Annotated in this window: 48 protein-coding genes and 3 tRNA genes; 16 read left to right on the top strand and 35 right to left on the bottom strand. The window is 56.2% G+C overall.

All coding sequences use genetic code 11. The features are described 5' to 3' along the window. Window positions 1-558: 558 nt before the first annotated feature. The 3 genes from IPH10_11085 to IPH10_11075 all read right to left on the bottom strand — a co-directional run bounded on the left by IPH10_11085 (window position 559) and on the right by IPH10_11075 (window position 1,791). On the bottom strand, window positions 559-744 hold the full coding sequence (locus tag IPH10_11085) for a hypothetical protein (GenBank protein ID MBK6911452.1): 186 nt from the start codon (window positions 742-744) through the stop codon (window positions 559-561). Between the two features lie 647 nt (window positions 745-1,391). Further along, the gene (locus IPH10_11080; GenBank protein ID MBK6911451.1) at window positions 1,392-1,631 is read right to left on the bottom strand and encodes a hypothetical protein; all 240 of its coding nucleotides are present in this window, start codon (window positions 1,629-1,631) and stop codon (window positions 1,392-1,394) included. 10 nt (window positions 1,632-1,641) lie between these two features. Further along, a complete protein-coding gene (locus IPH10_11075) occupies window positions 1,642-1,791 on the bottom strand; it encodes a hypothetical protein (protein ID MBK6911450.1) in 150 nt (49 codons plus the stop codon). 2,547 nt (window positions 1,792-4,338) lie between these two features. Here IPH10_11075 and IPH10_11070 point away from each other — a divergent pair. The 7 genes from IPH10_11070 to IPH10_11040 all read left to right on the top strand — a co-directional run bounded on the left by IPH10_11070 (window position 4,339) and on the right by IPH10_11040 (window position 9,784). After that, window positions 4,339-4,446, top strand: a complete 108-nt coding sequence (locus tag IPH10_11070; protein MBK6911449.1) for a sigma 54-interacting transcriptional regulator — start codon at window positions 4,339-4,341, stop codon at window positions 4,444-4,446. A gap of 88 nt (window positions 4,447-4,534) precedes the next feature. Then, window positions 4,535-4,852 carry a hypothetical protein gene (locus IPH10_11065; GenBank protein MBK6911448.1) on the top strand — a complete coding sequence of 106 codons (318 nt, stop codon included), beginning with the start codon at window positions 4,535-4,537 and terminating at the stop codon, window positions 4,850-4,852. A gap of 1,117 nt (window positions 4,853-5,969) precedes the next feature. Then, window positions 5,970-6,722 (top strand): hypothetical protein, encoded by a 753-nt coding sequence (locus tag IPH10_11060; GenBank protein MBK6911447.1) that lies wholly within the window; start codon window positions 5,970-5,972, stop codon window positions 6,720-6,722. A 249-nt stretch (window positions 6,723-6,971) separates the two neighbouring features. Further along, window positions 6,972-7,604 carry a hypothetical protein gene (locus IPH10_11055; protein ID MBK6911446.1) on the top strand — a complete coding sequence of 211 codons (633 nt, stop codon included), beginning with the start codon at window positions 6,972-6,974 and terminating at the stop codon, window positions 7,602-7,604. A 115-nt stretch (window positions 7,605-7,719) separates the two neighbouring features. Then, window positions 7,720-8,178: a hypothetical protein gene (locus IPH10_11050; protein ID MBK6911445.1), complete on the top strand. Its 459-nt coding sequence runs from the start codon at window positions 7,720-7,722 to the stop codon at window positions 8,176-8,178. Window positions 8,179-8,455: 277 nt separating this feature from the next. Continuing rightward, window positions 8,456-8,686: a helix-turn-helix domain-containing protein gene (locus IPH10_11045; protein ID MBK6911444.1), complete on the top strand. Its 231-nt coding sequence runs from the start codon at window positions 8,456-8,458 to the stop codon at window positions 8,684-8,686. 402 nt (window positions 8,687-9,088) lie between these two features. Beyond that, a complete protein-coding gene (locus IPH10_11040) occupies window positions 9,089-9,784 on the top strand; it encodes a site-specific integrase (protein MBK6911443.1) in 696 nt (231 codons plus the stop codon). A gap of 72 nt (window positions 9,785-9,856) precedes the next feature. On the opposite strand, the gene IPH10_11035 is transcribed toward IPH10_11040, so the two are convergent. From IPH10_11035 to IPH10_10935, 21 genes are all read right to left on the bottom strand, one after another. After that, window positions 9,857-9,930: transfer RNA gene (locus IPH10_11035), tRNA-Asp, on the bottom strand. A 26-nt stretch (window positions 9,931-9,956) separates the two neighbouring features. After that, window positions 9,957-10,031, bottom strand: a tRNA-Val gene (locus IPH10_11030). A gap of 458 nt (window positions 10,032-10,489) precedes the next feature. Continuing rightward, window positions 10,490-11,488 carry a dihydroorotate dehydrogenase-like protein gene (locus tag IPH10_11025; protein MBK6911442.1) on the bottom strand — a complete coding sequence of 333 codons (999 nt, stop codon included), beginning with the start codon at window positions 11,486-11,488 and terminating at the stop codon, window positions 10,490-10,492. Then, window positions 11,485-15,057 carry a pyruvate:ferredoxin (flavodoxin) oxidoreductase gene (gene nifJ / locus IPH10_11020; protein ID MBK6911441.1) on the bottom strand — a complete coding sequence of 1,191 codons (3,573 nt, stop codon included), beginning with the start codon at window positions 15,055-15,057 and terminating at the stop codon, window positions 11,485-11,487. Before nifJ ends, IPH10_11025 begins: the two co-directional genes overlap by 4 nt. Before the next feature lie 51 nt (window positions 15,058-15,108). After that, window positions 15,109-15,300: a YfhL family 4Fe-4S dicluster ferredoxin gene (locus IPH10_11015; GenBank protein MBK6911440.1), complete on the bottom strand. Its 192-nt coding sequence runs from the start codon at window positions 15,298-15,300 to the stop codon at window positions 15,109-15,111. A gap of 37 nt (window positions 15,301-15,337) precedes the next feature. Next, window positions 15,338-16,762: an NADH-quinone oxidoreductase subunit N gene (locus IPH10_11010; protein MBK6911439.1), complete on the bottom strand. Its 1,425-nt coding sequence runs from the start codon at window positions 16,760-16,762 to the stop codon at window positions 15,338-15,340. After that, window positions 16,759-18,213 (bottom strand): NADH-quinone oxidoreductase subunit M, encoded by a 1,455-nt coding sequence (locus IPH10_11005; GenBank protein MBK6911438.1) that lies wholly within the window; start codon window positions 18,211-18,213, stop codon window positions 16,759-16,761. Before IPH10_11005 ends, IPH10_11010 begins: the two co-directional genes overlap by 4 nt. A gap of 5 nt (window positions 18,214-18,218) precedes the next feature. Continuing rightward, a complete protein-coding gene (locus IPH10_11000) occupies window positions 18,219-20,111 on the bottom strand; it encodes an NADH-quinone oxidoreductase subunit L (GenBank protein MBK6911437.1) in 1,893 nt (630 codons plus the stop codon). A 6-nt stretch (window positions 20,112-20,117) separates the two neighbouring features. Further along, window positions 20,118-20,426, bottom strand: coding sequence for an NADH-quinone oxidoreductase subunit NuoK (nuoK, locus tag IPH10_10995; GenBank protein MBK6911436.1), 309 nt, complete (start codon window positions 20,424-20,426; stop codon window positions 20,118-20,120). Beyond that, window positions 20,423-20,959 (bottom strand): NADH-quinone oxidoreductase subunit J, encoded by a 537-nt coding sequence (locus IPH10_10990; GenBank protein MBK6911435.1) that lies wholly within the window; start codon window positions 20,957-20,959, stop codon window positions 20,423-20,425. Before IPH10_10990 ends, nuoK begins: the two co-directional genes overlap by 4 nt. Further along, window positions 20,952-21,431, bottom strand: coding sequence for an NADH-quinone oxidoreductase subunit I (locus IPH10_10985; GenBank protein MBK6911434.1), 480 nt, complete (start codon window positions 21,429-21,431; stop codon window positions 20,952-20,954). Before IPH10_10985 ends, IPH10_10990 begins: the two co-directional genes overlap by 8 nt. Further along, on the bottom strand, window positions 21,431-22,393 hold the full coding sequence (nuoH, locus tag IPH10_10980) for an NADH-quinone oxidoreductase subunit NuoH (protein ID MBK6911433.1): 963 nt from the start codon (window positions 22,391-22,393) through the stop codon (window positions 21,431-21,433). Before nuoH ends, IPH10_10985 begins: the two co-directional genes overlap by 1 nt. Next, window positions 22,390-24,048 (bottom strand): NADH-quinone oxidoreductase subunit D, encoded by a 1,659-nt coding sequence (locus tag IPH10_10975; GenBank protein MBK6911432.1) that lies wholly within the window; start codon window positions 24,046-24,048, stop codon window positions 22,390-22,392. Before IPH10_10975 ends, nuoH begins: the two co-directional genes overlap by 4 nt. Next, entirely contained in the window at window positions 24,038-24,571 is a 534-nt protein-coding gene (gene nuoB, locus IPH10_10970; protein ID MBK6911431.1) for an NADH-quinone oxidoreductase subunit NuoB, read from the bottom strand. Before nuoB ends, IPH10_10975 begins: the two co-directional genes overlap by 11 nt. Before the next feature lies 1 nt (window position 24,572). Further along, window positions 24,573-24,935: an NADH-quinone oxidoreductase subunit A gene (locus IPH10_10965; protein MBK6911430.1), complete on the bottom strand. Its 363-nt coding sequence runs from the start codon at window positions 24,933-24,935 to the stop codon at window positions 24,573-24,575. Beyond that, a complete protein-coding gene (gltA, locus tag IPH10_10960) occupies window positions 24,935-26,374 on the bottom strand; it encodes an NADPH-dependent glutamate synthase (GenBank protein ID MBK6911429.1) in 1,440 nt (479 codons plus the stop codon). Before gltA ends, IPH10_10965 begins: the two co-directional genes overlap by 1 nt. Beyond that, window positions 26,355-27,227 (bottom strand): sulfide/dihydroorotate dehydrogenase-like FAD/NAD-binding protein, encoded by an 873-nt coding sequence (locus IPH10_10955; GenBank protein MBK6911428.1) that lies wholly within the window; start codon window positions 27,225-27,227, stop codon window positions 26,355-26,357. The genes gltA and IPH10_10955 overlap by 20 nt, the downstream gene beginning before the upstream one ends. Beyond that, window positions 27,227-27,799, bottom strand: a complete 573-nt coding sequence (locus IPH10_10950; protein MBK6911427.1) for a 2-oxoacid:acceptor oxidoreductase family protein — start codon at window positions 27,797-27,799, stop codon at window positions 27,227-27,229. The genes IPH10_10955 and IPH10_10950 overlap by 1 nt, the downstream gene beginning before the upstream one ends. Further along, on the bottom strand, window positions 27,789-28,688 hold the full coding sequence (locus IPH10_10945) for a 2-oxoacid:ferredoxin oxidoreductase subunit beta (protein MBK6911426.1): 900 nt from the start codon (window positions 28,686-28,688) through the stop codon (window positions 27,789-27,791). Before IPH10_10945 ends, IPH10_10950 begins: the two co-directional genes overlap by 11 nt. Further along, window positions 28,678-29,805: a 2-oxoacid:acceptor oxidoreductase subunit alpha gene (locus tag IPH10_10940; GenBank protein MBK6911425.1), complete on the bottom strand. Its 1,128-nt coding sequence runs from the start codon at window positions 29,803-29,805 to the stop codon at window positions 28,678-28,680. Before IPH10_10940 ends, IPH10_10945 begins: the two co-directional genes overlap by 11 nt. After that, on the bottom strand, window positions 29,802-30,074 hold the full coding sequence (locus IPH10_10935) for a 4Fe-4S binding protein (GenBank protein MBK6911424.1): 273 nt from the start codon (window positions 30,072-30,074) through the stop codon (window positions 29,802-29,804). The genes IPH10_10940 and IPH10_10935 overlap by 4 nt, the downstream gene beginning before the upstream one ends. 711 nt (window positions 30,075-30,785) lie before the next feature. On the opposite strand from IPH10_10935, the gene IPH10_10930 reads away from it, so the two are divergent. The 3 genes from IPH10_10930 to IPH10_10920 are packed head-to-tail and all read left to right on the top strand — an operon-like array spanning window position 30,786 to window position 33,163. Beyond that, the gene (locus IPH10_10930) at window positions 30,786-30,992 is read left to right on the top strand and encodes a hypothetical protein (protein MBK6911423.1); all 207 of its coding nucleotides are present in this window, start codon (window positions 30,786-30,788) and stop codon (window positions 30,990-30,992) included. Between the two features lie 18 nt (window positions 30,993-31,010). After that, the gene (locus IPH10_10925) at window positions 31,011-32,126 is read left to right on the top strand and encodes a hypothetical protein (GenBank protein MBK6911422.1); all 1,116 of its coding nucleotides are present in this window, start codon (window positions 31,011-31,013) and stop codon (window positions 32,124-32,126) included. A gap of 41 nt (window positions 32,127-32,167) precedes the next feature. Then, window positions 32,168-33,163 (top strand): hypothetical protein, encoded by a 996-nt coding sequence (locus tag IPH10_10920; protein ID MBK6911421.1) that lies wholly within the window; start codon window positions 32,168-32,170, stop codon window positions 33,161-33,163. A 161-nt stretch (window positions 33,164-33,324) separates the two neighbouring features. Here the strand turns inward: IPH10_10920 and IPH10_10915 are convergent, their stop codons facing one another. The 6 genes from IPH10_10915 to IPH10_10890 all read right to left on the bottom strand — a co-directional run bounded on the left by IPH10_10915 (window position 33,325) and on the right by IPH10_10890 (window position 43,983). After that, a complete protein-coding gene (locus tag IPH10_10915) occupies window positions 33,325-36,750 on the bottom strand; it encodes a hypothetical protein (GenBank protein MBK6911420.1) in 3,426 nt (1,141 codons plus the stop codon). Window positions 36,751-37,136: 386 nt separating this feature from the next. Continuing rightward, window positions 37,137-39,644 carry a S49 family peptidase gene (locus IPH10_10910; GenBank protein MBK6911419.1) on the bottom strand — a complete coding sequence of 836 codons (2,508 nt, stop codon included), beginning with the start codon at window positions 39,642-39,644 and terminating at the stop codon, window positions 37,137-37,139. 19 nt (window positions 39,645-39,663) lie between these two features. Continuing rightward, window positions 39,664-41,145 carry an OmpA family protein gene (locus IPH10_10905; GenBank protein ID MBK6911418.1) on the bottom strand — a complete coding sequence of 494 codons (1,482 nt, stop codon included), beginning with the start codon at window positions 41,143-41,145 and terminating at the stop codon, window positions 39,664-39,666. Between the two features lie 15 nt (window positions 41,146-41,160). Further along, the gene (locus IPH10_10900; protein ID MBK6911417.1) at window positions 41,161-42,387 is read right to left on the bottom strand and encodes a hypothetical protein; all 1,227 of its coding nucleotides are present in this window, start codon (window positions 42,385-42,387) and stop codon (window positions 41,161-41,163) included. Further along, window positions 42,384-42,710 (bottom strand): hypothetical protein, encoded by a 327-nt coding sequence (locus tag IPH10_10895; protein ID MBK6911416.1) that lies wholly within the window; start codon window positions 42,708-42,710, stop codon window positions 42,384-42,386. The genes IPH10_10900 and IPH10_10895 overlap by 4 nt, the downstream gene beginning before the upstream one ends. A 64-nt stretch (window positions 42,711-42,774) precedes the next feature. Then, a complete protein-coding gene (locus IPH10_10890; protein MBK6911415.1) occupies window positions 42,775-43,983 on the bottom strand; it encodes a T9SS type A sorting domain-containing protein in 1,209 nt (402 codons plus the stop codon). A gap of 183 nt (window positions 43,984-44,166) precedes the next feature. On the opposite strand from IPH10_10890, the gene IPH10_10885 reads away from it, so the two are divergent. Genes IPH10_10885 through IPH10_10875 form a run of 3 tightly spaced genes read left to right on the top strand, consistent with a single transcriptional unit; the run spans window position 44,167 to window position 46,638 of the window. Next, entirely contained in the window at window positions 44,167-45,066 is a 900-nt protein-coding gene (locus IPH10_10885) for a DMT family transporter (GenBank protein ID MBK6911414.1), read from the top strand. A 5-nt stretch (window positions 45,067-45,071) separates the two neighbouring features. After that, on the top strand, window positions 45,072-45,848 hold the full coding sequence (locus IPH10_10880) for a metal ABC transporter ATP-binding protein (GenBank protein MBK6911413.1): 777 nt from the start codon (window positions 45,072-45,074) through the stop codon (window positions 45,846-45,848). Further along, the gene (locus tag IPH10_10875) at window positions 45,838-46,638 is read left to right on the top strand and encodes a metal ABC transporter permease (protein ID MBK6911412.1); all 801 of its coding nucleotides are present in this window, start codon (window positions 45,838-45,840) and stop codon (window positions 46,636-46,638) included. Before IPH10_10880 ends, IPH10_10875 begins: the two co-directional genes overlap by 11 nt. A gap of 84 nt (window positions 46,639-46,722) precedes the next feature. Here IPH10_10875 and IPH10_10870 read toward each other — a convergent pair whose 3' ends face one another. Beyond that, complete coding sequence (locus IPH10_10870; GenBank protein ID MBK6911411.1) at window positions 46,723-48,726, bottom strand: sodium-translocating pyrophosphatase; 2,004 nt, start codon at window positions 48,724-48,726, stop codon at window positions 46,723-46,725. Window positions 48,727-48,874: 148 nt separating this feature from the next. On the opposite strand from IPH10_10870, the gene IPH10_10865 reads away from it, so the two are divergent. The 3 genes from IPH10_10865 (at window position 48,875) to IPH10_10855 (ending at window position 50,479) form a co-directional block, all read left to right on the top strand. After that, window positions 48,875-49,537, top strand: a complete 663-nt coding sequence (locus tag IPH10_10865; GenBank protein MBK6911410.1) for an ATP-binding cassette domain-containing protein — start codon at window positions 48,875-48,877, stop codon at window positions 49,535-49,537. Further along, window positions 49,537-50,358, top strand: coding sequence for a hypothetical protein (locus IPH10_10860; protein MBK6911409.1), 822 nt, complete (start codon window positions 49,537-49,539; stop codon window positions 50,356-50,358). Before IPH10_10865 ends, IPH10_10860 begins: the two co-directional genes overlap by 1 nt. A gap of 48 nt (window positions 50,359-50,406) precedes the next feature. Beyond that, window positions 50,407-50,479: transfer RNA gene (locus IPH10_10855), tRNA-Lys, on the top strand. Between the two features lie 163 nt (window positions 50,480-50,642). Here IPH10_10855 and IPH10_10850 read toward each other — a convergent pair. From IPH10_10850 to IPH10_10835, 4 genes are all read right to left on the bottom strand, one after another. After that, entirely contained in the window at window positions 50,643-51,608 is a 966-nt protein-coding gene (locus IPH10_10850; protein MBK6911408.1) for a tyrosine-type recombinase/integrase, read from the bottom strand. Beyond that, window positions 51,539-51,832: an excisionase family DNA-binding protein gene (locus IPH10_10845; protein ID MBK6911407.1), complete on the bottom strand. Its 294-nt coding sequence runs from the start codon at window positions 51,830-51,832 to the stop codon at window positions 51,539-51,541. The genes IPH10_10850 and IPH10_10845 overlap by 70 nt, the downstream gene beginning before the upstream one ends. A gap of 167 nt (window positions 51,833-51,999) precedes the next feature. After that, a complete protein-coding gene (locus IPH10_10840; GenBank protein ID MBK6911406.1) occupies window positions 52,000-52,596 on the bottom strand; it encodes a tetratricopeptide repeat protein in 597 nt (198 codons plus the stop codon). 1,115 nt (window positions 52,597-53,711) lie between these two features. Next, window positions 53,712-53,963 carry a hypothetical protein gene (locus IPH10_10835; protein ID MBK6911405.1) on the bottom strand — a complete coding sequence of 84 codons (252 nt, stop codon included), beginning with the start codon at window positions 53,961-53,963 and terminating at the stop codon, window positions 53,712-53,714. Window positions 53,964-54,546: the final 583 nt, after the last annotated feature.

Here is a 54,546-nt window from a genome sequence, read left to right as displayed (position 1 = left end):
TTAGAAATCGCATGTCGTTCATGGTGTCTTTAGAATGTTTCAATATCGTCACGGTCCAATCCAAGCCAATCTAACCTCGTCGAGTTTTCAACCATTGTCAAGGCGCCACGTGCACTGCTTGGTCAAGTTCATCGAGAATCATATCACGCCTGACCAATTAATCACTCGCCATGCTCGCTTTTGTAAAACGTAGTCTCACGCACTTTGGCTTTGAATTCGTCAATGCATGCTTCTGCAAGACTGTTCACCAGCGGATGCTTCACTTCCCACCGAACATCAGGAATGTACATGTAATTCCGGGTGAAACTGGTCTAGGCGTATCTGGTGTCGCGACGCTTGTTGACTACTGGGCGATAAGAGCCACTCGTTGTTGGCAAGTCCTGAGATGCAAATCATCCCGTCCACCCAGAAGACGGAGCATGCTGCCATGCGAGTGTGCCCAGCAACGAAGCTTGCGAGAATCATTGGTTTCAAGTTTCGGATATCAGTCTGGCAAACATCACTACATCCATGTCAGTTTTCGTATGTGCATTGCTGTTTCGACGAGGAAGAAGTCGGTTACGACTCAACGGTAGTTGTCCTGCCAGTTTCGGAGCCAACGACTTTACCGACAAGTCCAAGGCACGAGACTTCACCCTTGGCGAAGTCCGTCCACAGCCATAGCTTCTGCATCGCCGTTGCCCCGACTTGAATCTTCAATCCAGCATCAACCGGTTGTCGCGGCGTCCTCTGCAAGTTCTGCATCGGCTTCCTCCTCTTCTTCTTTCGCTTTTGGGAGCATTTACAGGGGCATTCATCTGCATCGTGATCATCAATTGTTGACAATGTTCGCACCACCAGCAGTGGATTCGCAGTTCTTTATCCGTGTCCGTAGTCGTCGCACCACGAACAGCATGGATCATCGCCGGAGTCGTCTTGCCAATCCGGATCCCACTCCTCCGATCTTCTGAAACGGATCACTGCTGCTGTAGCTTACGCAGGAACTGATGAACAAGCTTACAGTCCATGTAAGTCAAGTTCACCGGCGAGTCGTGACACAAGATGACCGATGTTGCCCCAACAAATGTTGTTTGGGCCAATGGTAACATGCGTGGATGACGATAACTGTTGCATTCTGTGCCGCCGTTGATTAACACCTTCCTGGCTTTGTCAAGGTCAACTGACAACGGAAGGGTTCAGTGTTGTAACTTCCACCACCATGTCCTGTGCGTAACCGGATACGTCTCGGCAAGCACAGACTTCCGACGACGTTGATATGCGAATAACAACTGGGAAACCAGTCGCATCATTTCCACAAACGTTCGCGTCGCCTTGGCCTTGATGTGAATTCAGGCGCTTTTGCTAAACATGTTCAGTAACTCACGGTCCTTCGACTTTGCGACAGAGCGTCATCACCCGCATGCAAGTCGTTCGAGTTCATACTTGTCATCGCGCAGTGAAACTGCAAGTTCATGCTTTCGTTCGGCAGCTACAGTCTGCATAGTTTCAATCAATGCTTCACGCTGACGATTTCGAGAACTGCGGCACATGCGTGGGAAGATGAGCATCGCGACGTTCGAAGTGACATCAACACGCGGCGCACCGTACACAAGCCAACTTGCGTTGACCTTGCCGACAAGTACCGATTCCATCACAAGCGGATCACCGAACAGGCTCCAGACAGAACTTCGAAGCGGCAGCGTCGGCATTAACATAGACCGCTACACTGACTTCACGCCACCCGGCAAGTTCATCGGCATTGTTGACCAGCGCTATCGGCGTATGCCACTTCCGTTCGCAGAACTCGATCAAGGTTCTGATTGTTCAATCATGAGTATTCCTCCGGAGGAGAGAGGGCTATGACCATGGATTCTACAGCCCTCCCTTATCCAGGCAGGCAGCGAAGAATCCGCCTCACCAACCCCGTTTTCAGGAACTAACGTCAACACGGCGTTGTCGACTGTGCCACATCCGTATCAAACACGGACCCGTTCAGGTGCCGGGTATAGCTCGAATCCCTCGGGAACCCGGCTTCTGCGATGGCTTGTTCGACGGTGGTGCCGTCACGCGATTTCCTTGGCCGAGCGGGCCAAGGCAGAGGACTCTTGACTTTCGCGGCCATCTATTGTGGTTGGTTGATTTGTCGCCGGTTTGGCGAACCTTGGCTCAACCTTCTGCGAGTACCCGAATTGGTACAGCACGCCGCACTTTGTATCGCTTCGTGACGCACATTGAGTTGAAAGTCTGTAATGTAAGCATTACATTGCAACAATAGTTACAAGTATTGCCTCCTCCTACCAGTGGGATCTTGCTTTTGCAGGCTTGATCCGTCAACCCGCGCCCACCACACCAAGACTTTTGCACGAAATGAAACGTTACCCTTAAAGGGCCGATTGGTCAAAAATGCCTTTGACTCGAAGTCCTTACCCATGAACCTCATTAAGGAAAACGTGCCGGATGTTCTTCGTACAGCCCTCAACAAATCCCTGAATAGCGCTTTTTGGTATTACTGGAGACGTGGACGACTGGTGTATTCGTTGCGCAACACGTATCGCGCGCACGCAGAGAATCTGTTGAATTCATTGGTGTTCTGACTGAGAACTATTTTATGAACTGGAGGATCGAAACGAAACCGCCATCTCATCCTTTCGTTTTTGTTCCGGGCAGAAGAAATGTTGCTATTAGGAACTTGCACAGAATCGCAGCCGCTACGTGAACTATTCATGACGTGCCGACAAAGCATGAATCAAACGCTCCCACGGCCACCGCTTCTTCCCTGTCGACGACATATCGATCCTTATTCGGATGCGCTATCTTCCGACATGAGTGACTTGATGCCCGGATACAGCGGCTTCTGAATGGATATGAAGAGGTGTCCTCGAAATATCGCGCCTACATTGAAGTGATGAAACATTCCTCAGACGGGTACTCGCTGTTTGTTTAGACCTCGAGAAATTCCCCGAATGTTTGAAGGCCCCGAAACCCGAGTACGCTATCGCCTTCCACAACATTGTTCACTAAGACTTCCTTAGACATAAGGACCGGTCTAGAAACCTTATTGCCCTTGCTGCTCGGGACATTGAATCTCCAAAATACGCTGACTTACTTCAGCATGTGTGTGACGACTATGGAATGCTCAACAACCGAATGTACGCAACGACGTCCCTTATTGGAACCCTTGAATACGCTAGCAGGACAGAATAGATCCAGTTGTTACGCAAAGCATGACCAATAGAGTGAGACCTGGCAAGAACTGTTTCAGAAATAGTAGTATCAATGTCTTCTCCAATGCAAAACTGTGCACAATTAATGAGTAGCAAATCCAACAAGAGCCTTTAGATCTCCAGGAGATCGGCGTGCTTTCGAGGTCGCTAGAGTATTTTCTGGAATACTGGGCCAAGGCACGCAAGCAAAATAGAAGCTCTGCGACAGGCCAAGACGTTTGGCATTGAACAGTTCTACCAGCTCTTGCTTTCAAAATTACGTGGCTTTCTTTAGACAGTCAATGTTGTTTGGAAATTCCGGGCAAATTTTGATTTCACGTTTTCCTAGGCGACTTAATGAAAGTTACTGGAAAGAAGCGGATCTTGTGGTGCTGAGTGCTTCTGACACGTTTGATTTCACGACACTTGTAAGCGCGCCATTAATTTGCAAATTGCTGAGCGTGAGGGTGTGGATTATATTCTGAGTAAAGGTCCATCTAACAAAAGCTTTCCCCTGATGACTTGGTATTTGTGCCCAGCAGAGTTACTAATGGTCTCACCTATTGTTTCGTTCCAGTATTTAAGCAGAGGCTCTTGCGAACACGATATTGATCCGCTCGACTCAAGATGGGGTACACAAGCAGTGTTTGACTACTTGCTTCGTCCAAAGAAGGCGACAAGACCTTTAGCCGAGTTGTGATGCAGATTAGGACACGAGGCTTAAACTGAATGACAAAGCGATTGTACAGGAAGTTTGGGGGTGTCATACAGAGCGAAGGAAGGCGAAACCCAAGTCGGAACATTCTCTGCTCTCCAGTTTGGAACTGCGCGTTTTTCAGCCCACGTGCGGTGCTTGAATTGCTTGCACTGTTTGTAAAGGAGCATGAACGATTGGAGTTGTTCGCACAAGCTTCTAAACGGATTTGGTAACCCTAGATCGCGGGAGATTCGTTCAAGTGGACTTGTTGGTAAGACGACCATTTTCCAGGAAGCTATCGCAATGCCGTTCGACTGGCAAATCTTGAGAAGCCTGTTCTAATTGTTGGACCACGTGGCGCCGGAAAACATGAGTTTGCACTCTATATGCACGCAAAGAGTGCCCGCGCGCACCGCCAATTCATGCGCATTAACTGTTCCGAGTCCAAACACCCGGGCTTTGAAAAGAGTCTTTGGGTATGCCTTAGAAACTCGAACGGGTGCCACTACTGAAAGGTTGGGCGCTTTGGGCCTAACGGAGGGTGGTACACTTTTTCTGGAAGAATAACTGACCTGTCCCTCACGATTCAGTCTAAACTGCTTCGGGCACCCCAGACAAAGAGTTTTTGCCTATTGGAAGCACCAAACACCATAAGTTGAAAACCAACGTTCTGGTCTCAACATCGAAAGATCTTGCCCTAGCTGTACGCGACGGACGATTCCTTGCTGGTTTACACCAACTTGTTACGGGCTTCCAGTTGAAAGTGCCGGGCCTTTCGGAGCGTTTAGGCGACTTCCCAGACATTCTTGCAGTGGTAACAGAATCTGCCGCAATCGATATGCACATCCCGTTGAAATCGTGGTCCCCAGAGGCCGTCACTGCACTATTGTCCTATCATTGGCCTTCAAACATTGATGAACTCCGCCAAACCGTCAACCAGTTGCTGAATTCAGTCGATGCAAATAAGGATTAGTCTTGAGCATTTGAAGAAATTTTGCTCCAATACAAATTTCAGTATTGCTTCGCGGATCGGAGTCCGCTACAAAGTCATGCGGAATTTGGGTCCAGAGAAGTTCTGGTACGAATATTTCGAAGTATACAAAGCAAGAGGCAAGGACATGGCCTCTGCTTACGGAGTGACTCGAGGGCGCGGTGTCCCAGCATAAGGAAAGCACGAAAGTTTAGGCCGCCTAAACCGATTATCACTTCTTTAGGGCAATCCTAAAGAATGCGGTCGAGCTCGAGACTTTAACTATTGATTTAAAAGTACTTAGAAAATCCTTTCAATCGGGGCAGACCTGATTCACCTTAGAGCCATCAGCAATTCGCTGATGGTTTTTCCATTTCAGGTGCTGCAGCACCCAATTAGTCGACCGGGCCGGTCGCACAAACCCAAATCTGTGGGAGTGCGACCATGTTACAGAGACAGCCTATACAGGCACGTTACGAATTCGAGATCCCAGGAATCACCAACGAGGTATGCTTTTCGGACATTCAAATCCAGAATGACAACGACGATGATTGCGCGGCCAGACTTTGACCGCCTTCAGTTTCAAGCCCAAGGAGCTTCTATAGGAGGGAGACCTCTGAACTGACCACGACATCGGGTCAGGCGAGACTGAGCGATTCGGTCTGGAAGAACCGACCTTCGAGATGGATGACGTCGATAGTGAAGAGTCCAGCAGACATAATCACGATATTTTGGAGGAGGCTTTCAAAGTTTGACGGATCGACAGGCGGCAGCTGTCCAGCTTTGGGTCAATGGGATGTCTGAACGCACTGCAGCAGACTTCATGGGAATCAAACAGGCAACTTATCAGGAGATGCTTTGGGGCAAGAACAACATCGGAGGAGCTATCCCCAAATTACGTAAGCACTTCCAAAAAACACCCTGTCACTTCATTACAAGTGTGGGGTAGCAGAAAGTTCTTTGACAACCACAGATTCCCGACCGGGACGGATTCCCGGAACTGCATCAACTGAATTAATCTATTTCGTCAGCATCCCACTGCTGATAAACGAGAATCCTAATCTTAAATGATGACTTGTCGATTTCGGCAAGTGCACAAACCTAACGAGGAGGAAGTGAAATGGGAAGAGTGAATTGGATGGAAGAACACAAGAACTGGATTCTGCCGTCAAACATGACCAGGGATGAATACGATGCCTGGCCAACAACGGACTATCGCGGTAAACTCGGCACAATCATTACCGTGCTTCATTCACCGGAAGCTTTTTGGCTTGGACAAATCCCTGGCCTTTATGACGAACGTAAAGCCACGGTTCGTAAGGCACTGGCACCAGTCCAAGAACTACTGGACCAGACGCCAATGCCTGGAGGCGGTGAAGTAACACTTGACATCGAAATATGTGGAATGTCACGTACACTTTGGAACTTGCTGGGACCGAAGCAACGCCAGTGGGTTGCTGCAAACTGCTATGTGAACGTTGGCTTCTACCCGGTCGACATCGTTCATGACGTATCAATTGCACAACCAATTGGAGCGACTCTGACGCTATACGATTTCCTCTGTGAGCGACATTCTAGCGAGCATGCGCTTGACCATGAGCCAGTGGAATTGTCACGTCGCAAGGTTAATCAACTGTCGCTCGATACGAACATCCCGGTTCAAAATGACATGCTCTTCTTGCCGAACCGGCTCATGGAGTTTCGCAAACAAGGTCGCTGTCATGTCTCGTGCTGCCCTTATTGGGTCAAATCCGGTAGCAGCATATCATCGCTTCTTGGACGCGTCTCATACAAATTTCCTGAAGTTCGAACAATCACATTCTGTAGGACTACGGGAAACCTACGTCACGGACTCGTTGATGATCATAAATGAAGACACGGCCGATGGCGCTAATGACATGGAAGTTGACTTTTCTTAGGCTTGTCACAACTCGTGATTTAGAACTGTAACCCATGCAATCTATTCTGCTGGTCGGGCAACGGCAGAATTTGAAGAACCATTAATCGTCGCCGTCTCCCGGTCAGGCGGCGACACAGTAAAGGACTGTTATGAATATCGTTGACAAGATACTTGGCGTTCAGCACAGCGAAATCCGGCCGCTGAACCTTAATGGGAAAACTTATGAACAAACTTTTTCGTGAACCGGCGCCGAGACACCTGGGTATCGGCCTGCTATCAATGTACGACAAAAGCACTGCCAAGGCAGATCAATTGATCCTTATCCAAGAAAACATGGCAACTCGGCAAACACTTACTGTCCTCTTCAACTACGAAGAGTTTCGCAAGGAATTCTTGCCACCTGGCGTCGAGAAAGTGACGGTACGAGAGGGCATGGTACAGACTGATCCTGGTTATTGGCAAATGTTTCCAGAACCGATATATCTGTGGTGCCAAAACGGCGCTACAATCCAGGTTGTGCTGTATGATGCTGATCGCCAGGTATCAGATGACGACCTGATGAACATGGCCTTAGCGATGGCGTTTGTAGACCATTGGGTTGCAGATACTTGCACGACAAATCCAGCCGCACATCGACCACAATCCGCTAAAGATCCCGAATCCGCCAAGTACTACGCGGATTGCATTGGCAAATTGTACAAGTCAGGGATTGGCAGATGGTCTGAGGCTTTGGTTGGATTTCGAAACGTGATGATGGTCGGAATGAAGGCCTGTTTGGAAAGAGAAGCAATGTTGGACCACATGCGGACCTTCAAGTTGGGCAAGCAGCCGTACTACTGGGATTACCGCGGGTAACATAGAAGGCTAAATCTACGGGTACCAGTCAGCTACTATTCAATTGGAACACTGGCTGGTGCCCTACTAAAGGAAAGATCGAAACTAATCACAACAAACAACAAAAGGACAAACTGTGAGTAATCTAAACTATTCAAATGGCAACATATTGCCGTTCAACCTCGATCCCAACGAGTTCGAAAAGATGTTCAATGAACCTGCAGATTCAGATGTAAGGATGGCGGCGTATTGGTATTCTGGCGTTGAAGATTGGAACAGCGAATTGGGTATGACTACGGCCAAGCTGATGACAACTTATCGCGCCGTTATGAAGGCGTATGCGGCCTTTGAGCCCACTTCGATTCAACCAACGATTCTCCATTGCCTGGGGCATTTCGAAGACTTGCCACTCGCTTACGAATTCTTCGCCGCTTTGCGGGACCCCAGTCAGCATTGGTATCTCTACCCGCAAGTTGCATTTTTCAAGGAAGGAAATCTTGGCGGTATGGGTGACAGAAGCCAGAAGCTTCACCATGGTCTTCACACGGCGATGACTCTGCTGGATGAACTGTGGGGAGATATCCGGATCTATTGAGCCGCAGCATTTGCCAATCCTCGACTTGGAAAGCGGTCTGGCTAATGAGTATCGCGGCCAGATTGGAAAACTGTATAGAAACCGCGTTGGAGTGTGGCACCGCGACCTCGTCGAACCATACAATCGATTTATGGTGATGTTTCACGCAATCGAAAAAGGCCTCGATCCAATTGCTGAGTACAACCGCTTTCTTGACGCGGGGTGCACGTTCTTTCCCGAGTATAAGAGGTTGTTCAAGTAACGCATCTGCAAACAACTACAAGAAATCGACCAGATTATGACGACAAATGATTCCGATTCGAAGTTACTGCTGCCGGCCAAAGACGCAGCCGCCACGCTTGGCATCAGCAGAACAACGCTTCACCGACACGTACACGCGGGGAGAATGGAATGCGTGAGGTTCTCGAAGAACTCGGTGTATTTCACGCGGCAGCAACTCGATGAGTTCATCGAGCGCCACAAGCAACGCCTTACACCGCGTCAGATTAATCTTAGAAAAGCGGCATAAGAAGAAGTAAAGCCCCTGAGATATCTCAGGGGCTTAGGGAACGAAACCGGCACGAAAGGAGGTGAGACCTGTGCCATCATTAAGAAAACGGAAGTTGAAGTCGGGCGGAACGTATTGGGATATCAGATACCGCGTTGACGGCGTCATGAAAGTCAGAAGGATAGGTGAGACTGATCGTCGAACTGCGGAAAAGATCTATCATGAGTTTTGTTCTGCGCTTGCAACAGGTGAGAGTGATGGCGTAGACTCGCCACCTTCGATGCTACTCAGTGAGTTAGCAGAACGCAGTCGTATATTTGCCTTGTCAAACAAAAAAGCAAAAAGACTGGTGACCGTGAAGCTACGGCTCTTCGTACGCTTATCGGCACAGTTGGCGACCTGAGGGTCGGTGCCGTCACACCGATGATTCTCGAAGAGTACAAGGCTCGTCGACTGGCAGAAGTCTCGCCTCATACTTTGAACCTTGAGTTAAGGGTTCTCAATACGGCGCTTCAGCAAGCCAAGAAGCTAAAGCTAATCCCCGAATCCGCTCCAGGTAGATTTCAACTTGTGCGAACTCGTACTCCGGATCCGCCAGCTTGGCTTAACAATGACCAGATTAAGCTCCTGCTTTCGCACTCGGATCCATTGTACAGACGTTTTATGATCATCGGACTCAAGACTGGTTGCCGCAGAAACGAGATTCTCGGACTTCAGTGGTCTGACATCGATCTGCCAAGACGACAAATTGTCGTTCGAGGAGAATCCGGAAAGATGGGTAACCGTCGAACTGTTCCTATCTCGGATTCCTTGGCAGAGCTCTTCATTAAGTGGCCTGGTGAACAATTAGGACTACTCTTCCCTGACTACAAGCCAGACAGTGTTTCCCAGAAGTTCCGAAGATGGGCACGCCAAATCGGCTTGCCAGCGGACATCCACTTGCACAGCTTGCGAGCGACCTTCGCTTGCCACCTTATCGAAAAGGGTGTCGATATCTATACCGTAAGTCGGCTGCTAGGACACTCATCGGTGAAAGTCACAGAAAAGCACTACCTCGCCTTGAATCAAGAGCACGTTCGAACCGCTGTCAACCGCCTCGATTTTGACACGGATCTGTGACCAAGTGTGACCATATTGTGACCACAGCAAATCAAAAGGGTTTACCATCTCTGGTAAACCCTTGTTTTTTAGCGGGGCCGACGGGACTCGAACCCGCGACCTCCGGCGTGACAGGCCAGCGTTCTAACCAACTGAACTACGACCCCGGCTAAAAGCTAATAATGTTCTATCGTGGGCGATGAGGGATTCGAACCCCCGACATCCTGCGTGTAAAGCAGGCGCTCTGGACCAGCTGAGCTAATCGCCCCTGGTCTGCGACGGGTGTGTCGGTGCCTGTTCCCGCGCCAAAATGCCCCACGGTATTACCACACAATAGGCCGCCGTCAAAATTAGCGGCGACAAAGTCAAACTCATGAAACCGTCGTGTGGCGGCTGGCTCATGAAGAAATAGCCTGCTATCAGCATCAGAACTCCAGCTCCAAGGATCTGATAGTTCTTACGCGTAAACGGAACAGAGAAGCGCGGAGCTTGAGACTCGCTCTTCTTCGCGGACGGCTTCTCAGCCGACGCCGATACCTGGACTTTCCGAGGGGGGATGGCAGACTCCTAACGACTTTAGAATGCCTAAGATACGGCTTTCCGGTGTCCCTGTCAAGGGCAACCGGCCTCGCCGTGGCACCGCCAACTTTTCACAAATTATTGTTTCTTTTAAATTAATAGAGGGGCCGATGGACGTCGGCCCCTCTATACCTCCACCAACTTAGCTTAAGCAACCGGGCGGAAGCTCTGCAGGGTCTTCATGTAGTTCGCGCGCTCGTACGACTCCGGGTCTTTCACTGCCCGCTGACTCATCGAACCCCGCAGCATATCGAGCGAATCGTAGCCATGCTCCGTGCCCCATTCGTCAATCTCCTCGGCAAGACGACCGAGCCGGTGAATGCCCCATTGAAACAGCGCTGAACAGAGCATGACCACGTCCGCGCCGGACATGATCAGCTTGACGGCATCGTCATGTGTGTGAATTCCGGATGTTGCCGCCATGTTACATTTCAGATGGCCGTGCAGAATCGCCAACCAACGCAGCGGCAAACGAATTTCAGACGATGTCGAAAGATCCACGCGCGGCCGAACTTCGAGTTCTTCGATGTCGAGATCGGGCTGATAGAACCGATTAAAAAGCACGAGCGCATCGGCACCGGCGTCATCGCAGCGCTTGGCCATCGAGGCAAACGCCGAGAAGTGCGGGCCGAGCTTCAAAGCCACAGGAATTTTGACCTCACTCTTGACGGCACGCAGGACATTGAGATAATTCTCTTCAACTTCCGCGCTGGTCAAGTCGAAGCGCGTGGCCAGGTAATAGACATTCAGTTCGAGCGCCGATGCGCCCGCGCTTTCCATCTGGCGGGCGTATTGCGCCCAGGTGCCGGGAGCATGACCATTCAAACTGGCAATGATCGGCACTTCGCACGCTTCACGCGCAGTCGAAATCAATCGCAGATACTGATCAGGCCCTACCATGAACTGCTCGGGCTCGGGCAGGTAGCTTGTGGCCTCGGCAAAACTCTCTGTACCCTGCTGCATCGTGTGCAGCATGTGCAGCGACTCGTGCTCAATCTGCTCCTCAAACAGCGACGGCAGAACGATTGCCGCGGCACCAGCGTCTTCAAGACGGCGCACGCCATCGAGATTGTGAGAGAGCGGCGACGCCGAAGCGATCACCGGATGTTTGAGCGTCAGCCCGAGATAGCGTGTTGTCATTTTCATGATGTGCCTCCGGCCGGGACAGAGTCCGGATTGGGATGTAGACCGGCCATTTGCATATAGATGTCCCAGCGCGCCTTGATGTCTTTCTCGGCGAGATTCATGAGATGTTCGGCTTCGACAGGGTTACTATGCGTCAACATCTTAAAACGCGTCTCGCTGTATGCCCAGTCGCGGACTCTCAGCTTTGGCGGCTTAGAATCAAGCTGCAACGGGAGTTCACCGTTCTCTTTGCGTCGCGGATCGTAGCGGAAAAGCGGCCAGGCGGCGCTGTCCACAACCTTTTTATGCTGCTGCAAGCCCTGACCCATGTCAATACCATGGGCAATGCAATGCGAGTAGGCGATAATCAGCGAGGGACCGTCGAAGTTTTCAGCTTCCTGGAATGCTCGCAGCGTTTGCAAATCGTTTGACCCGAACGCCACTTGCGCAACGTACACGTGGCCGTAATTGATCGCCATCATCGCGAGGTCCTTGCGCGGCACGGGCTTGCCGCCCGCGGCGAACTTGGCTACCGCGCCAAGCGGCGTGGCTTTCGAACACTGTCCGCCAGTGTTGGAATAAACACCCGTGTCGAGCACGAGAATGTTGACATTGCGGCCCATTGAGATCACGTGGTCAAGACCGCCATACCCGATATCGTAAGCCCAACCGTCACCACCGACGATCCAGACGGCGTGTTTGACCAACTTGTCGGCCAGGCTCTCGAGCTGACGCGCTTGCGACGACTTGATGTTGGCAAGTTTACCCTTCAAATCGGCGACGCGGCGGCGCTGTGCCGTGATTTCACTTTCCGTTGACTGTGATGCCGAAAGAATTGCATCCGCCAACTCGGTCCCAACTTCACCGCGCAACGCTTGCAAGAGCTCCGTCGCGTATTCAGTTTGCTTGTCGAGTGTGACGCGGAAGCCCAAGCCGAATTCAGCATTGTCTTCAAACAGCGAGTTGGCCCACGCTGGGCCGCGACCTTGTGCATTCACGGAATAGGGCGTCGTTGGCAGATTCGCTCCATAGATGGACGAACAGCCGGTCGCGTTGGCGATCATCGCGCGATCGCCGAAGAGCTGGGTGAGTAGCTTGATGTACGGCGTTTCGCCGCAGCCCGAACAGGCACCCGAGAACTCAAACAGCGGCTCGAGCAGTTGCGCGCCCTTGACCGTGCTAATGCGAAGCTCCTCGCGCGGAACCGCCGGCAGACTGAGGAAGTAGTCCCAGTTCACACTTTCGCGTTCGCGTACGTTCGGCAACGGTTCCAGATTGATCGCTTTCAAACGAGGTTCGCGTTTGTTCTTGGCGGGACAAACGTCAATGCACAAACCGCAGCCGGTACAATCTTCCGGCGCAACTTGCAGCGTGTAGAGCAAGCCTTCACCCGGAACATCGGTCCCGCTATAGGTCATCGTCTTGAACGCTTCGGGACGCTTGCCGTTTACCTGATCACCGGGTACCACCTTCGCGCGAATCGCCGCATGCGGACAGACCATCACGCACTTGTTACACTGAATGCACCAATCGGTATCCCAGATCGGCACTTCCAGCGCGATCGCACGCTTTTCCCATACAGACGTCGTCAGCGGGAACGTGCCGTCCGGCGGGAACGCCGAGACTGGCAAGCTATCGCCGTTGCCCTCAATAATCTTCGCCAGCACGCCGCGCATGAACTCGGGCGCCTTATCCGACACTACCGCCGGACGTGTGCGCGATGCCGTCACCTTGGCGGGCAGCGGCACCTCCACAAGATTCGCCAGAGTGCCGTCCACAGCCTCGAAATTCTTGGCGACAATATGCTCGCCCTTCTTCTCGTAGGTCTTGCGAATCGTCTTCTTGATCGCGGCTATCGCTTCGTCGCGCGGCAACACGCCCGAAATCGCAAAGAAACAGGTCTGCATGATCGTGTTGATCAGCGTACCCATGCCGACTTCGGCGGCAACACGGTAAGCGTCAATGATGTAGAACTTGATCTTCTTATCCAGCAGGCTCTGCTGCACCTCGCGTGGCAGCGTGTCCCAAATCTTGTCCTTGGGAAGCGCCGTGTTCAACAGAAACGTCGCGCCGACTTGAGCATCGCTCAACATGTCGTACTTGTCCAAAAAGCCGGGCTGATGGCAAGCCACGAAATTCGGGTCCGTCACCAGATAGCAGGATCGAATCGGGCGCGGTCCAAAACGCAGATGTGAAACCGTGATGGCGCCGGACTTTTTCGAGTCATAAACGAAATAGCCCTGGGCAAACAGGTTCGTTTCGTCGCCGATAATCTTAATGGAGTTCTTGTTGGCGCCGACGGTACCGTCCGCCCCGAGTCCATAGAAACGCGCGCGAAATACGTCAGGGGCTTCGACGGAGAACGTTGGATTATACGTCAAACTTGAATGTGACACATCGTCGTCAATGCCGACGGTGAATTGCTTTTTCGGTGTGCCGCTCTTAAGCTCGGCAAATACCGAGTTGACCATCGCCGGAGTGAACTCCTTCGACGAGAGCCCGTAACGTCCGCCGATGACATGCGGTTGATGACCACCGCGGGCGGCCAAGGCGCAGACAACGTCGGTGAACAGGGGATCGCCCAGTGCGCCGGGCTCTTTGGTGCGATCAAGCACCGCCAGCGACTTCACACTCGACGGCAACGCCCCAAGAAAATGATCAGCCGAAAACGGACGGTAGAGGCGGACACGCAGCACTCCGACCTTCTCGCCGCGGGCGTTCAGATACTCGACAGTTTCGAGCACGGTGTCCGAGCCCGAGCCCATGATAACGACTACTCGATCGGCATCCGGTGCACCAACGTACTCGAACAGTTTGTAGGCGCGGCCGGTACGGGCGGCGAAGCGATCCATGACCGCTTGGACAATGCCTGGACATTGCTTGTAGAACGGCGCCGAGGCTTCGCGGCCTTGGAAGAACACATCGGGATTCTGGGCGGTGCCGCGAATCACCGGATGATTTGGCGAGAGCGCCCGCAGCCGATGGGCGAAAATCAACTCGTCGTTGATCAACGCACGCAGGTCATCGTCACTTAGGAGTTCGAGCTTCTGGACCTCATGACTCGTGCGAAATCCATCGAAAAAGTGCATAAATGGAATGCGACTTTCGAGGGTCGCGGCCGTGGCGATCAAGGCCTGATCGTGCGCCTCCTGGATGTTCGCCGAACAGAGCATCGCCCAACCCGTCGAACGCACGGCCATAACGTCTGAATGGTCGCCAAATATCGAAAGCGCGTGCGTCGCGATTGTGCGCGCGGTTACATGAAAGACCGTGCTGGTCAATTCACCCGCGATTTTGTACATGTTCGGAATCATCAAGAGCAGGCCCTGCGACGCGGTGAACGTCGTTGTCAGGGCACCGGATTGAAGCGCGCCGTGCACTGCACCGGCAGCGCCGCCTTCACTCTGCATCTCGATGACAGTGGGGACGGTGCCCCAAATATTCTTGCGTCCGCGCGACGACCATTCGTCAGCCAATTCGCCCATACTCGAACTGGGCGTAATCGGGTAGATAGCGCAGACTTCGGATAGACGGTGTGCAACGTGAGCCGCAGCTTCGTTGCCGTCCACCGTCGCGAATGATTTACTCATAACTTGTGTTTTTCAGGCCGTACCTTGCCGGTCACGGCCAAAGTGAGGCGATCAGGCGGCTTTGTGGATGCAGTCCACCGGGCAGACCTTCACGCATTGCGGTTCGGGGTGGTGTCCGATGCACTCTACGCAGGTGTTCGGATCAATCACAAAAATGTCCGGACCTTCGGTGATGGCCTTGGTCGGGCAGACGGGTTCGCAAGCGCCGCAGTTGATGCAGGTTTCGTCAATGTGCAGTGCCATGATTGGCTCCTTGTGTGTTATATGTGTTGGTTCAGTTTCAGGGAAGCAGCGCGCGCGACAAGTCGAGCCCGCTTATGTACTCAGTCAGCACGCGCGGATAGATGCCGAGCAGCGCAATGAAGATCGTGGTCACGAGAATCGCCCAGCGCGTGGTTGAGCTCTGCGGCTTTTCGAAATTCGCAGGGGGTTCGCCGAAGTAGGCCGCTTTGACCAGAAACAGGTAGTAGTAGAGCGAAACGACGCTGTTCAAGATCGCCAGCACGACAAACCACATGTGGCCGCCCTGGGCCGCGCTTGAAAACAGCAGCCACTTACCAAAAAAACCCGCCAATGGCGGCACTCCGGCCAACGAGAACAGCGACACGAGCAGCGCCATCGCGATTAATGCGTTGCGGCGATAAAGACCTTGAAAACTCTCGAGCGTCGGGTCCTCTTTGGCGCGTTCGAGTTCCAGCACGACAGAGAAGACCACAAGATTCATCAGAAGATAAATGACCGAATAGAACACGACCGCGGTCGGCGAGCTGTCGCCGAAACCGATCATGCCGATCATCAGGTAGCCGGCCTGGGCGATGCTCGAATAGGCGAATAACCGCTTGACCGACGTCTGTCTGAACGCGACGAAGTTGCCAAAAGTCATCGTCACAATCGCCAAAATGCCAATCACGATTTCAAACGCGGGCAGGAACGGCTTGACCATGTAGGTCAGGCGAAACAGCACCGCGATACCGGCGAGCTTCGATACCGATGCAAGAAACATCGCTACCGGTGATGACGCGCTCTCGTAGGCGTCGGGCGCCCAAGCATGAAATGGGAACGCAGCGAGCTTGAACAGGAACGAGCTAAGCACCATGACTAGGCCCGGCAGAAGCAGCTCTTGCGAAGTTGTACCGCTCCGCAGACCGTTGATGAGCGCATCGAAGTTCAAGCTGCCTGTCGCCCCGTAGATGTAGCTGACGCCGAATAGGCCGATTGCACTGGCGGCGGCGCCAATGATGATATACTTGATCGAACTCTCGATGGACTCCGTGCGCGCCCGGCGCATGCCAACCATCACATATAGTGAATAGGAAAGCAGCTCCATCGCCACGTACAGGACAAGGAAATTGAAAGCACCCGCCAGGAGCATCATCCCCAGTCCGGCCGAGAAGAATAGCAGATAATACTCGCTGCGCTGTGCCTGAGGCAGAGTGCGCAACGGCCAGCCAAGCAAGGCATTGGCAAACAAGCCGATGCCGATCAAGAGTTTGAAGAACTGCGAATAGGAATCTACGCGATAGCTGTCTGCGAACAGCATCCCCTGCTCGCCGCGCGCCATGAACGCCGCTGCGATGATAACGACGCCCATCACCAATGACAACCGGCGGGCGGTCGTGTCGCTGAGCTTGTCAATTAGAGTAGCAAAAAACAGGACCAGAATCGCCAGCAAACATGACCATTCGGGAAGAAGCGGAAGCATCATTTCAGTAACTCCCGCGCATAAGGTGCGATGACATCAGACAGCAAGCGCGGTGCGACGCCAAAAAGAATGATGAGTGCGGCAAGCAGAACGCGGGGCGAACCGTTGAACGCGCCGATATCATGTACCTTCGGCGTGTAACCCGCCTCCGGACCGAAAAATACGCGCTGCAGTACGCGCAACATATAGAATGCGCCGAACACCAGACTCGGAACAGCAATCAGCGTCAACAGCGGGAAACGCTCGTAGGCGCCGAGGAAGATCATGAACTCGGCCGGAAATCCTGCCAGACCCGGCAGACCGACGCCCGCCAGTCCGGCAAGAATGAAACAGGTGGCGATCCACGGCGCTTTACGCGCCAGGCCGCCATACTCAAAAATGTTGCGCGAGTGCGTCTGCTCGTAGAAGAAGCCGACTGCGGAGAAGAACAGGGCCGTCATAATGCCGTGCGAAAACATCTGGTAGACCGCGCCATTGATCGCCATCTGCGTCCCGGCGGCCAGCCCGAACATCACCAGACCCATGTGTGAAACCGACGAGTAGCCGATCATGTACTTCAGGTCGGTCTGCTGGGCAGCGACCAACGCACCGTAGACCACACCGCCCGCCGCCATGACCCCCGCCACCAACGCCCAATCCTGCGCGCCGCTGGGGAACAGCTCGATGCCATAACGCAGCACGCCGTAGGCGCCAAGTTTCATCAGTACACCGGCATGCAGCATCGAAACCGCTGTCGGCGCCGCGACGTGACCGTCGGGAGACCAGTTGTGGAACGGGAAGACCGCGGCCAAAGTACCGAATCCGAGGAACATCAGCGGATAGACGATGTACTGGAAGTCGGAGGAGAACGCACCGGCGTCACGCAGTACCAGAAAATCGAACGATCGCACGGCACTGGTGTAGTAGGTCATAATCAGACCGGCGAAAACCAGACCGCTGCCGGCGAGCAACATCAGTGTGAGTTTCAACGCCGCATATTCGCGGTTGGTCGAACCCCAGATGCCGATTAAGAGGTACATCGGCAGCACAGCAACTTCAAAGAAGATGAAGAACAGCAGGAAATCCAGACAGATGAAGCTGCCGAATACACCGGAAACCAGCAGGAGAAAAAGTATGAAATACTCTTTGACACGGAAGTCAATGCTAAACGACGTGAGCACGCCTGTCAGCATGACAATTGCGTTCAGCAGCACAAGTGTCGCACCGACGCCGTCCACGCCGACATGATAGGTTGAGTTCAGCCCCGGCAGCCAGGCGTATTGCTCGGCAAACTGAAAGCCCGCGGCCGCCCGATCATAGGCGATGAACATCCAGGTGGACAGGAACATCGCTACCACCGAAAACGACAGCGAAATCCAGCGCACAGTCTTGTCGCGGCCGTCTGGCACAAAAAAGAGAAGTAGAACCGCGACAACGGGACAAAGAAGAATCAGCGAGAGAATCGGGATCGTCATAGTGTTCACCGACTCATGAGGATGATGACGACCGCCGCCACGACGACAAACGACACGCGCACGTAATGCTGCACTTCGCCTGTCTGTACGGTTGCCAGGGAACGGGCGATGCGCATACTGCCGAAGCCAATGCCATCGAGCGCGCCTTTGATGACGGCCAATTCAAATTTCTGGAGGAGTGCCGTAAGCGGCAAATAGAATTTATGGACAATGGCGCCGTAAGCGTCATCGAGGTACCACTTTTCGCGAAGCGTGCGGGCCAGACCGGTCATCGTCGCCAGCGGATCCGCGGCCGTACGCCAGTAGAAGACCCGTGCCGAATAGAATGCGCCAAGGGCTGCGACCAGCGTCGAAACGGCTGCGACAATCAGAGCAAGGTTGCCATGCTCGACGTGCGGTACATTGAACCAGTGCTCGACGCGGAGCATCCAGACATTGCCCGCGACTAACGAACCAACGGCCAGCACCGCCAGCGGCAGCTTCATCCACGTTCCGACATGCAAATGATGATGGCCATGATCGTCGTGCGCGTCGTGCTTGTGATCCGCGGGCACTGTGAGCATCAGGAAAATGACGCGCGCCGTGTAATAGGCCGTTACAAACACACCGATCAACGCCATCGTCAGCAGAACATAGTTATGTTCGACGACAAGGTGCTCGAGAATCGCGTCCTTGCTGTAGAAACCCGCGAACGGGAAGAATCCCATCAGAGCCAGCGATCCGGCCACCAGGCCGATCATCGGCAGCTTGAGCTTCGCTCCACCGGCTCGAGCAATGTCGGTGATCGAGTTGGTATGCGCCGCGTGAATAAATGCGCCGGCCGTCAAGAACAGCAGCGCTTTGAAAAATGCGTGGGTAAACAGATGCATCATGCCCGCGACGACCGCGCCCGTGCCGATCCCGACGATCATGTAGCCAAGTTGGCTGATCGTGGAATAGGCGAAAACGCGCTTTATATCGCTTTGGACAACTGCCACCGCGCCGCTCATCAGGGCCGTGATCATGGCAATCACCGCCAGCGCGTGCCAGGCTGTGGCCGTGGCCTCGCTGCCGATCACCAGCAGGAAGCCCATGCGCGCCAGTAGGTAAACACCGGCGGCAACCATCGTCGCGGCGTGAATCAGCGCGCTGACTGGCGTCGGGCCTTCCATCGCGTCCGGCAGCCAGCCGTAGAGTGGAAACTGCGCGCTTTTGCCCATCACCGCGAGAAACAACGCCCACGAAATCCACACACCGTAGTCCGCACCGGCGAAGCTCATCTGCCATTTGCTCGCCAGCGCCGGGTCGCTCAGTGCGCCAAATCCCAGCGTTCCCAAGCCCGTCCACGCCAACAACAGCGCCGCGAAGAAGCCCAAATCGCCAAGGCGTGTGACCACGAAGGCCTTGCGCGCGGCCGTCGCGGCGGACGGCAGATGATTCCAAAAACCGATCAACAGATAGGAGCCGAGACCGACCAGTTCCCAACACATGAACGACTGCAGGAGATTCGGCGCGACGGTGAATCCCATCATGGCAAAGCAGAACAGCGAGATGAACGCGAAGAACTTGCCCTGCCGTTCGTCCTCCTCCATATAAGAGAGGGAATACCACTGGACCAGCCAGGCCACCACCGCAACCACCCATAGCATCACCAGCGACAGCGGATCGAGCAAGAGGCCGATATTGAATTTCGTTGGGTCATTGAACAGCCACGACCACGCCGCTTCGACTCGGAAGGTGGCTTCATTCACACTCCAGAGCATCGCGCTTGCGCCGATCAAGCTCACGGTCGCGCCCGTCAGAGCGATGGCCTTGCCAATCACCGCACGGCGCAAGCCGAACGCGACGATCAAGGCAAACGAGATCAGCGGCGAGAGGACAGTCGCGATGCCGAGTTGAATCATTGTAGAGTCACTCATATCGCGTTAGCCTCGCAGATGATCCACGCGCTCGACATTGATCGAGCGGTAGTGGCGATAGACCGCGAACACGATCGCCAGAAACAGCGTCGCTTCCGCCGCCGCAAGCCCGATCACGAAGAGGGTCATGATCTGACCGGTGACGGTGCCCGGGAAAAGAAAATGATTGAATGCCATGAAATTGATGCTGGCCGCATTGAGCATCAGCTCAATCGAAATCAGCAGTCCGACCAGATTGCGCCGCTCCATTAGACCGAAGGCGCCGCAAAGGAAAAGTACGGCCGCGAGCGCCAGATAAGAGGAAAGTGAGGTCACTTCACGTCCTCGCCTGAGGTGGGTGCGTCGTGCCGGATGTCGGCATCCTCGGGCAGATCGCGCGCGAGCACGATCGCGCCGATGATCGCAACGGTCAACAGCACGGAGATGATTTCAAAGGGAAAGACAAACTCAGTCAGTAAGGCGCGCCCGATCTGAGCTACCGTAGGCGTCTGCGCCGCGTGATCCGTTATCGCGCACGTACTGCTGATCGCCCGGTAGAGCGGAACGGCGAAAATTGCGACAGTTCCAATTGCCATGCCAATCTTGAGCGAACTTCGATGAGGCCGTTTCAAGTAGAACGGCGGCGACAACATCAGGATGAAGATAATCGCGATCGCGACTGCGCCAAGATACACCAATACCTGTACAACCGAAATCAGCTCTCCGCCGAGCGGAATGAACAAACCTGCCGTGCCCACAAGCGTCAGAGCCAACCCAAGCGCCGCGTGAAACAGATTTCGGGCAATAATGGCCAACAGGCCGCCGGCCAACGCAAGGCTTCCGCCGGTCAAAAACAGAAAGTCATGCATGCGGATGCTCCCGCTTGCCCACGTTCGTGGGGAAATTCTCGCTCGTGACGTGCGCATCTTTAAGAATCTCGCGGCGCAGCAGGGATTGCGTCGTCGCTGCCATGTCACCGATGCGGGTGTGCTCGAGCGCTTCCGTCGGACATACGTCAACGCACAGCCCGCAAAAGCAGCAGAGCGCGTCGTCAATCACGAAGTCCACGGGATAGTTCTTGTTCTGGTCGTTCTTGGCGACCGTCAGCACCGGTATTGCATGCGTCGGACATATCCGCTGGCAGGCCAAGCAGCCGATGCACTTGTGCTCGGAGTTGATTTCGTCGGCAATCAGCCGCACCGGACCGCGATAGTTGCCCGACACGGGCACCGGTTCGTGAGGATACTGAATCGTAACCTTGTGCCGGAACATGCTACGGAAGGTCACGCCGAGGCCGGTGATGAGACTGGCCGCACCGGACCAAAAAGTTCGCTTGCTCATCAGAACTGCCCCCGATAGATAAAGGTCGAAATGAGCAGATTCACAATCGCGACGGGCAGCAGCACGCGCCAGTTGAAGTTCATGAGTTGGTCGGAGCGCAGCCGCGGATAGGTCCAGCGCAGCCACATGACCACAAACACCACGAGGTAGGTCTTCAGCATGAACCAGATCCACCCGGGTAGCACCGGACCGTTCCAACCGCCGAGGAAGAACAAGGTAATAATGGCGGCGAGAACGAAGACCTGCGTATACTCTGCCAGGAAGAAGAGTGCGAAGCGCATCCCCGTGAATTCGGTGTGGTAACCCGCGACCAGTTCGGACTCGGCTTCGGGAAGGTCAAACGGTGTGCGGTTGGATTCGGCGATACTGCAAATAAAATAGATAATGAATGCTATCGGCTGATAGACTATATAGGGAATCGGCGATTGCGCGGCGACAATCTCGCTCAGCTTGAGCGATCCGGCCATCAGAATAACAGTCAGCACGGCCAGCAACATCGGAATTTCGTAGCTGACGTTCTGGGCCACGGCGCGTACCGCACCGAGCAGCGAGTACTTGTTGTTTGACGCCCAACCTGCCATCAGGATGCCGATGAAAGCGATATTCGACACGGCGAGCAGGTAGAGCGCTCCGACATTCAGGTCCGAAACACCGACGCCTTCCGCGATTGGAATTGCAGCGACCAGCAATGGCGCCGGGAGAAAGGCAATCACTGGTGCGAGGAAAAACGTCCAACGGTCAACGGCGGTGGGCGTGATCATCTCTTTGCCCAGCAGTTTCACCGCGTCAGCAATCGTCTGCAGCAGACCGAACGGTCCGACTTCGGTTGGACCCATGCGGTTCTGAATAACCGCCGATACTTTGCGCTCCAGCCACACGAGGAACAGCGCGTTAATCGTCACAAACGTGATGACAGCGCCGAATGCGATGACGAGCCGGATCAAAACTTCCACAATGCTCATCGGTCAATCTCCGGAATGACCACGTCAAGGCTGCCGAGAATCGAAACAACGTCGGCAACGCGCATGCCGGGAATCAACTGCTCGACAATTTGCAGATTGGCAAACGAAGGAACACGGACTTTCAGACGGTACGGCATGTTGCTGCCGTCGCCAATCAGATACCAACCGATGGCGCCGCGTGGACCTTCGGTGATGGAATAGTACTCGCCGGCGGGCACCTTAAACAGCTTCGGAACCTTCGCGCGCACCGGACCTTCTTCGAGCTTGGAAAGCGCCTGCTCGATCAGATTCAAACTCTGCTCGATTTCTTCCATGCGTACCAGTGACCGCGCCAGACAGTCGCCGGCCGTTTCCACGGGAACCTTCCATTCCAACTGAGAATACAAGTCGCAGTATGGTTCGTCGCGGCGCACATCGTAGTCTACACCCGCCGCGCGCAGGCAGGGGCCAGACACACCGTACTCCACGGCCTGTTCAGGACTGATCGCGCCGACTTTGTCGGTGCGCATTAGGAAGATCTCGTTCTTCATGACCAGCGTATCGTACTCGGGCATCCGCTTGCGCATATGCTTGACGAGCTTTGACACATCTTCCACGAAACTACCGTAAACGTCATTTCGTACGCCGCCGAAGACAATATATGACGTCGTCATGCGCTGGCCGGATACACGCTCAAAGATCGTTAGAATCATCTCGCGATCTTCAAAGCAGTAGAGAAAAGGCGTGATCGCGCCAAGATCCAATAAGTACGTGCCAAGCCAAACCAAGTGACTGGCAACGCGGCTTAGTTCGCCCATGATTAGGCGAATTACCTCGGCGCGCGGAGTCGACTCAATGTTGGCGGCGCGTTCGAGCAGCTTGGCCCATCCCCAGTTGTAGTTCACCGGTGACAGGTAGTCCATCCGATCCGTGTACGGCAAAATTTGCACGTACTGGCGCTTCTCCGCGAGCTTCTCCGTGCCGCGATGACTGTAGCCCAAATGGCAGCGGCCGCCCAGCACGCGCTCGCCTTCAACATGAAGCAGTATTCGCAGCACTCCGTGCGTCGAAGGGTGCTGCGGGCCCATGTTCAAGAAGAAATCGCGCTGCGGGGCGTCGCTCTTGCCAAGCTTCATCGCCTCATTGACGTCAATCTCGGGAATTTCCACCGTATCTTCCGGAATGTCAATCGGCGCGCCGTGAAAATCCTTGCGCAACGGATGAAACTTCGTGTAATGCGGCAGCAGCAGCGGCCTTAGGTGCGGATGGTCGGTGAAATTGATGCCGAACATGTCGGCGATTTCGCGCTCATACCAATCGGCGCCGCCGTAGACCGCGGACAGGGTCGGCAGAGTCGCAACGTCGCGCGCCGTCGTCGCGCGTACCCGCACACGCGCGCCGCCGCCATCGAACGGCTTAAACAGATAGAGCACGCAAAGGTCGGGTTGACGATCCACCCCGACCAGAGTTTCTAGTGAAAAGCGATCCCGCTTAAGCTGCGCCGCTACCGCGGCAAGCTGCTCGGGCGCGACTTCCATATCCACATCCATGCCGGTCTGCGCATAGTTGAGATCCGCGCCGGCTGTTGCGCCCGCTTGCTTCAGGCGCTCTATCAATTCCGCGTATGCAGAAGGAGTGTCCGCCGCAGGGACAGCGGTCTCAGATTCAGGAGGCATGTGTTTGTCCGGACTTGATCTTCTCTTGCAGTTCGATGATAGCGTGAATCAGCGCTTCGGGACGCGGCGGGCAACCAGGCACGAACACGTCAACGGGCACTATCTTCTCGACGCCTGCCAAAACTGCATAATTCTCATCCTGCTCGAACGGTCCGCCGCAAATTGCGCACGAGCCCAGCGCAATAACCCATTTGGGCGACGGCATCTGATCGTACAGCCGCTTGATGATCGGCGCCATCTTGAGGTTCACCGTACCCGCAACGATCATCAGGTCGGCCTGCCGCGGCGAGTTACGAAAAACTCCCGCTCCAAAACGATCGGTATCATAGCGGCTGGCGGAGGCGGCCATCATCTCAATTGCGCAACAGGCAATACCGAACGTGAGCGGCCACAGCGAGTTGGCGCGCGCCAAATCGAGCGCCTTCTGCAGCGGCAGGAAACGCACAATCGGCGGGATCTGCTCGTCCGGCTCCGACGAAACGTCGTGCTGTTCGAGCTTCGGGGCTTCGTTCGCGTCGCTCATATTATTGCCACTCCAGTACTTTCTTTTTCAGCGCATAGACCAGCGACAAACTCAATATAACAAGAAACAGGCTGACTTCAATCACCGGCATCCAACTGTCCCACGAACGCAGCACCGCAACGCAGGGGACGATGAACGCCGTTTCCACGTCGAAGGCCATGAAGACCAGCGCATAGATGTAGTAGTGAGCACGCAATTGCACCCACGCTTCGCCGATAATCGGCTCGCCGCTTTCATAAGTCTCTCCGCGAAAACGACCGCGACTGCGCGGAGCAAGCAGATAGGGCAACAGGACCAGCATCGCGCCAAACGCGAGCGTGCCGATGCCCATCGAAAACGGAATAATGTCGTGTAAGGCTTCCATCATACGGCGTACGCCCGTGTCTTGGGAGGCAGGTTAGTAAGATAGTCGTGCATGGCGCCGGCGGCCTTGCGGCCCGCGCCCATGGCCAGAATCACCGTCGCCGCGCCGCTAACAATGTCGCCGCCCGCATACACACCGGGTTTGCTCGTGGCGTTCGTATCGGGATCCACTTTAATCGTGCCCCACTTGGTCAATTCCAAGTCGGGCGTTGCCTTAGTCAGAATGGGATTCGGTGCATTGCCGACGGCGACGATCACGGCATCGCATTCCATTTCAAACTCGGAGCCCGCAACTTCAACCGGCTTGCGACGGCCGGAAGCGTCCGGTTCGCCCAATTCCATGCGAATACAGCGAATGGCGCGCACGCGATGTTCGGCGTCGCCAATCACCTCAATGGGATTGCACAGTAGGTTGAAATCAATGCCTTCCGCCTGCGCGTGATGCACTTCTTCCTTGCGGGCCGGCAACTCGTCAATCGAGCGGCGATAAACGAGCGAAACTTTGGCCTGATTCAACCGCTTGGCCACGCGGGCCGAGTCCATCGCCGTGTTTCCGCCGCCGACGACCACCGTGTGCTTGGCGTGCAGAATCGGCGTATCATAGTCCGGAAAGCGCGCCGCGCCCAGCAAATTGATACGCGTCAAAAACTCGTTGGCGCTGAAGACGCCGATCAAATTCTCACCCGGAACGTTTAGCATCTTGGGCAGCCCCGCGCCCGTGCCGATAAATATCGCGTCGAAGCCTTCGTCGAACAGCTCTTGAAGCGTCACCGTGACGCCGACGACAATATTATACTCAAACTTGACGCCGAGTCGCTTGATGTAGTCAATCTCTGATTCGATAATATCGCGGGGCAGACGAAACTCAGGAATTCCGTAAGCCAGCACCCCAGCGGGACGGTGCAGCGCTTCGAAGATCGTCACGTCGTGACCCAGTTTTGCCAAATCTCCCGCCACCGTCAGACCCGCCGGGCCTGATCCGGCGATGGCAATGCGACGACCCGTCTGGGCAATCTCAGTCTGCGTCGTGACCTGCTTATGCATCCGCTCCCAGTCTGCGACAAATCGTTCCAGATTGCCGATAGCAACGGGATCGTGGCGAATACCCTCTATACAGAGCGATTCGCACTGCTCTTCCTGAGGACAAACGCGACCGCAGACTGCCGGCAGTGAGTTGGTCGTGCGCAGCGTGTCGGCGGCGTCCTGATATCGGCCGTCACGCACTTCGCGCAGGAACTTGGGAATATCAATATTGACCGGGCAACCGGAAACGCACTTGGGATTCTTGCAATCGAGACAGCGTTCGGCTTCGGCCCGAGCCTGCGCTTCGGTATAACCGAGCGGCACTTCGGCGAAGCCCCGCACGCGCTCGTCGGCGTCGCGCTCAGGCATCGGCACTCGCGGAGGATGCGCCTTCAGATTACGCTTCTGCTCGGACATGCTTGATCGTCTCCGTCAATTGGCAGGCATGCGCATGCTCAACCGCCGCGTGCTCTTCGCGCACGTACGAGCGGTTACGCAGCAGGAGTTCTTGAAAATCTACACCGTGGATGTCAAACTCGGGGCCTTCGACGCAGGCAAAGCGGACCTTCTTGTCCACTGTTACTCGGCACGCACCGCACATGCCCGTGCCGTCCACCATGATCGGATTCAGCGACGCCAGGCCGGGGATATTCCATTTGCCCATCACACGTGCCGTCGCGCCCATCATGGCCACAGGACCGACTACTATCCCGAAATCAAACTTCACGCCGCCGTCGCACCAATGCTGCAAAACGTCCGTCACGAATCCTTGCCGTCCCAACGTGCCGTCATCGGTGCAGAGGCGCACGTCGTCGCACACTTCCGAGAATTCATCGCTCAAAATCAGCAAACTCTTTGAGCGCGCACCGAGTATCGCATGGACCTTGTTTCCGGCGGCTTTGGCGGCTTTCGCGATCGGAAGAAGCGGAGCCGCGCCGACGCCGCCGCCTACAACCAGCAGATTGCCCCAGTTGTGCATGTGCGTCGGCTGACCGAGCGGACCGACGATATCCAGAATTGAACTCCCAACGGTGTAGTGCGCAAACTCTTCCGTGGTCTTGCCCGCTTCCTGCACGATTAAGCGAATCATGCCATGCTCGGGATCGGTGCCGACCACGGTCAGCGGAATGCGTTCACCGTGTTCATGCAGTCGCAGAATCACGAATTGCCCGGCGGCATGCTTCGCGGCCACGCGCGGCGCTTCCACCCAGTAGTCGTGAATTCGGTCGGCAAGCTGACGATGCTTGTAAATAATGTGACCCGATGACATCAAGCGCTCGCCGGCACAAGTTGATCGCGCGGCACGGGGGTTATTGTCTCGACCGTCTCCCAGCCGACGCGGAAGGCCTTCAGATTACGCTCCACCGTTCCGGCCGGAGCATTCTGCTCAATCGTATCAATCATTGCCTGCTGCGGAATCGTCGTCATCAAGCGGCAAAAGATACCGAGTGAAACGGCGCTCGTATATACGGGCTTCTCGACAGTCTGTTTGGTGATCTGAATGATCGGGATCGGATAGATCATCTGCGGCCCCGGAGTCATCTTCGAAACCAGATTGGGGTCTACGACGATAATCGTGTCGTCGCGCAAGTTCTTCGAGAAAAAGCCCCACGCACTTTGCGCAAGACACAGAAAGAAATCAATCTTGGTCAGGCGGGGATACCCGATCGGTTGGCTGTCAATTAACACGTCAACGCTCGTCGGGCCGCCGCGCACCTGCGCAGTGTACGTAGGACTTTGCAGTGCGTTGAGGCCCATATTGTGCGCCGCGAGCGCCACCCACTCTCCGGCGAGGATATTACCCTGACCGCCGACGCCGGCGAAACGGATTTCAGTTCTCACTGGGTTCTCCTCCCTGCCCTTCGCGACTTGGCTTCATAGCCTCAGACTCCGCAATCTTGCGAGCGGCTTCCCGGACGCGTTCCTGTGCATGCGTTTTCAGTTTGTGATACTCTTCGCAATATTCGGGACGCTCGGCTTTGTGCAGCAGGCCGATCTTGTACTTGCCAACGCGCTCTTCCGGCGACAGCTTATCCCACTGCGCGGCCATCACGGCGTTCGAGGCGATATGCTCAACCAATTCCGCCGGATCAGGATGCTTGTTGCGGCGGCCGAATTGCGTATGACAATTCGACATCACTTCAATCACAGAAAAGCCCTTGTGCGCCATGCCGTTCTTGATCAGGCGTTCGAGGAAAATCCCGTTGGCAACGTGACCGCGCGCGACGTAGCTTGCGCCCGCTGCCATGGCCAATTCGCACAGGTCAAATCCCGGGTCTACCACGCCATATGGCGCCGTCGCGGCGCGTGCGCCCGTCGGCGTCGTCGGCGAAAACTGGCCGCCGGTCATGCCATAAATCTCGTTGTTGACAATCACCAGCGTGATGTCAATATTGCGGCGGCAGCTATGAATGAAATGATTGCCGCCGATCGCCGCCGTGTCGCCGTCGCCCGCCATCACCACGACCTTCTTGTCCGGCGCAGCCATCTTCAAACCCGTAGCGAAGGTCAGCGCGCGGCCGTGGGTCGTGTGCAGCGTGTTCATATTCACATAGCCCGGCGCGCGCGACGTGCAGCCGATGCCGGAAACAAACGAGGTCGCATCCTGATCCCAGCCCAGCGCTTCCATCGCGCGAATGGCGGACTTCAGGACGATGCCGATGCCGCAGCCAGGGCACCAGATATGAGGCATGAGTTCCGGCCGCAGCCAGAGCGAATAATCAAAGGCCACGATGCACCTCGCGAATCTTGTCTAATACCTGTTGCGGTTCGATCGGCACGCCGCCTACGCGGTTCACACCATGCAACTGCACGTCCCGACGCATGGCCGCACGTTCAACCTCGCCGCGCAGCATGCCCATATTCATCTCAGGAACGATCACCGCGCGGACATTGTCCACCAGCGTCCGCACCGTCCCGTACGGAAACGGCCAGAACGTGACGATCCGCATCAGCCCGGCTTTGATCCCTTCGGCGCGTGCGATGTCCACGGCCTCCTTGGATGCCCGGCCGGGCGAGCCAAACGTGATAATGGCGATGTCGGCGTCATCGAGCAGGTAACTGTCGTTGCGCTCGATCTCCGACTGATGCAGTTCAATTTTGTTGACCAGATGCTCGATCCCGCGCTGAATCACTTCGGGCGTCGTCGTGCCAAAACCCGCCTCGTTGTGCGACAGACCCGTGATGTGAATGTGCTTGCCCTGATAAAAATCGTGGAACGGGCGGAAGCTGTTTACGGCGTAACGCTCCTGATACCACGAACGCGGGTGCACCGGCCCCAATTCGTCGTCGTTCGGAATCGTGAAACTCTCCGTCGTGTGCGCGATGATCTCATCAATCAACAAAATTACCGGAGTGCGGTACATCTCCGACAGGTGAAACGCGCGCACCGTCTCCCGATAGAGCTCCTCAGGATTGCCCGGCGTCAAAGCGATAATCGAATGATCACCGTGCGTTCCCCAGCGAGCCTGCATGACGTCCGCCTGGGCTGGAGCCGTCGGCGCGCCTGTGGATGGTCCGCCACGCTGCACATTCACGACCACGCACGGCGTCTCGGTCATGATGGCATAACCCAGATTCTCCTGCTTCAGCGAGAAACCCGGGCCGCTCGTGGCGGTCATGGCCTTGCTCCCGCCGAGTGATCCGCCCACAACCGCGCCCATTGCCGCGATCTCGTCTTCCATTTGCAGAAAAACTCCGCCGGTCTGCGGCAGGCGCAGCGACAACAGCGCGGCAATTTCCGACGACGGTGTGATGGGGTAGCCTGCGTAGAAGTTACACCCGGCGCGCAACGATGCCTCAGCGATAGTCTCGTTACCGGCCCAAAATACCCGATGTTGCGACTTCATGCCTTCCCCCCCGCAGCCTTCTTCTCTTTGCCGGGCGCAAAAATAGAAATTGCGAAGTCCGGGCATTCCGCTTCGCAAATCCCACAGCCGTTGCAAACTTCCATGTTCGTAACTTTCACAATGACACCTTCCCAGCGGTCCGGGGATTCAACCATGGACAGCGTTTTCGTCGGGCATAAGTCCACGCAGATGCGGCACCCTTTGCACCACGCCTCGTGAACTACCAGCTTAAACTGCCCGTTCGCAGAGGTTGTCTCTACCAGGCTCATACACATTCCTTAGGCTATCAGAACTGTTCCCGTGCACTGCGGATTGGAGGTCGCATACGATTCGAGCAATTCGCGGCAACCGTGCATTTTCAAGATTTTACCAATGTACCAAGCATGCACTGGAGTTGCAACCGTAGTGTAGCAATGTCACCGACAATTCGTGCATTGCGAATGCATTGAAAAGTATTGAGTGTGTTTGGCTTTAAAATCGGACACCAAGGGGCATATTCCTGTTTTCGCGAGGCATGCTTGTAAAAAAAGGTGCATGCCATTCCTCTTAATCGCACGGTATTATGCGGATTCAATTGGACCACGTGGAACCTTACCCTAATCGTCCGATTTGGGTCCAATTCTCCCTTTTCCTTGTTTATCGCGCCGTTCTGTGCCTTTGTCACTTGACTTTCGGGCTGGAGTTGCCGATCTTTCACGTGAAGTTTTTCACAAGGGAGACCCGGCCCCCTGCCGGCGAATGTGCTGAACTGAAAGCTTTGTAACTATATGACCCTCAATATTCGATCGGCCTTCCGTTCATCACGGAGAGCGCACGATCTAAATGCCGTTCGGGCCTCGGGCCCGTTTCAAATAAGAGCCCCGCGATGCAAACACTACGCATCGCGGGGTTTCTATTTTCACTTGAATACTATTGTTTCTATAGACTAATCAATTTTGCTGGCACCAGCCCCAGTTGGTTGATCGTTGCCCCCTACCATCATGAAACACAAACTGCTTCTCATACTCGCCCTCGTCATTTCGCTCGTATGGCTCACCACAGGCTGCGAGGATGATGAGGACAATGCGACGACTCAACCGAGTGCCAGCACCGCTGACTGCTACGGCTGCCACACGAACCAAGAGATGCTGGAGGCCACAGCCGCTCCTGACACCAGCGAAGCTCCCGAGAATCCGGGCGAAGGTTGAGGCGGAGCGGTCTCGCCGTTGGCGGGATGGCAGAAAGTTCTGATGAGCGGCGTGGGGCTCGAACAGTTCATGCAAAGTGACCACGGGTTTGATTGTATCGTCTGTCACGGTGGAACCGCCGGTGTGCTGCCCAAAGACGAAGCGCACGCGGGCATGACCGCCGATCCGTCGTGGGGGAATGAAAATGTGTGCGCGCGCTGTCATGACGGCATTGCCCACAATTTCGCCACGTCGAGCTTGCATGCCACGATGCAGGGATATCACACGTTCTTTGAAGCGCGCACCGGCCGGACGATTGACTCCGATCCTGCCATCCGCGCCAAGTTCGACGCGCAATGTAACAAATGTCACGCAACCTGCGGAGAGTGCCATATCAGCCGACCTAAGTCGGTCGGCGGTGGTTTCATTCAAGGTCACGCGATTCGACGGACCCCCGATCTTGCCAACCAGTGCACGGCCTGTCACGGCAGCCGTGTTGGCGATGAGTATCAAGGCCGCAATGAGGGCTTCCGCGCAGACGTGCACTACGTTCCGAATGCCATGAATTGCGTGGCCTGCCACGACGCCGACGAAATGCACGGCGACGGCACCGCCTATCCCTATCGCTATGCCGTGCGCAACGGCGCAAATTGCCGCGACTGCCATGATGTCACGGCCGAGCAGAACGAATATCACGCCGCGCACGGCGGGAATTTCGCCTGCCAAGTGTGCCATGCGCAGGACTACAAGAACTGTAATGACTGTCACGCAGGCACGGGCATTTCACAGCCGAGTTACATGCAATTCAAAATCGGCCGCAACCCATTGCCCGGCGATCGCGCGGGCGAATACGTTGTGCTGCGGCACATTCCGATCTCCGAAAACACCTACACCGCGTGGGGCGTGCCGACGACCAACTATGAGGTCCTGCCGTCTTTCAAGTATGCCACGCCGCACAACATCGTGCGCTGGACTTCGCGCACGCAAGTTCCGGAAGGCCAATCGTGCGGCCAGTCGTGCCACAACACGCCCGACAACGGCGGCTGGTTCTTACGCCAAAACGATCTGGACGCGCTGACCTCTGCCAATGAGCGTGTAGCCAATCAACATCTCATCCTCCCCGACGGCCCGCCGCCGTGGACTTCGCAGCAATAAAGTTACCGAACAACCCTATACAAATTCTCTGAGGTACTATCATGACTCGCTTCGTTCGCTTCCTCCTGCCTGTGCTGCTGGTCGGCAGCCTGTCGTTCTTCCTTGGCTGTTCAGAAGACGATGACGACGATACGCCGACCGGGCCGGATGCTGCTCAACTGCAATCAGACATGGCCGACATCGGCGACGCCTATCTGACCTCCGGCATCAAGATTATCACCGCCGACGCATTGTTCGCGGACATCACCAACTCCGTCAATCTGTTCATGATTGACTTCCGCAGCGCGACCGACTATGCCGCCGCCGGACACATCGCCAACACGGTCAACTGGACGATCGCCAATCTGCCCGACAATCTGTCGCAGATTCCTGCGGGCGCAAAGGTAGTTTGCGTGTGCTACAGCGGTCAGACCGCGGGTTGGGCCTGCTCGTTCTTACGGATGAAGGGCCTCGACGCATACAGCTTGAAGTGGGGCATGTGCGGCTGGACCGCCGACACGCTCGTGAATCTGAAAAAGTGGGACAACGTAGTCCCCAACGGTGGTACGCTTGAAACGACCGCCAACCCGCTCACGACTGAATTTGATTTCCCGGCATTGGCGACGAGCGCTGAAGACGCGCAAGCTGCGATCACCGAAGAATGCAATCAGCTCTTTGACGGCGGCTTGAAGAATATTTCCGCCAACGACGTCTATGCCAACATCAATGACGGCAACGCGGCCAACGATCCGTTCCTGCTTTGCTACTGGGCCGAAGCCGTTTACAATCTTGGTCACATTCCAGGATCGTACCGCTTCGAGCCGGGTTCGCTGGGCTACGAAGAGAATCTGAAATACGTGCCCAATGACAAGCAAGTCGTCGTCTATTGCTATACCGGCCAGCAGTCGGCGCAGGTGTGCGCGTATCTGAACATGCTGGGCTACAACGCCTACTCCATGCTGTTCGGCATGAACGCCGTCACTGACCGTGCGGACATTCTCGGCGCGAATGACTATCACGCCCCTGCAACCAACTACCCCGTCGTCATCGGCGGCTAATTCTGCCCGCGGCCTGAAGACTCAACGAGTCGTTTGCAGGCCGGGACAATGTGCGGCGGGCTGAATTCCTCCCCGTCGGCCCGCCGCAACAAGTTTCACCAACGCAACAGCGGGCTCAGGTAATCCTGAGCCCGCTGTTCATTTTCTACGAACCGTCTGGCTTACTGTGCCGAGTAGTTCTTGCCGGGAACGGAGACCTCTGTCGAGGTACCCGGGCCGAACAGGTGAATGCCTGCCGGCAGGACCGTCGTCGTTTCCGACTTGTCCGCCGGAGCCAGTTCAACACAAGCGGGAATTTCGCCGACGTAGAATTCAACGTCCGAAACCGGATCAGCCGACAGCTTCAGACTGGCATAAACCGCCGCCATGACTTCCTGCGCCGGGCGCGTGCCGACACCGGCCGCGATCAGAGCCGGGACCATGTAGTCGGGAACGTAGGTCACGGCATAGTAATATTGCGTGCCGAGTACGCTGAAGTCCGTCCAGTTGTTGACGGGCGGGAAACTCATCAGGTTGCCCGGTGCGAAGAGAGTCGCCGGGTCGGTTGAGCGATACACCGTCCAGTAGGCCGCGCCGTTGTCCTCCCAGTTCAAGCGAACAAAACCGCCGTCTTCCTTGATGACCAACGAGTCAACGGGGTTCAGGACCTTCTGCTCCATGCGTATAGAGTAGGGTCCGGTGTTGTTCTCGTAACCGCCGACCTGGACATAGTAGGTGACTCCGGCCTGTGCAGTGAACTCAACGACGCTCTGAAGTGTAGACGAGCCGCCGCACGACGCGTCGTCATCGCAGACAACCATCACGTCACCCGGGCAGGCGCCGCCGCGACGAACTTTGAGTCCGGTGTCGTAGCCCGAACCGCATAGCGAAATGACCACGCCCTGAGTTGCGCCGAGCGTCAGTGAATAGACGTCTTCCGGCGAACTCTCCGCGAAATAGCAATCTCCGTTAGCATAGTTGTCCTGCGAGCAAACGGTGTTGCCGAAGCCCGTGTACGGAAGCGCATTCACCGCCGTGCCGGGGCAGACGTCGTTCGTCGAGATGTAGCCGCCGGCGCTTGTGACATTCAGATTGTACGGGCCATACGACAACGAGTTGAATCCGCGCACGAGAATGTAATAATTCGTGTTCGCTAACGCACCAAATGAAACCGTGCTCTGGAAAGAGAACGAACCGCCGCACTGGTTGTCGTCGTTGCAGGCAACCAGCGTGTTGCCCGGGCATGATCCGCCGGCCATGACCTGCAATCTGGTGTCATAGCTTGGATTCGGCGAGCAGAGGGACACTTGCACGGTTTGGCACGACGGAACATTCAACGTGTACAGAACATCGTGACTGGCCTCGAATCCGCAGCCGGCGAAGTCGTAATCTGCGAAGGCACAGGCTGTGTTGCCAGCATGGGAGTATGGCAGCGCATTGACGGGAAGGGAGCCCGAGCAGTTATCGTTCGCCGGGGCGCCAATATGTCCGCCGCCCGTGATGTTCAATGTGAAACGCCCGCTGGAGGTTGAGAATCCTCCAACCACGACGTAATACGGAACGCCGGCGGTGGCGTTCCAGGTGACTTGGCTCTGCACGCCGCAAAAATCATCACTGCAGGCAAGCTCGGTTGTTCCCGGGCAGTTGCCGTCCGTGCGCACAGTCAAACGGGTGTCGAAATTCGAGATACCGCCGCACGTTGAAGCGGTAATACTCTGGCACTCGTCAACAATCACGGTATAGACGACATCGTTGGAAAGACCCATGTTGCAGAACGAGAAGTCGTTGGCCGCAGTGCAAGTTGATCCGGTGGTCGTGAAGGGCAGCGCCGTGACAAACGTCGGACTTGAACAATTGTCGTTTGCGGGAACTGGATCCAACGCCGTCTCGGTGATATCAAGCTGATAGTCACCGACCGAACCGTTCCAACCTAGAACGCGAACATAAATTATGTCCTGACCTAACGAACTGAAGGTCGCGCTGCTGCGCAGGTTGCCGACTCCGCAGTCGTCATCGGTGCAATCTACCAACGCGTCGCCCGGGCAGTTGCCGCCGCGACGGACTTCAAGAAAAGTGTCATAGCTCGAGTTGCACAGGCTTACGGTGACCTGCGAGCTACAGGGACTCGTGTAAAAGAAATACCATACGTCCGGCGTTTCCGGATAGGCACAGCCGGAGCCGCTGGCCGTGGCCGATACCGTACTGCCGGTACCACTGAACGGCAGCGTCACGTAGTTCCCCGGGCAGTTGTCATTGGCCAAGGTAATCGGATAGCTGCCATCTACCGTTGTCGCGCCGGTATTGTTAGGATCCAGCCAGTTCGACAGCCGCGTAGCACTTGAGCCGCCGCCGGCCCAGGAAACACTCAAGCGACCGAAATAGTCATCAATGTTGTTCGCACATGAGGCCGTGCCGCCGTGCAACTGGCCGGTGATCCTGCTGTTCTGATCGAACAACGGTGAACCGGAGGAACCCGGCTCTGTGGTGCCGTCTTCCCAATTGGCGATACGCCAGTGCGTTCCGTCGCCGGGTACCGACGAGCCGCCGTAGCTCGTGACCGTCGGCGAATTGTTGTCAATCGTCCACTTCTTGACATCGCCGCGCGGATGGTGAATACACACAGAGCTCGAGGATGCCGCGTCGTTGCGGTTCCAGCCGTTATAATAGGCATTGTAGGCCACGGGCGGGTGTGCGGACAGTTCAAGCAGCTCGAAATCCGAGTTTGCCCAGTTCGCGCGCAGTGTCGCATTGGCCACCGTCTGCGCGGTCGAGCCGTCGGCATTCGGCGAGCACTGCGGGCTTTCGTAGTTGAACACAAACACCCACGAACCACTGAATCCGCAATGGTTGGCCGTCAGGTAATAGGCAGGCCAGTTGGTGGCGACGTTGGCGCGTATCATCGAGCCGGAACAGATGCGCGAACCGCCCGATGTGATCATGGTCGCGCCGCGCTTCTCATCCTGCCAGGCCGAAGCCTCAGGGCAAAGAATGTTGTTGTTGCACGCGCCCGAGTCACCAAAGTTGTCCAACGCGTCGCGCTGGGCATAGCCGAAGTAGTTGCGATAGGCATGGCAGACGGTAGAGATCGTGAGCACACTCTCGTTCATGACCGCGGCCGGCTCATACAGTTCCAGCGTGATGGCGTCGCCCTTCAGATGGCGGATCACGTTGGTACCGTCCACCCAATTGTTGAACGCGGTCAGTGCGCCCAGCACGTCATCCTGATTATCGTTGTAAACAAATAGCTCCGCGCCCTTCGGCAGATACCATTCACTAAACAGCAGCGCCAATGAATGAGCATCCGGCGACTCAATGCGGAGCCGCCAGACGCGGCCGCCATCAGGCGCCATGGTCCACGTCCCGCTGTTACTTAGGTTCATATTCACCGGGATCTGCGCGGCGAAACGGTTCTGCTCAGCTTTGGGCAGGCCCGCGTCTTCGGCCAGATACGCCGAATTGTCCTGCGAGGGCATACCAACTGTTGGTGCTGCAGGCAGATAGGATGCGCCTGCGGACATCGCGCGTGGCGTACCTTCCGACTGGATTTGACCAAAGGCAACCGACACAAGACAGGCCCCAAACACTATCCAGGCAATCACTCTCTTCATCTTAACCTCTTACAATATTACATGTGCACGGATCTCCCCAATAATTTACGATTCAGGGCGAGCGTCTGCAAGCTTTCACATCAAAATACTATGACATTTGTCATCTTTTAACGTTTTGTTTCTGTTCTGCTTGAGGGATTCCCGCTGGCAAGTCTTGGTTGAAGCGCCTGCCCAAGACCTCTGCCGAAGATGAAGTCCAAGCTCATACCAGCCGGAGTCTGTTACACTGACGTTCTTTCGCGCCGCACGACCGATCGACCTGGTTCGTTCCGGGCACTCGGCTCTCACGTGAGACCCGGGTGCCGAAAGTGGACACGCATTGAGTACGTCTGATATACAAAACGGGCGACCAAGTGGCCGCCCGCAGCAAAATCAAACGTCGTGGACTACTTTTCGTTCACGTCGTCTTCCGGCGGAAGCATGAAGAGCGGCTGACAGGGATGCTTGGCATAAGTTTCGAGCACCTTCAGGCCGTAGGACGGTTCTGCATGGCTGATAACTTCGCCCGGCAGCAGACCCAATCGCGATGCCAACATGCTGACTGGCGATGACGGCGCGAAAAGTCGGCCCAAATTCAGCAGACCGGGCTTGGGATATTCCACTACTGTGACCTTTCCCCGCGGCGAGAGTCCCGCCGACTTCCGGGCATAATCAATGGAAGATTCAAGGCTGCCAATCTCGTCGACAAGTTTCCGTTCAAGCGCTGCCGGTCCGCTCCACACGCGGCCCTGTGCGATCGCTTCAACATCTTCGCGTTTCATGTCGCGATCTTCGGCCACTCGACCTACGAAATCGTCGTAATGCCCGATAATGAGTTTTTCCACGCGCGCCCGCTCCTCATCCGTGATCGGCCGATCAGGCACCTCGGCATTCAGCAGTGGCAAAACAACTCCGGCCCCGAGGTCGGCATGCTTGCCAAGCTGCACCTTGTCATAATGCAGACCGGTCTTCTCAGTGAGCTTTTCGTTCCACAGGAACCCGGCGATCACGCCAATTGAGCCGGTCACCGTGAACGGCGATGTGAACACGTAATCGGCTGGCGAGCTGAGCCAGTAGCCGCCCGACGCCGCCACCCTGCCCTGCGAGACGATCATCGGCTTCTCTGCCGACACATCACGCATGCCGTCCGCAACCCAATCTGATGCCAAACCATCACCGCCCGGCGAGTCCACGCGCAGCACAACGGCTTCGATGTCTTTGTCTTTCGCCAATCGCTGCAAAAGCCTCGATGTGTACCGCCCGCGGATTCCGCTGTCAAGATCGCATTCACCGACCGCATAGACAACCGCTACACGCGGATACTCGCCCCAGTGCGGGTCGCTCTGCTTGTCTTCAGCCAGTTCGTCTCGCTCGATAAACTCCGCCTTCTTTCCAGTGGCCCGTTCGAGAATCTCCTTCGCGTCGTCCCATCGGCCCAGCGTATCCACCAGTCCAAAGCGCTCCGCCTCATGCGCTGTCAAGAATCCCAGCGAGTCCATCGCCAATCGAATCGAGTCGGCACTGATACCCATCTCTGCCGTCACCGCGCGCGACCATTCCCGATGAAAATCCTCCAGCAGCACCATGCGCTGTTCGCGGTCCTTCTCGGACATATCGTTGCGCGCTAAACTTTCGAACGCCGATTTGTACTCAAAATAGCGCCACTCCTCCGCGCCGATACCCAGCTTTTCGAGCATCCCATGGTAATACGTCTTGCCTGTTAACCAGCCGGCGGACTCGAGCATGCCTAACGGATCCATCCACACGTAGTCGGCCTGCGTCAACAAGTATATCTGCGTCATGCCACCCCGGTCAATCCACATGTATACGCGCTTGCCGCTCTCGCGAAACGTGCGCAGCTTCTCGGCCAGCTCCCAGCACAGCGCGCGCGGAGCATTGAAGCCCGAGAGATTCAAAGCAATGCCGTTCACCGCGCGATTGGCCTGCGCCTCGTCAATCAACTGATACATCTCCATCAGCGTATGCCGGCCCTCGTCAAACCAGCGCGCCTTCTGGTACACCAGATCACCGCGCATCCCCACGGCCACAATGTGCTGATTGCGCTCGATATACTGCTCCGCCTCAAAACTTGGCTCCACACGGCCCACACGAATGGCGTAACTCGTGTATTGCAATTCCGAGTCCTTGTCGTAGTGCGGCGTCAAGTGAAAACTCGTCGCATCCACGGAGAAGCCTATTCCCAGCGTAAACACGGGCGCGGGATCTACCGGATCAATCTTGGCAATCTTGCCCGCGATCCGAATACCGTCAAGCGGCATCACCTCCACCCCCGCACCCCATTGCATCGTGCGCGGATTATCTTTGTCATGCGCCGCCAGATCCGCAAACAGCGTCAAACGATGCGATCCGCCAATTGGGCGTAATCCCAGATCGGCCTGCATCTGGGCACGCCCATTGCGCAGGCCGAACGTCCACGCGCTTCCGATAGAAACATACTTGAACGGGCGTATCACGTTCCCCAGCGTGACATGCTGTTGACGCATGTCTCCCGCAGCCAGCCCCTTGGACCAACCGTATGACACGCCCCAATGATCGGCGCGCGAACCGCCGGCCAGCGCAAGCTGAAAATCATCTATATGCTCAATATTGTCTCCAACATTCACCAACGTCCGCCGCATCGAGGCGCCCAGTCCGTGACCACCGACATGCAGCCCCCAATTATCGAGCCGCTTGCGAGCGCTATTGCGATCATCCCAGGTAAACGCCGCCTCCGAGCGCGACATTGCCGCCCAGCCCGCCGGATTCCAATACGAACCCAATGCACCCTGATAGCTGCCCGGCGTCGCAGCCGTATTGAGTATTCCTGCACCGTAGTTCGGAAGCAGCGGCGGCAGGCTTGACGCTTCGGCAACAGTGCCGATCATAACCAGTAGGAACAGAAACCGGAGGCGCATGATTGAGATTCGCATGAAATTAGGGAAGCATTATGACTAAGTCTATCCGGCGATTAAGTGTTCGCCCGCGTGCCGATTCATTGGATGCAATCGGCGCTGTCTCGCCTTTGCCGACGGTCGTTACGGAAACGCCGGGCTTGAGTACTCCGGCTAACGCCTCGCCGACCGCGGCGGCGCGCTGCTCCGAAAGCTCATGATTGGACTCCTCTGAGCCTTCCGCATCGGTATGACCTTCCACGATCACGCCGGCGACGTCCGGGAAAACGCTTATGGCATCAGCGGCCTTCTTCACGATAGACTGTTGATCCTTGCCAATTGTTGCCTTTCCGCTCGCGAATTTCACGCCGTACAAATGAATGACAATATGACCGTCGATGGATTGATAGACGACTGCGTCGCCCGCGTCAAACGCCGTCTGCGCCATCTGGACGCGCTGCGCCGTCAGTTCACGTTTACGCAAGCGGTTCACTGCCACGTCGCGCTCCGCCTGCATGTCGAGATTGCGCTGGTCCAGCTCGGCGATTCGATCCTGCTGATCGGCTAGGCTAGTTTGCATCTCGCTCAGCGTGCGCTCCATACTTTGCCGGGCCGTATTCAGGACATAGTCCACGGAATCCTGAATCGCCGATTCCCGCGTCTGACGCCGGTCGTAAATCTCCTGGAATTCTTCTACCGCCGCATCTCCGCCCTCGGAAAACGCCAGCGAGTCGCCCCAGTCCGCGGCAATCTGCGCCAACAGATTATCGTACGGCAGCAGTAGGGACTCGTAGGGCATTCGAGTGTTCTGCGCACGCCTGACAAAGGCCGATTGACCGGATGCGTGGCGCGCAAGTCGCACCGCTTCGGCGGCCGCGACCCGCGAATCGTCCATATTCTCCTGGGCCAACGCCGCTTCGGCGCGCGAAAGCGCTTGCTGAGCGCGTGCGTAGATCGTCGGAAACTGAACGTCCGCCCCAGCCGCTTGCGCGGCGGCCAACGCATCGCGGGCCTGTGACAGAACTCCGCTACGCAATGCGTCGCGGCGAGCCGTGTAATACTGCTGCGCGACCATCTCCTGCAATCCGTTGACTTCCGCCTCATCACCGGCCTCGATCTTGGCCGCCATCTCCGCCAGCGCCCGCTCCGCTTGCTGCCACGCAGGCAAATCGTTATTGGCACCCACCGAACGTGCTGCGGCCCGGGCGTCTACGACCGATTGTATTCGCGACCGCAGCGTCGCGGCATGCGTGGACGCGGTCTCGATGCTCTCCAGGGCGCTTTCGAGATTCAAGCGCGTGATCGTCTCGTTTGCAGGATTCTTGATTTGCGAACGAGCACTGCGGATGGACTCCTCGGCCTGTCCCATACGGCGCGGCGACCATATCAGAAGTTCCGCGGCAACCGCTTCGGCATAGGCCGAGTCGGCGTCCGCCAACAGGTCCTCTACCAGCACGGCCGGCTGAGCGTGCAGCGAAAGACAACAGGCGCAGATCATCAGACCGACGGACAGAACAAGGTTCATGTTTTGAGTCTTCCGTTACTTCTTCATTAGAACCGGCACCAGATCATAGATCGGCGCCCAACCCGCGCGCATTCCGACCTTGGTAATCGCATCACCCTCCTCAATCAATGCCAGCGGCGTATCCAGCAGATCCATACTCTTGCGCACTCCGCTCACGTTGACCTGCACACGGCTGAAACACAGCTTGCCGCCGCATCCCCAGTCGTCGCCCTGCAGCTTCTTCTTCCGCTTGCTCCATTCTTCGGTAGGCAGCGTCGCTTCAATTCCACGCGGCGCATAAAGCTCAACCCAGTCGCCGATTCGGGCAAACGCCTGCGCGGGCTGATTCGGCTGCAATGGGAAGAAATCGTCACCGACATACGTGAGACCAGCTTGCGTGTCGAACGTCATGAATTTTAGCCACGCGCGGCTACGCGAAGCATAGGCATCGGTCTGCCATACCCACGGACGCTCGCCCTGCGGCCAAATACTGACGGACTGCTCTGTGCTCACGAGCAGAAAACCGCGCCATAAGTCCACATTGAGGAGCGTATCCCCCGGCACACCATAGCCCAGTGGATTGACCAGACCAAGCGCGCCGTCCCGGATTGAAAAAGTGACCAGCTTGCCGCCCGCTTCTGCGCCAGTTGCCGCGCAGTAAACCCATACGGTGTCGGCCCGCAGTCCAACCCAGCGCGGCGCGAGATTTTGCAAGGCGGACGAATAGACCCGGCCAAACTGCTCCGTGCGCACATCGTACCAACCCAACCCTGCAACCGGGTCCTCGCCGCGGCCGTGAAATGCCAAAAGGCCAAACCACACCTTATCCGGTGATTCGGCCAGCGGTCCGATCTCTTCGCTCACTTCACCGCGCGCGATGTCGGGTTGCTTCCAGGCGTCCGCCAAGGCTTGCAACGATTGGTCATTGGGCGGTGGAATGATCTTCTCGGCATTGCCGTAGGCATCCTGCTTCACGATCGAATTGCCGCGTATCGGATTGCAGACGTATGTGGCGTTTCCGACGATAGCACTACAGCCGCGCCCAGTCGAGCGCGGGACGGGCATCTCGACGGAGTCACGCGGAACGGTGAACATCGCCCCGGCCTTCCCGGAGTAGACAGCGGCCCATTGCTCATTCGCGAAAACCACCTTGTGATCGTCATAAGCAATCACTGGAAAGGCCGTAAGAAAACTGCGGCGCTCCAAACCTGCGCCGGAGGCGGCGCTCGAGACGACAATCAGCAGTAGCAGAAATGGCATCATGCGAACAGCGATGGACCTTGGCCGACGCCGCCAAAATAGTTCTGCAACAGCGTGCGCAAGAGCATTACGGCAATCAGCGCCAGCACCGTGCGGAACAGGCCGATGCCGAGACCCAGCCATAGAATGAAAAAATTCACGACGGCGACAAGCGCGCTGGCGATCCAAAAATCGGGGAGCACCGCATTCATGCCGCCCGACACAAACGCGAGGGCCAGTACGACGAACATGACGCGCAAAAAGCCGGGCTGCTCTTCACGCTTGGCCAACAATGAGCAGGCCAAATAGTAGAGCAGCGCTTCGACCACGAGCTGAAGGAAGTGCATGGTAGATGCAGAAAGGTGTGTGAAGAAGCGAGAAGAGAGACGAACTCCGGCGCGGGACGCCGGACTATGGCAGATAGAGAACGTGCAGCACGGCCTCGGAATTATCTCCGGACACAAGCTCGATCCAGTAACTGCCTGCCGATTGACCGTGAAAGTCGAGCGCGATGCCTGTCGCTTGCGCCGCGATCGGCTGTGTCATGACGGCGTGGCCCAGCAGATCGAATACACGCAACTCGCCCGCTTGACGCAGCGGTGCCTGCCACTGGATTGTCGCGCGGCTGTTAAACGGATTGGGATACGCGGATAAGGCGAGTTCCTGCGGCAGCGGGGGCTGCGGCTCGCTGGACAGCGGACTGCTCTCGAAGACCGTCACGCCGCTTTGCGTCGCCGCCAGAACATATTGCTCATTGGCAGAAAGGGCCAAGCCGTTGATCGCGCCCGGCGCCTGCGCAGAAGACACGAGTTGCGGCGTGTTGGCAGTCTGCCGCAGATATTCCACACCGCCCGAGGCCATCCCAATCAGTGAAAAATCAGCGCCTGAAAAGACGGTTCGGATTTGGGCCGCCGCGCCATACTGGCCCGCGAGCGAATACGTATTGCGAGTGAGCGCGCTAAGCTGCAAATTCTGGACGTAGTTAACATAGTCACCGCCGAGGCCGACGCTGGTATATTCCGCCGAACCGTAGTCATCGGTTTCACTGATGGTCACATTACCTTGACTGACCGTCCAGGTCAGTTCAAAGGCGCCAGTTGGGCCGGCGCAATGAATCTTCCTGGCGGCGGATTCAACGATCACACGGTTGGCCGCCCGGCCGTAAGTCGTGAGCAAGTGCGGCAACTCCGCGTTCGATAGGCCGTATAAAGTGACATTCAGTCCGGTGGCCGCCGCCAGAAAGGTATCGCCGATAGCCACATCTACTATTGGCGCCGCCGCTTGGACGTTGCGGACCCAATCCGGGGCTGCGGGAGTACTAATATCCACCACCACGACACCACTGCCCTGCCCGGCGCAATAGGCGTAATCGCCGCGAACGGCGACGGCGGACAAGGTCCCCACGCCCGGCGCTACCTGACCGACCACCGACGGCGACTGCGGCGACGAGAAATTGACCACCGCCAGTGAATTCGAGCCCACGGCAAAGGCGTAGTTGCCCACGACCGCGACATCCTGCCGCGCCGAAAGCGACACACTTCCCCGAACCGCGAGGTTCTGCGGGAGGGCAACCGAACTGACTATCAGGACGGTGCACAATAGCGAGATGGTACGGAACATGGTCATTTCCTCAAAATATCAAAAAATACAACCTCTTGCAAGCACAACTGGCCCGGTCCGGCGATTCAGGCAGATTGTGAATCTGCCCACGCTTTTGTATATTTTCTGAACTTACGGGCACAGTCCAAGCCAGATTTCAACGTGCAAGCCCCGTGACAAGCCGACCCCACCCCACCGCCCCCTGTGCCCAAAGACATCGCCCGAGCCAAAGCCGCCCTGCTGCCTGCCATCCTGGCTGTCTCCACGGCAGCGATTTTTGTACGGTCGGCGGACGTCCCACCGCTGGCGGCGGCGTTCTGGCGCGGCGGATTCTGCGCGATTCTGTTTAGCCTGACACTTTTCGTGCCGTCCGTTCGGGCCGCCATGCGCGCTGTCGGGTGGCGTAAGGCCGGGCAGATTGCCGCGGCGACCGTGATTATTGCGCTGCATCAAATTTGCTTTATCACCAGCCTTAGTTATACGTCTATCGCGGCCTCTACGTTTCTGACGTGCACGCAGCCGATCTTTACGGCCTTTCTGGGATACCTGTTTCTCAAGGAAGCTGTAAGCTGGCGGAGTCGAATTGCCATCTTTGGCGCGGTCGTCGGCATGGGAGCGATTACCTTTGGCAGTGCGGACGGCGAAACCGCGCTTACCGGCAATCTCTTGGCCCTGGCGGCCTCGGTCCTCGCGGCGATTTATGTCCTGTTCGCCCGCCGTTTCCGCCAGACTACGCCGCTGATTCCCTTCATGACCATTGTGCATGTCAGCGGATCGCTGTTTTTGATTCTGCTCGCCGCCCTGTTTACCATTCCGCTGCGTGGCTTTGAGTCCGGCAGTTGGCTGGCCCTGCTCATGCTGGCACTGATTCCCACCATGATCGGGCATACTTTGTTGAATTTCGCCGTGGGACATCTGCCGGCCTTCGTCGTGTCCTCCTCCATCTTAGGTGAGCCGGTCGGTGCAACCCTGCTTGGCTGGGCCTGGTTCGGTGAAACACCGGTCGGCTGGACCTTAGCAGGTGCAACCCTGATTGTCTTGTGTATTTTATTGGTCGTCTTGGAACCGCGCACGCCGGCGGTCGTTGAACCGTCAAGCGCATAGAGTTCATGGAACCGATTGTATCAATAACGAATGTCTCTTTCCGCTACGGCAGCACCATGGCGCTCGACCATGTCAACTTCGTCGTTGAGCCGGGCGTATTTGTCGGGCTGATCGGTCCGAACGGGGGCGGGAAGTCCACGCTGCTGCGCCTGCTGCTGGGTCTCGAAGTTCCGCAGTCCGGCAGCGTGCGCGTCTTTGGGCAGAACCCGGCTGCCGAACATGCGTGGCGCAGCAAGATTGGGCATGTACCGCAGCAGCGCGAATTCGCCGCGCGATTTCCGGTCACGTGCGCGCAAGTTGTGGCAATGGGACTACTCGTCCGGGGCTTGCCGACTCGCTCTGCCGAGCAGCACAGAGCACAGACCGACCGCGCGCTCGATCGCGTGGGCATGCTCGAGCATGCGTCCAAACCGTGGTGGACGCTCTCCGGCGGACAGAAACAGCGAGTCTTGATCGCCCGCGCGCTCGTCCACGAGCCGGAATTACTCTTACTGGATGAACCGACCGTCGGCGTGGATGCACGTGGACAGGACCAGCTCAATGCCTGGCTCTCGGAGTGGCGAGCCGAGCGCTCGCTGACCGTCGTGCTCGTGTCGCATGACATCGGCGCGATTTCGCCCATCTGTGATCAGCTTGCCTGCCTGAATGTACAGATGCACTTTCACGATCGCCCGGAAAAACTGTCGAGTGAGGAGGTTGAAAAGGCCTACGGCTGCCCCGCCAAGCTGGTCTTTCACGATCACTCGATGCCGCACATGGTGGTTGGCAAACATGAACATTGAGCTCTGGCCCATGATTCTGGCGGCCGTGCTGCTGGGAGTCTCCTGCGGCGCGCAATCCTTCATCGTCGTGCATCGGCGCCTGGCGTTTATGGGGCACGGCGCATCGCACGGTATGATCGCGGGCGTCGGGTTGGCGTTGTTTTTTCACTGGCCCGTCTTTCCCGTCGCACTGCTCTCGGCACTCGTGTTCAGTCTCGGCGTCGGCCTGTTGCCGAAACGTGACGACATGAGTTCGGATAGCGCGATCGGGATCATGCTTTCGGCCGCCGTGGCCTTTGGCCTATTGCTGTCAGGTGTTCATGATCAAGTGCATGATGATTGCGGCGGCGGCCATATCGAAGAGTTTCTCGTCGGCTCCCTGGGACAGGTGTTCGTTGGCGATGTCTACTTTCTGGCGGCACTGGCCGTGGCCGTTATCACGTTGCTGGTTCTATACTGGCAACCGCTGCTGCTCTTTCTGTTCGATCCCGAAGGCGCCCGCGTGGCCGGATTGCCAGTGCGATGGATGCACCTGGGCAGTCTGGCGATCCTGGCCGTCACCATTGCACTGGCTATGAAGATTGCCGGCGTCCTGCTCGTTGGCGCATTGATCATTATCCCCGGAGTCACTGCGGGACTGCTGACACAGCGCGCAGGCGTCGTCGTCACGTGGTCGGTTCTACTCGCCTCGGCCACGGCCTTGGTCGGCGCACTGATCGCGGCACAATTCGGTCTGCCGCCGGGTCCCATTATCGTGCTCTTGCTATTCACGGTGTTCTTAGTGGCGCGGTTATTCGCCCGCAGCCAATAGCCCGTTGCGGCGCGGGCGCGAGAAATGATTAGCGGGCGACCATCGAGGCCGCCCGCTTTGATCTTCATGGTTCAGTCCGCTGCGCTACTTCAAGAGCGGCGCAATAATCAGCGCAATAATAGCCATGAGCTTGATGAGTATGTTCATCGAGGGGCCCGCCGTGTCCTTAAATGGATCACCAACTGTATCCCCCACGATCGCCGCCTTATGAGCGTCCGAGCCCTTGCCGCCGTACTCACCGGCCTCAATGTGCTTCTTGGCGTTGTCCCAGGCACCGCCAGCATTGGCCATGAATAGCGCCAATAATACACCAGCCAGCGTCGCTCCTGCCAACAAGCCGCCCAAGGCCTCGGGACCGAGCACGAATCCCACCACAAGCGGCGCGGCAATCGCCGAAAGGCCGGGCAAGATCATCTCGCGCAGTGCACCGCGCGTGGATATCGTGATGCAGCGTTCAATGTCCGGTTCTACACCCGGACGGCCTTCCAGCAGCCCCTTGATCTCGGTGAACTGCCGCCGCACTTCATTCACCATGGCCGCCGCTGCCCGGCCAACGGCGTTCATCGTCATCGCGCTGATCCAGAAAGCCATCATGCCACCCAAAAGCAAACCGATGACGACCTTGGCGTCCACCAGATTGATGACCGAGATACCTACCGCCGTCGTGTAGGCCGAAAACAGCGCCAGGGCCGCCAATGCCGCCGAGCCAATGGCGAAACCCTTGCCGATTGCAGCTGTGGTATTCCCGAGACTGTCAAGCCTGTCGGTAATCCTGCGCACCTCCGGCCCCAACTGCGCCTGTTCCGAAATGCCGCCAGCATTATCGGCAATCGGTCCATAAGCATCTACGGCCATGACAATACCGACCGTCGCCAGCATGCCCATTCCTGCAATGGCAATTCCGTATAGGTTCGCGAAGTGGAAGCTCAGCCAGATCGAGCCGCCGATCAGGATGATCGGCAACGCTACCGATTCCAACCCTACTGCCACACCCGTGATAATCGTCGTGGCTGAACCAGTTGTCGCTGACTTCGCGATCGCACGCACAGGTTTGCCGGATGTGTAATACTCCGTGACTTGCCCGATCAAGCCGCCGGCGACCGAGCCCGATATCATCGCCCAAAAGGCTCCCATCGGCAACAGCAAGTCTTTCGTCACAAAGTAGCCCATCACCCAGAACGTGACCGCCGCGAGGACCGTTCCGGCAGACAAGGCTCGTCCGGGATCGCCGTTCTTAAACAGTCGGACTGCGAAGATGCCCAAAATGGAAGCTGCCAGCCCAGCCACTGCCAAGAGCAGTGGATAGCTCATGTAGGCGGTTTTCTGCGCGGCGTAGGCGGCTCCTGAGCCGGCAATGGCTATCGCCGCGACAATCGCTCCGACGTAGCTCTCGAACAGATCAGCACCCATGCCGGCCGTATCACCGACGTTGTCGCCGACATTATCGGCAACTACGGCGGGATTGCGGGGATCATCTTCGTTGAGATTGTATTCCATCTTGCCGACCAGGTCGGCGCCAATGTCCGCGGCCTTCGTGAAGATTCCGCCGCCCACACGCGCGAACAACGCGATTGATGAGGCGCCCATGGACATTCCGACCAGAACTTCAGGCAGATCAACCTGCGGATCGAGGCTGTAGTAGTAAAAGAGTCCGCCCAGACCGACCAGCCCGAGCGACGCGACCGCCAGGCCCATCACCGCGCCGCCCGAGAACGCCGTGACAAGGGCCGCACTTTGACCATTCTCCCGGGCAGCCCACGTCGTGCGCACATTCGCAATCGTGGCTGCATTGAGTCCAATGTAGCCAGCGAGCATCGAACACGCCGCCCCGACCATGAATGCATAAGCCGTCTGCGGATGCGGGTGAAAGAAGTACAGTGTGCTGGCAGCTGCGATCACGAACACGGCCAGGATACGGTACTCTGCGCGCAAGAAGACCATCGCCCCGGTGTGGATGCGGGCGGCTATTTTCTGCATCAGGTCCGTGCCCGCCGCTTGTCTACGCACAAGCAGATACAAGATCAGCGCGAGGATCAGCCCTGCAGCGCCCGCTGCAAGCGATAGAATGCCGGGATTGGTTGAATGCATGTTGCTTTTGTGAGATTCTCGTGCTTTCTTAACCGCGTTTCGAGGCCGATTGGCCGGGCGCGGACCAATCTAACCGAAATATAACCGATTACGTGTCATGGCGCAAGCCGAGTCGCGCGCAGAACACCCTAAGCCAATTCCCTCCTCATTGCCTGCCACCACTTCCCCTATTCACTTGCAGGACTGCGCGGTGACCATCGGCGGCCGTCTCTTACTGTCAACCGTCAATCTGCGGGTCGAAGCGGGCGAATTGGTGTTGATTGAAGGCGCCTCGGGATCGGGCAAGTCGCTACTGTTGCGGGCGCTGTGGGGCGACATTCCGCTGGCTTCCGGCACGGCAGAAGTGGCCGGACTGCCACTGGTGCCGCTTACAGCGGCGCAACTGTCCAACCTGCGCCGAAAGCTGGGTATCGTACTCGAACAGCCGCTATTTCTGGAAGACGAGCACTGTCTTACCAACATTGCTTTGCCACTGATTCTCGCGGGAGCCAAAGACGCCGAATGGCGGTCGCGCGGCATGAAGGCACTGCTTGAGTTTGAACTGAGCCCGGCGGCGTTGAGGAAGCCCACGGGTCTGTCCGGAGGCGAACGACTACGCCTGCAAATGGCGCGTGCTTTGATTCACAGGCCAGTGCTGTTGCTGGCCGACGAGCCCTTCGTGCAGGCGGATGCTGCTACGCTTACCCTGCTGTCATCACAACTGGACCGAGCACGCTCGCAAGGAACGGCCATCGTCATGACGGCCTCCCGGACCGCCCCACGGTGTGATGACGCTCGGCGGTTGATTCTGCGTGATGGGACACTTCAATAGTGTTCATCCTCCAACAAATATGGCGCACACTGACGGCGCGGCTGTTGCTTACGACGATGGCAGTCGTCGCGTTGACCTTATCCGCCACAGCGCCGTGGTGGATAACCGCCATCAAGCGACCGTCGGCGGTCGGGACCCTGCGGACGGTTCCCATTGAGCTTGAATTGGATAGTGACCGGCTGTCGCTGCGGGACTCCCTGGTGCGATTCCTGCGCGATCGCAGCGACCTTGCCGAGGTTCTTGCCTTGAGTCGAAGCGATGTCCGGGCCGAAATTGCCCAAGAGTTAGGAGACTCCTTGGCCGGTGTGCTGGCCGAGCAGGATTTCCCGGCGATTGTCCGGCTGAAACTTTCCGCGCGGACTTTTCGGCAGGTGCAGATGTTCTTACACGATGTGACCCAGTGGCCCGGCGTGACCAAAGCGGTCTACCCGGAGGAGGCGGTCCATACGATGTTCGAGAACCATCCTCTTAGTGAGACTGACTGGCACCGCTTCACGTTAATTGCGCAGGTTTCACTGTGGACTCTGGCTGGGATGTTGTTGCGAACCCTGTTTGCGCGCCGCCGCCCAGTATGGCTACTGCTTTCCATGTTGGGTTGGAACGGCCGCAATCTCTTCCTGGCCAAATGTGGCGCCGGGGTCGTCGTTGGGCTGGCGGCAGCCAGCGTAACAATCGTGATCGGCGGACTTGTTGGCTTGGAGACTTCGTTGCTGCCGGATCTCCGCGAAATCAGCGGGCCAGTCGCCGCCTTGGTCCTGGGACTAATCGCCCCACTTTGGTCTGCCACCACCAGCCGTACCAACAGCGCGTCCCGAGGATAGTCCGGCTTGACATTCGAGAGGGGATTTAGTACCTTCTTGGCCTTGTCGGCACCCATAGCTCAATTGGTAGAGCAGTTGACTCTTAATCAATTGGTTCGGGGTTCGAGTCCCTGTGGGTGCACAAGCTAAAGCCCTGCTAAAACATTGTTTTGCAGGGCTTTTTCATTTGTCTAATTTGTTCGTATGAAAGTGGTCTCGACTAAGGTGGCTGTAGATCATAGTAACCGTGATGTCGTGGTGGCCGAGTAGCTCCTGGACCGACCTTACGTCAGCACCCGCCATTATCAGGTGCGAAGCGAATGTATGCCGAAGTGTATGCAGTGTGATTCCTCCAATCCGGCAACTCGAGCAGCGTGACGAAAGTGCTGGCCCAGTGTCCAGTAGTTGACCGGAAAGACCCGATTCTCCGGCCGGCAGCCTACGGCTTTCATTTCTATCAACATCGCCACAAGTTGACCGTTAAGCGGAATGCTACGTGACTTACCGGACTTGGTGCGAAATCCCTCCTTATTGCGAACGATAAGCACTTTGCGATTTAGATCGATATCTGACCACTGCAGGTTGATGATCTCGTTGCGCCGCAGACCTGTCCACAAAGCAAAGTCGACAACGCACCGAAGTTGCGGGTCATCTCCGATTGCATCCCGCAGACGCTGAATCTCTCCATCGTCGAGGAATCGCATGTGCGTGTTTCGCGGCACGCGGTTCAACTTTACCTTTGTCGCTGGGCTCGTGGAGATCAATCCTCGCTGGGCAGCCCAAGACATGGCTGACTTCAAATGTCGAAGTACAACGTTTGTCGACGTCGGCGTCACTTTCCGCAGGAGGTGCAGCCTGAATTCCTCGATTCTGTCCGTGGTGATTTCGGACAGGGGAACATTGCCGATGAACCTCGAGAAAGTTTGCAGTGCGTATCGATCGGTCTTCACCGTGCTGCCAGATTTTGTGGCAACACAATAGTCGAAATATTGTGACATGAACTCGGATAGGGACAAGTTCCCGGGCCTCTTGTCGGGCCAACCATTAAGTAGTAACTCGCGTTCCGTTCTCGCTGCAATGTCTCGAGCCTCGCGGCTGCTGACCGCACCGAGCGAGACCTTCTTTCTTCGGCCGTCGTGAACGATGTCGAGAAAGTACGTCCGCCCCTTCTTCCTTTCCAAGAATCGAACAGTGACTGGCATTACTTCAAAATCCTCCTGATTGTGTCTTTGTTGATTTGTATTGAAGGTTGCGACCCATTCCGCACCCATGCGTCGAGTTCAAGCGTGTGAAGTCGAATTAGATTCGACTCAGGCAGGCGATGGAATGGCATGCTTCCTTCGTGAATGTACTGATAGATGCGCGTGCGCGACACACCGAGATAGACCGCCGCCTGTTCCGGGGTCAACCACGGACTCACTGACCCTTCGGGTCCCGTGTGCATGTCACGGAGGAGCCGAAGAATCTCGTCGAGTTTTAGTTCGTTGGTCGCCACTACTTCTTATGCCTGAATTGATGTGTTTACCTTTAGCGCGTCGCGGAAGACACGGGGGGCGGTGTCGAGCAGCCGCCCGCTGGACTTCGTTGCTTTGATTCCGGCACCTCATTACACGTGTGTAGCGTAAGTCCAGAAATGCCGATATTCAGTCTATTCGATCTTCCCTATCGCTTGCCACCACGCAACTGCTTCTTGACCTCATTCAATTCTGCACGGCCTTCCTTGGCGATGGGGCATGATTGATCATCAATCATTGACAGCAGCTTCTCATAGGCTTCTGCGGCCCACTCGAGTTTGCCTAGAGAACGCAGCGAACGAGCAAGTCCGATCAGTGCTTCGAACAGCGTTGGGTTGAGCCTAAGCGCATGCACGTAATCGTTGAATGCTTTGTCGACTTTCCCCAGTTTCATGCTGATGTTTCCGCGCCCAACGTAGGCAGCAGGTTCATTCGGCCTTATGGCAATGGCGACATTGAGCGATTCCTGAGCATGAAGGTCCTGCCCCATTTCCGCCATGATGTTGCCTGCCAGCAGATACCCTACATGATTGTTGGGATCCAAACCAACCAACCGATCAGCGTCCTTCAGCGCCTCCGGTAATTGCTCCAGCATTGAATAGCAAGTGCAGCGATTTACAATAGCGCCGTAATTGTTCGGGGCAAATCGAAGTCCCTTGCCGATCTCCTTGATTGCCTGGGGCAATTTCCCCTTTTCGATAAGCTCGAACGCACGAACGAAGTATTTTTGTGCGGTTTTCTGCATGTATCTTCCTTTGATTTATGTGACGCATGTTGGCGTCGTGATAGTAGCCTAGGTACCCCAGACGCCGACCGCACTTTCTTATGACATAAGAGAAGCTGATCGGCGCCTGGGGTTTGTTGATATGAAGCTTACGCTTCGTCTTCTTCGTTCAGGATGCGGTCGAGCTCGGCCTGGTCCTTCTCCAGATTTGCCTTAAGCTTTTTCAGCCCGTCTTCCAAGTCAGCCAGAGCCTTCTTTGCACGATTCTTCTCGTACTTGTCTTCTCGGCTGCTTCGACTTCCTTGTGGGCGGCGGTGATCGCGCGTTCCTTTGACGCAATGCGAGGGGGAGCCAGTGTAATGCGCGCCTGCAACAGGCCCAAGTGCTGGCCCCCTGAGGCCTTCGTGTTGGCGCGGCGAGCGCCCTGCTCGACTTTCATCTGAAGCTCGTCCTTGACGCCTTCATCGAAACGGGCGCGGTCTACGTAATCGAGACCGCTACGGTGACGAGTGCACCGAACTTCTTGGCTGCCTTACGGAGTGTGTCGAGGTCTGTGATACCGATTTCTTCTGCTGCTTTACGCAGGGGGAGGACGTTTAGGTTTTCCATGATAGGAGTACCTTTATAGTTGAATCATTTGGTCTAAACCGTGACCAATTCGGCTCGCAAATTGATGATGGGGCGAGGCCATCGCCTATTCTTGTCGCGGCAGACCCGGAAAGACCTTCCGGAGGGTGGACTAACTATGTCAAAGAGCAATCTGCCTGTGTGGTCGCTGACACTTTTCGTTCGTATCAGCTTTACGAAGAAATAACGATGGTGCGCTCTATTTGGAAAAATTCAGTTATTTCAATGTCTTAGCTTTACGCTGGATATTGGAAAGGGTAGCGCGAACCGCATCTGCGTTGCGAATGCCGGATTACTTGCGCGAGATGTTGTCTGTTCAGGTGTCTTGCTCATAGATTGCATCCAGTAACTGACGCGTTCGTCGATAAGTGTAGTCGCAACTTCTTGAATGTCTTAAGCAGCTCGTCATGGTCCTCGAACTCCGAATTGTTCGTCGTCGAATAGAGCCTCTAGAGTCTGGTGTACCTGGTGTTCTTCGGGGCATCCACTGCTACCTTCAGACTCTTCGCTTAGCCGCTCCAGCCGAACCATGCGACGCTTCTCGACTCTGCAGAAGTCCGGATCTTGTTCTGAAGTACTTTGCGGCAATACCCTTCTTTCTCTATAAGGTTGCGATCCGGTGATGTCCGATGCACAGCAAGCAGGTGCACAAGAGCGTCGGCGGACATATCGTCCGCTTTAGCTGGATCGGTCGAATAGTAATGGGCGAACTCCTTCGCGATGGGTAGCATGTTTTCCATCCACTCGGCTTCTGACTGCATGATCGTGTTGCCTCTCTGCCGAAGCAGGAGGGGAACACGACAAAAGGCCGTGATCAACCTACCCGCATCCTCGGCGGCTGGTGAACACGACCTGGCCAGGTCGATTTATTGTCTAAGGATGGCGCTGCAGCAGCCGTGGGTCAGCGGTGCAGGCAACTGTACGTAATTGAACATCTAATTCTTGTTAATAGAAATTAGTGTGTTGGTTGCGGTTAGGCTAACTTACGACTCGACATTGAGCACAAAAAATGCCTAGGTTTTCCTAGGCATTTCCATTCAGTAGCAGAAGATCTCTCTATCTGTCGTGCAACTAGCTGGCGGACTCGCGTATATTTGAGTCCAGTATTCGAATCACTGTGTTTCCTTCTTTGAGTGGATCGAATTTCTCTCCAGCCACTTTATTTCTTCTACCCACAGCCCGCCTTTCACCCACGGACTCTTAATGATCTCCTTCTTCAAACCGAAGTCAGTCATGAGGTCTTTGAAATTGCCTTCATCTGGCGAGGGTTTTCCGTCCGCCTCTAGCTCTCCTAATCTCATGAATCCAAGACTTCGCAAGTAAGAAGTCCAGCGGTCTTCGTTT

The sequence above is a fragment of the bacterium genome, from assembly GCA_016702305.1.
Taxonomy (GTDB): Bacteria; Electryoneota; RPQS01; order RPQS01; family RPQS01; genus JABWCQ01.
The sequence above is the reverse complement of the archived record's forward strand: the minus strand, read 5'-3'. Positions and strand labels throughout refer to the sequence as shown.

What these genes read in the sequence shown, in the direction of transcription:
- IPH10_11060 (MBK6911447.1), top strand. Translation starts at nt 5,970, where the DNA reads ATGGGAAGAGTGAATTGGATGGAAGAACACAAGAACTGGATTCTGCCG.
- IPH10_10875 (MBK6911412.1), top strand. Translation starts at nt 45,838, where the DNA reads ATGAACATTGAGCTCTGGCCCATGATTCTGGCGGCCGTGCTGCTGGGA.
- IPH10_11080 (MBK6911451.1), bottom strand. Translation starts at nt 1,631, where the DNA reads ATGGAATCGGTACTTGTCGGCAAGGTCAACGCAAGTTGGCTTGTGTAC.
- IPH10_10905 (MBK6911418.1), bottom strand. Translation starts at nt 41,145, where the DNA reads ATGAACCTTGTTCTGTCCGTCGGTCTGATGATCTGCGCCTGTTGTCTT.
- IPH10_11085 (MBK6911452.1), bottom strand. Translation starts at nt 744, where the DNA reads ATGCAGAACTTGCAGAGGACGCCGCGACAACCGGTTGATGCTGGATTG.
- IPH10_10870 (MBK6911411.1), bottom strand. Translation starts at nt 48,726, where the DNA reads ATGCATTCAACCAATCCCGGCATTCTATCGCTTGCAGCGGGCGCTGCA.
- nifJ (MBK6911441.1), bottom strand. Translation starts at nt 15,057, where the DNA reads ATGAGTAAATCATTCGCGACGGTGGACGGCAACGAAGCTGCGGCTCAC.
- IPH10_11010 (MBK6911439.1), bottom strand. Translation starts at nt 16,762, where the DNA reads ATGATGCTTCCGCTTCTTCCCGAATGGTCATGTTTGCTGGCGATTCTG.
- IPH10_10990 (MBK6911435.1), bottom strand. Translation starts at nt 20,959, where the DNA reads ATGCATGACTTTCTGTTTTTGACCGGCGGAAGCCTTGCGTTGGCCGGC.
- IPH10_10965 (MBK6911430.1), bottom strand. Translation starts at nt 24,935, where the DNA reads ATGGAAGCCTTACACGACATTATTCCGTTTTCGATGGGCATCGGCACG.
- IPH10_10985 (MBK6911434.1), bottom strand. Translation starts at nt 21,431, where the DNA reads ATGAGCAAGCGAACTTTTTGGTCCGGTGCGGCCAGTCTCATCACCGGC.
- nuoB (MBK6911431.1), bottom strand. Translation starts at nt 24,571, where the DNA reads ATGAGCGACGCGAACGAAGCCCCGAAGCTCGAACAGCACGACGTTTCG.
- IPH10_10840 (MBK6911406.1), bottom strand. Translation starts at nt 52,596, where the DNA reads ATGCAGAAAACCGCACAAAAATACTTCGTTCGTGCGTTCGAGCTTATC.
- IPH10_10890 (MBK6911415.1), bottom strand. Translation starts at nt 43,983, where the DNA reads ATGTTCCGTACCATCTCGCTATTGTGCACCGTCCTGATAGTCAGTTCG.
- IPH10_11040 (MBK6911443.1), top strand. Translation starts at nt 9,089, where the DNA reads ATGATTCTCGAAGAGTACAAGGCTCGTCGACTGGCAGAAGTCTCGCCT.
- IPH10_11015 (MBK6911440.1), bottom strand. Translation starts at nt 15,300, where the DNA reads ATGGCACTGCACATTGACGAAACCTGCATCAACTGCGGCGCTTGCGAA.
- IPH10_11055 (MBK6911446.1), top strand. Translation starts at nt 6,972, where the DNA reads ATGAACAAACTTTTTCGTGAACCGGCGCCGAGACACCTGGGTATCGGC.
- IPH10_10915 (MBK6911420.1), bottom strand. Translation starts at nt 36,750, where the DNA reads ATGAAGAGAGTGATTGCCTGGATAGTGTTTGGGGCCTGTCTTGTGTCG.
- IPH10_11000 (MBK6911437.1), bottom strand. Translation starts at nt 20,111, where the DNA reads ATGAGTGACTCTACAATGATTCAACTCGGCATCGCGACTGTCCTCTCG.
- nuoH (MBK6911433.1), bottom strand. Translation starts at nt 22,393, where the DNA reads ATGAGCATTGTGGAAGTTTTGATCCGGCTCGTCATCGCATTCGGCGCT.
- IPH10_10940 (MBK6911425.1), bottom strand. Translation starts at nt 29,805, where the DNA reads ATGAAGTCGCAACATCGGGTATTTTGGGCCGGTAACGAGACTATCGCT.
- IPH10_10930 (MBK6911423.1), top strand. Translation starts at nt 30,786, where the DNA reads ATGAAACACAAACTGCTTCTCATACTCGCCCTCGTCATTTCGCTCGTA.
- IPH10_10935 (MBK6911424.1), bottom strand. Translation starts at nt 30,074, where the DNA reads ATGAGCCTGGTAGAGACAACCTCTGCGAACGGGCAGTTTAAGCTGGTA.
- IPH10_10910 (MBK6911419.1), bottom strand. Translation starts at nt 39,644, where the DNA reads ATGCGCCTCCGGTTTCTGTTCCTACTGGTTATGATCGGCACTGTTGCC.
- IPH10_10975 (MBK6911432.1), bottom strand. Translation starts at nt 24,048, where the DNA reads ATGCCTCCTGAATCTGAGACCGCTGTCCCTGCGGCGGACACTCCTTCT.
- IPH10_10900 (MBK6911417.1), bottom strand. Translation starts at nt 42,387, where the DNA reads ATGATGCCATTTCTGCTACTGCTGATTGTCGTCTCGAGCGCCGCCTCC.
- IPH10_10955 (MBK6911428.1), bottom strand. Translation starts at nt 27,227, where the DNA reads ATGTCATCGGGTCACATTATTTACAAGCATCGTCAGCTTGCCGACCGA.
- gltA (MBK6911429.1), bottom strand. Translation starts at nt 26,374, where the DNA reads ATGTCCGAGCAGAAGCGTAATCTGAAGGCGCATCCTCCGCGAGTGCCG.
- IPH10_10835 (MBK6911405.1), bottom strand. Translation starts at nt 53,963, where the DNA reads ATGCAGTCAGAAGCCGAGTGGATGGAAAACATGCTACCCATCGCGAAG.
- IPH10_10850 (MBK6911408.1), bottom strand. Translation starts at nt 51,608, where the DNA reads ATGGGTGCGGAATGGGTCGCAACCTTCAATACAAATCAACAAAGACAC.
- IPH10_11025 (MBK6911442.1), bottom strand. Translation starts at nt 11,488, where the DNA reads ATGAAAATGACAACACGCTATCTCGGGCTGACGCTCAAACATCCGGTG.
- IPH10_11005 (MBK6911438.1), bottom strand. Translation starts at nt 18,213, where the DNA reads ATGACGATCCCGATTCTCTCGCTGATTCTTCTTTGTCCCGTTGTCGCG.
- IPH10_10920 (MBK6911421.1), top strand. Translation starts at nt 32,168, where the DNA reads ATGACTCGCTTCGTTCGCTTCCTCCTGCCTGTGCTGCTGGTCGGCAGC.
- IPH10_10895 (MBK6911416.1), bottom strand. Translation starts at nt 42,710, where the DNA reads ATGCACTTCCTTCAGCTCGTGGTCGAAGCGCTGCTCTACTATTTGGCC.
- IPH10_10880 (MBK6911413.1), top strand. Translation starts at nt 45,072, where the DNA reads ATGGAACCGATTGTATCAATAACGAATGTCTCTTTCCGCTACGGCAGC.
- IPH10_11045 (MBK6911444.1), top strand. Translation starts at nt 8,456, where the DNA reads ATGACGACAAATGATTCCGATTCGAAGTTACTGCTGCCGGCCAAAGAC.